The organism is Cellulomonas sp. P2_B4 (genome assembly GCF_056404795.1).
In genome coordinates this window covers 169,442-224,857 of record NZ_JBFUDI010000005.1, presented here as the reverse complement: position 1 = coordinate 224,857, position 55,416 = coordinate 169,442, and the positions used below count along the sequence as shown (strand labels likewise).

Below are 55,416 nucleotides of genomic sequence, written 5' to 3'. Positions count from 1 at the left end.
GGGACCTGTCTAGACCCAGCGCGCGACCTGGGCTCTTTTGTCCGAGTTTCGGCAGAAGTTTTCACTCGTTCGTGTGCGCGTTCGTGAGACGAGAACAGGGCCCTGACCTGCTACGTCACCCGGATGCGTGTCGCCATCTGGACAGGTGCCCGGTACGGCCTGCACAATCGTGCACCGAGCCGTCCTTTTCATCCGGTTCATCCCCTCGATTCATCCTGTTCATCCCCTCATGGCAAGGATGCCCATCGTGACGCTCATGCAGAAGGCGATCACGCCAGCGCTGACCCGCGCGCACCTCACAGCGGGCCACGATCGCCTGGCGGGGTATGTCGTGCGCGCCGAGGACGTCGCGTTCGCGACCACTCCGGCACAGCTGTTCGAGGTCCACGGCCTCGGCTACGAGGGCTCACCGTTCAGCCCTTACGACCGGTCCATCGACGTCCTGCGCTTCGAGAGCTCCCCGCAGCTCCAGTACCGCGACGTCCCGGGCTACATCCTTCCGCTGTGGTGGCTGCGCCACTCGCGCATCCCCCCGGGCGCCGAGCTCGTCCGCATCTACGACAACGGCACGTCCACGCTCCTGGCCCGCTACGGCGACGTCGGCGCCGGCTGGACCGTGACGCAGCTGGGCGCACCGCGCCCGTCGCTGGCATCGCTCTCGCGCTGCGTCGGCCCCGTAGCGAAGTGGCACGGCGCCTACCTCGAGGCCGACGTCGTCGACAACGGCCACACCGTCGTCCTCGCCCTGGCCAACCCGCCGCTCGCCGAGACCGGGTTCCACCAGTCGCCGTCGGGACGCTGGTTCCGTCGCGTCGCTCGCGACGAGGTCAGCGAGCTGTTCGAGCTGGACCTCACCGCCCGGTGGAACGGCCTGCACGTTCGCGTGGTCGACCAGTGGCAGGACGCGCAGCGCTACGTCGTCGCACGGATCTCGCACCTGGGCGACGACATCGAGCGCGCGGAGCGCCTGCAGCTCAACCGCGTCGAGGCTGGCGTGTACGAAGGAATCGTCTACGCTGCGGAGCTGACGGACATCCAGACCAACCAGGTCGTGCCGCACACGTGGGCCCCCGGGCCTGCCGCGCAGCAGCAGGTCGTCCGCTCCAGCTAACCCTTGCAACACCCCGATCTGGGGTCCCGACGACGATGTCGAGGCTCCGACGGGCGCGTGCCGGGCCAGACCCTCCCCCCCGTTCTGGCCCGGCACGCTCCATGTCCGGCGCGAGGTCCAGACTCACTCCTGCGCGTCGTGGACGAAGCGGGCCACCTGGACGCGGTTCGTCACGCGCAGCTTGGTGAACAGGCTGCCGACGTGGGTCTTGACGGTCGCGACACCCATGTAGAGGTCGCGCGCGATCTCGGAGTTCGTCTTGCCCTCGCTCACGGCGACCGCCACCTCGCGCTCGCGGTCGGTCAGCCGCGCCATCGCGGAGCGGGCGGCTCGTCGGCGCTCGTCGTCCTGCGGCTTGGTGACGGCGGCGATCAGCTGGGACGTGACGCTCGGCGAGAGCATCGGGTCACCGGCCGCGACGCGACGGACCGCGGCGATCAGCTCGACGGGCGGCGTGTCCTTGAGCAGGAACCCCGACGCGCCGTTCTGCAGCGCGGTGAGCACCATCTCGTCGGTGTCGAACGTGGTCAGCACGATGACGCGGGTTCCCGACCCGCGCAGCGCCCGGGTGGCCTGCAGGCCGTCCATCCGCGGCATCCGGATGTCCATGAGGACCACGTCCGGCCGCTCCTTGGCGACGAGCTCGATCCCCGCCTGCCCGTCGGCCGCCTCGCCGACGATCTCCAGGTCGGGGGCGCCGCCGAGGATCATCCGCAGGCCGGCGAGCACCAGTCGGTCGTCGTCGACGAGCAGGACCCGAATGGGTGACGGGCTCGGTGTCACGGACTCCACGGCAACCTCGCTCTCACCAGGAACGACCCATCGGGCTGTCCTCCGTACGCCAGTGCTCCGCCGGCCAGCTCGGCCCGTTCGGTCATGCCCGTCAGTCCGACACCCGCGGGCCCGCCGCCGACCACCGCGACCCCGACCCGGTTGCGCACCTCGACCTCGAGGAACGCTCCGGGTTCGCCGGCCAGCCGCAGCGACACCGGCTGGCCGGGCGCGTGCTTGCGGGCGTTCGTCAGCGCCTCCTGGACGATGCGGAACGTGGTGCGCGACAGGGTCACGGGGATGCTGGCGAGGTCGCGCTCGCGCAGGCCGAGCACGTCGAGCCCCACCTGCGAGCCCGCCTCGCGCACGTCGGCCATCAGCGCGGGCAGCTCGGCGAGCGTGGGCTGGGGAGCCTCGACCCCGTCGGCCACCTGTCCGGCCCGTAGGACGCCGAGCACCTGCCGCAGCTCGGCGAGGGCAAGCTGCGCGTTGGCCTGGATCGTCGCGGCGGTCTCGGCGGTCTGGTCGCGGGTCAGGTCCTCGCGGTAGGCCAGCGCGCCGGCGTGCATCGCGACCAGGGAGATCCGGTGAGCGAGCACGTCGTGCATCTCGCGGGCGATGCGGGTCCGCTCGGCGTCGCGCGCAGCCTCTGTCGTCAGGGCCTGCTCGCGCTCGGCCGTGAGCAGGCGCTCGTTCAGGGACGCGACGAGCTCGCGCCGGGCCCGGACGTAGAAGCCGGTGACGATCGCCAGGCCGAAGAAGACGAGGCTGAGCAGCTGGTTCGCCAGCTGCGCGTAGAGGTTGTCGTCCGTCGGGGCCACACCGCGGGCGGTGAAGACGAACAGGGAGAGGATTCCCGAGGCGAACCACGCGACCGCCGTCACGATCACCCAGTTGCGGCGCCGCCACGTGGCCATCGAGACGACGGCCAGGGTCGCTGCACCGACGCTCGCCGTCGAGAAGGCGGTGCAGGCGATGGTCACGCACGCGACGAGGAACGGGCGCTTGCGCCGCAGCGGGAGCAGCGCGACCGACACCGCGCCCAGGAGCAGGTCGGCCACGAGCCAGATCCCGATGATGTCCTGCTCGGCGGCGCTCGGCACCGAGCTCAGCTGCTCGGCCGACGTCAGCGCCCACGCGACCAGCCCACCGAACACTGCCAGCAGGTACCGCCAGGTCCGCGACCACGCCTGGAGCTGCGGGTGCAGCAGCTCCTCGGGGACGGGGGTCACCCGGATCTCGGCGGCAGTGGACACACGAGCAGCCTAGGAGGCACGACGCGGCACGGGATCAGCCGCGCGGGCTGCTCCGGGTCCCCCCAGCGGTGGAGGGGCGCCCATCGCCGACGGAGGGTCGAGGCGGCTCGCGGAGGGTGGTGCACGGGGATCCGTGGGTGGTGCGGACGTCCGTCGGTCGGGTCGTGCGCTCAGACCGCGTCGGTGAGCGACGGGACCGGGATCGAGGCCAGCTCGGCGAGCGCCTGCGCGTAGGTGGCGGCGTCACCGGCGCGGGCGGCCTCGCGGGCGCGGACGGTCGGGCCGTGCAGGGTCGCGCGGGTGCGGCGACGCAGGGCCCGGACCGCACGCTCGTCGGAGAGGTCCACGAGCCCGCTCTCGAGGCCGCCGAGCACGCGGGTGCGTTCCGCGACCACGGCCGGGTTCCACTCGCGGACGCGGCGCTCGGCCTCGTAGGCGTCGGCCGCGGCGGTGACCACCTCGTGCGCGGCACCGACGGCGGAGTGCTCGGCGGGCGCGTACTCGGCGACGGTGTGCAGGCTGACCAGGCGAACGCCGGGCAGCGACCGGACGCCGGGGTCCACGTCGTGCCGCAGGGCGAGGTCCACCACCGTCAGAGGGCGCGCGCCCTGCAGGCGGGCGGCCGCGAGCGCGTCGACCCCGAGGACGGCACCCGCGGCCCCGCTGCACGCGACGACGAGGTCGACGTCGGAGACCTCGGCGGCCAGGTCGGCGCCGGAGGGCAGGGACCGGACCCCGCGTGCGGCGGCGAACGCGCGGGCGCGACCTGTGGTGGAGAACACGCGGATGTCGGTGCAGCCGCGGGCCTTGAGCTGAGCGAGGGAGGCGCCCGCGTAGGAGCCGGTGCCGATGAGCACGACGCGGACCGCGGGCCAGTCGGGCAGCTCGGACTCGGCGATGTCGAGCGCGACGCCCACCACGGAGCGCCCGGTGGCACCCAGGCCGGTGCGCGCCTCGACGTCCCGCGAGACGCGCGAGGCCGCTTGGAACAGGGACTCCAGACCGCTCGTGGTGGTCCCCTCGCGGCGTGCCGTGGTCAGCGCCCGGCGGACCTGGCCCGCGATCTCGCGCTCGCCGACGACCATCGAGTCGAGCCCGCTCGCGACGGCGAACAGGTGCTCGGCGGCCACGGTCCCGCTGAGAACCCGCAGGTGGGAGACCACCTGGTCCTCCGTGTAGCCCGAACGCTGGGCGACGGTCGCGGCGGCGGCGGCACGGGCCTGCGGGGTGTCCTGCGCGTCGTCGACCTCCAGGTACAGCTCGAACCGGTTGCACGTCGCCAGGACGACGGCACCGGACACGGACGCAGCGGAGTGCACGAGCTCGGACGCGACGGCCTGGACGTCCGACGAGAGACGTTCCAGCACATCGAGGTCGAGGTCGTGGTGACTGGCGGCGAGGGACAGCAGCACCACGTGCCCGATTCAATCATCTGTTCATTTGTCCGGCACAATCGCAGACGTGAACCTTCCTTCCTCGCACCCGCTCGTCGACGGCCGCACGGCGCATTCTTCGCTGGTCCGTGCATATTCCGGCGAGCGCCCTTCCCGACGGCCGGTGTGGTTCATGCGACAGGCCGGGCGGTCGCTGCCGGAGTACCGGGCGGCGCGCGAGGGCACGGCGATGCTCGACGCGTGCCTGACCCCGTCGCTGGCGAGCGAGATCACCCTGCAGCCGGTCCGCCGGCACGACGTCGACGCGGCGATCTTCTTCTCCGACATCGTGGTCCCGCTCAAGCTCGCGGGCGTCGACGTGGAGATCAAGCCGGGCGTCGGCCCGGTCATGGGGTCGGCCGTGCGGTCCAAGGACGACGTCGCTCGCCTCAGAGACCTCGGGCCGCTCACCCCCGAGGCCTTGACGCCCGTCTCCGAGGGCGTCGCGCTCACGGTCGACGTACTCGGCGGCACCCCGCTCATCGGGTTCGCCGGCGCGCCCTTCACGCTGGCCGCGTACCTCGTCGAGGGCGGTCCGTCGCGCGACCACCTGGCCGCGCGCACGCTCATGCACTCCGACCCGGTCACCTGGGCCGAGCTGACCGACTGGGCCGCCGACGTCACGGGCGCCTTCCTGCGCGCGCAGGTGATGGCCGGGGCCAGCGCCGCGCAGCTGTTCGACTCCTGGGCGGGGTCTCTGGGCCTGTCCGACTACACGGCGCACGTCGCTCCCGCCTCGTCGCGGGCCCTGAGCCACATCGCCGACCTGGGCGTGAAGAAGGTCCACTTCGGCACCGGCACGAGCGAGCTGCTGGGCGCGATGCGCGACGTCGGTGCGGACGTCATCGGCGTCGACTACCGCCTGCACCTGGACGAGGCGAACCGTCGCCTGGGCGGCACGACGCCGCTGCAGGGCAACATCGACCCCGCCCTGCTCGCCGCTCCGTGGCCCGTGCTGGAGGCGCACGTCCGCGACGTCGTGGCCCGCGGCGAGGTCGCGCCCGGGCACGTGGTGAACCTCGGCCACGGCGTCCCGCCGGACACCGACCCGACCGTGCTGACGCGCGTGGTCGAGCTGGTCCACGGGCTCTGAACCCTCGATGAGCACCTGGGACGCGATCGTCGTCGGCGGCGGGGTCGCCGGCCTCGTCGCTGCCCGGTCGCTCGCCCTGGAGGGGCACCGGGTGCTGGTGCTCGAGGCCGCACCCGAGCCCGGCGGGGCCGTCCGCGGGCACACGGTCGACGGCCTGCGCCTCGACGCCGGGGCGGAGTCGTTCGCGACCCGCCAGGGCGTCGTCGCGCCGCTGCTGAGCGAGCTCGGCCTCCCGGTCGTCTCGCCCGAACGCGTCGGCTCCTGGGTGCACCTGCCGTCCGGCGACGGCCCCCTGCCGCGCACCGGCCTGCTCGGCATCCCGGGCCACCCGTGGGCGCGGGACGTCCGGCAGACCCTCGGCCTCGTGGGCGCCGCGCGGGCCTCGCTCGACCTCGTCCTGCCGCGGTCCGACGACCCGCCCACGCTCGGCGCTCTGGTCAGGCGACGCATGGGCAGCCGCGTCGTGGACCGGCTCGTGCGACCGATCGTCGGCGGAGTCCACGCGRCCGACCCCGACGACCTCGCCGTGGACGCGGTCGCGCCCGGCCTGTCCGCGGCGCGCGACCGCGGGTCCCTGGCGCGCGCCGTGCGCACGATGCGCGCGAGCACGCCGGCCGGGGCGGCCGCGCAGGGGATCGAGGGCGGGATGCACCGCCTGGTCGACGCGCTCGTCGCCGACCTGCGGCGCAGCGGCGGCGAGATCCGGACGAGCTCGCCGGTCAGCGGCGTGCAGCGGTCCGACGACGCCTGGCACGTGAGCACCGAGAGCGCCCCTCGGCTGGTCCTGGCGACTCCCCAGGCGCCCGCGCTGCTCGGGCTCACCGGGATCACGACCGACCCCGGCGCCGAGGTAAGCCTGGTCACGCTCGTGCTCGAGGCGCCCGCGCTCGACGACGCGCCCCGCGGCACGGGCGTCCTGGTCCCGCCCGGCTCCGCCGACGTCACGGCCAAGGCGCTCACGCACGCCACCGCCAAGTGGGCCTGGCTCGCGCGCGCAGCCGGCCACGGACGGCACGTCGTCCGGCTCTCCTACGGCCGGGCAGGCGAGGACGCCCCCGAGCCGACGGTCCGTACCGCGCTCGCCGACGCGAGCGTGCTGCTCGGCGTCCCGCTCACCGAGGAGCAGGTCCGCGGGCACGCCACCGTGCAGTGGTCGCAGGCGCTGCCACGGCCGAGCGCGGCGCACCGGGCGGCCGTGGCGCAGGTGCGCGCGGCCGTGGCCGAGCTGCCCGGTCTGGCGGTCTGCGGGGCGTGGGTCGCGGGCAACGGCCTCGCGTCCGTGGTGCCCGACGCGCAGGCCGCCGCGCGCGCCGTCGGCTAATGCGAGGCGCGTCACACAAAAGACGCCGCAAATCACTTTCTGACGACTCGTCGTCAAAACTCACAGAATGACGTCGCTCACATTCTTAGGGTGCCCTCACGGGAATATGCTGACAGTTTGTCAGGACCGGGTCGCGACGAATTCCCACGGCACCCGCTAGCGTCGTCGGCAATGACCCCGGAGACCGTGCCCGCCCGACCGAGCCGGGTGGTCGGCTGCCTGCTGCCCGCCCTGACGGTCGCGTTCGGTCTGCTGTTCGTGCTCCTGGGCCTGGTCGCGTACGTGTTGCCCCTGCTCGGGCCGTGGGACGCGGTACAGCAGTGCACCACCGCGCGGGACGTCGCACCGGGCACCGACCTCGGTCCGGTGACCGTCACGCGGCACTTCCTGCCGGCCGGGCTGACGTGCCACTGGACGCAGGAGCCCGGCGTCACGACCGAGCTGTTCGACCCCAGCAGCACGTGGTGGGCGTTCGGGCTCGTCGTGGTCGGCGTGGTCCTGGTGGTCGCCCCGGTCGCCTGGCGTTTCGCGCGGCGCAGGTAGAGAGAGAGACTGGACGACATGCCTCAGCAGGTGCTCGTCGGGACGCGTGCCAGCGCGCTCGCGACGACGCAGACAGGTCACGTGGTCGACGCGCTCGCCGCCGCCGGCGACCTGACCCTCTCGACCGTCCACATCCGCACCGACGGCGACCGCCTCAAGGGCTCCCTGTCGAGCCTCGGCGGCACGGGCGTGTTCGTGACCGCCCTGCGCGACGCCCTGCTCGACGGCCGCTGCGACGTCGCGGTCCACTCGCTCAAGGACCTGCCGACGRGCGACGCCGAGGGTCTGGTCATCGGCGCGATCCCGGTGCGCGAGGACCCCGCCGACGCCCTCTGCGCCCGCGACGGCCTCAAGCTTGCCGACCTGCCCCTGGGCGCTCGCGTGGGCACCGGCTCGCCGAGGCGCCGGGCCCAGCTGCTCGCCGCCCGGCCCGACCTCGACGTCGTCGACATCCGCGGGAACGTCGACACCCGCCTGGGCCGCATCGCGACCGACCTCGACGCGGTGGTCCTGGCGCGTGCCGGCCTCGCGCGTCTGGGACGCCTCGACGCCGTGACCGAGGCGTTCGGCCCGGACGTCATGGCACCGGCACCCGGGCAGGGCGCGCTGGCCATCGAGGTCCGGGCGGACGTCGACGGTCCGCTCGCGGACGCCCTGCGTGCGCTGGACCACCGGCCCACCCGGTTCGCGGTGACGGCCGAGCGCGCCCTGCTCGCCCGGCTGGAGGCGGGCTGCGCGGCACCGATCGGTGCCTGGGCGTCGCTCCGGGGCTCGACGATTCGCCTCGATGCTGTCGTCGCGCGCCCGGACGGCACGGCGACGCTCAAGCGCGGGCTGTCCGCGCAGGCCGAGACCGAGGACGACGCGCGGGCACTCGGGAGCGCCCTCGCCGACGAGCTCCTCGAGCACGGCGCCGCGGACCTGGCGGGCCTGCGATGACCACCCTGCCGCTCACCGGCTGGCGCGTGCTGGTCCCCCGTCCCACCGCGGGGCGCAGCCCGGCCGTCGTCGCGCTCGCCGCCGCAGGCGCCGAGGCCGTCGTCGTGCCGCTCATCGAGACGGTGCCGCCCGAGGACACCCAGCCGCTGGACGACACCCTGCTCGCGCTCGAGGCGGGTTGGTACGAGTGGCTCGTGGTGACCAGCGCCGCCGCCGTGCCGATCCTCGTCGAGCGTGGGCTGACCCCTGCGTACACGCACGTCGCCGCCGTCGGACCGGGCACCGCCCGGGCGCTGCGGGAGGCCGGCGTCCACGTCGACCTGGTCCCGCGCGGCGAGTCGACCGCGAGCGCGCTGGTCGCGCAGTTCCCTGCGCCCGGCGCCAGGAACCGGGTCCTGTTCCCCCGCGGCGACCTCGCCGCACCGACGCTCGCCGACGGCCTGCGCGCCCGCGGCTGGCAGGTGGACGACGTCGTCGCGTACCGCACGGTCTCCGCCGAGGCACCCAGCGCCGAGATCCGCGAGGCGTGGGTGGACGGGACGATCCGCGGTGCCCTCCTCACCTCGGCCAGCACGGTCCGCGAGCTCAACACCCAGCTCGGCCCGCCGCCGACGAGCACCCTGCTGGTCGGCATCGGCCCGACGACCGCCGCCGAGGCCGCCCGCCTGGGACTCCCGCTCGCGGGCGTCGCCACCGAGCAGACCATGACCGGCCTCGTCGACGCGCTGGCCAAGGCCGCGAACACCGCGATGCCCGAACCGATCCCCAGCCCCGAGGAGGACTGAGTGAACCGACGCATCCGCCCCCGCCGTCTGCGCTCGACGCCGGCCATGCGGAGGCTGACGGCGGAGACGCGCCTGCACGCCTCGCAGCTCGTCCTGCCCGTGTTCGTCAAGGAGGGACTCACCGAGCCGCGCCCGATCGCGTCGATGCCGGGCGTGGTCCAGCACTCGCGCGACTCGCTGCGCAAGGCGGTCGCCGAGGCCGCAGGCGCGGGCCTCGGCGGCGTGATGCTCTTCGCCATCCCTCTCGAGCGCGACGCCGTCGGCTCGCAGGCCACGTCGGAGACCGGGATCCTCAACGTCGCGATCGCCGACACGGTCGCCGAGGTGGGCGACGCGCTCGTCGTGCAGGCCGACCTCTGCCTCGACGAGTTCACCGACCACGGCCACTGCGGGGTCCTCACCCCTTCGGGCGTCGTCGACAACGACGCGACCCTCGTCCGGTACGCCGAGATGGCCCTGGCCCAGGCGTCGGCAGGCGCTCATATGGTCGGCCTGTCCGGGATGATGGACGGCCAGGTCGGGTACGTCCGGGACGCGCTGGACGCCGCGGGCCGTTCCGACGTGGCGGTCCTCGCGTACGCCGCCAAGTACGCCTCCGCCTTCTACGGACCCTTCCGTGACGCCGTGGAGTCCCAGCTCGACGGGGATCGGCGGACCTACCAGATGGACCCCGCGAATCGTCGCGAAGCCGTCCGTGAGGTGGCCATCGACATCGCCGAGGGGGCCGACGTCGTCATGGTCAAGCCCGCGCTCGCGTACCTCGACATCCTCGCCGACGTCGCCGCGACGAGCACCGTTCCCGTCGCGGCCTACCAGGTGTCGGGGGAGTACGCGATGATCGAGGCTGCGGCCGAACGGGGGTGGATCGAGCGCAGACGGGCGATCCTTGAGTCTGTGCTCAGCATCCGCCGCGCAGGTGCCGACAACGTGCTTACGTACTCTGCGACTGAGCTGGCCGGATGGCTGGCAGAGGAGATCTGATGAGTGTCCACGCCACCACCTCGGACCTGACGACGAGCGCTGCCGCCTTCGAGCGCGCGCAGGCCGTCATCCCCGGAGGGGTGAACTCGCCCGTGCGAGCGTTCGGCAACGTCGGCGGCACGCCCCGGTTCCTCGCGTCCGCCCGCGGCGCCTACGTCACCGACGTCGACGGCAACGAGTACGTGGACCTCGTCGGCTCGTGGGGCCCAGCGCTCCTGGGTCACGCGCACCCCGCCGTCGTCGAGGCCGTGCAGGAGGCGGCCGCCCGCGGTCTGAGCTTCGGCGCCCCGACGGTCACCGAGGTCGAGCTCGTCGACGAGATCCGCTTCCGCGTGCCGCCGGCCGAGAAGGTCCGCCTGGTGTCCACCGGCACCGAGGCGACCATGACCGCTCTGCGTCTGGCGCGCGCCTTCACCGGCCGCGACGTCGTGATCAAGTTCGCCGGCAACTACCACGGGCACGTCGACGCGCTGCTGGCGTCCGCCGGCTCGGGCGTCGCCACCCTCGGCCTGCCCGACTCCGCGGGGGTCTCCGCCGCGGTCGCCGCCGAGACGATCGTGCTGCCCTACAACTCCGTCGAGGCCGTCGAGACCGCGTTCACCATGCACGGTCCGCGGATCGCCGCCGTGATCATGGAGGCGGCACCCGCCAACATGGGCGTCGTCCCGCCTCTGCCCGGGTTCAACGCGGCCCTGCGCCGCCTGACCCTCGAGCACGGCGCGCTGCTCATCCAGGACGAGGTGCTCACCGGCTTCCGGGTCGGGTACTCCGGCTGGTGGGGGCTCGAGGGCCTCCGCGAGGGCTGGTCCGCCGACCTGTACACGTTCGGCAAGGTCATCGGCGGCGGCCTGCCCGTCGCCGCGCTCGGTGGTCGCCGCGACGTCATGTCCCAGCTGGCCCCCGTCGGCCCCGTCTACCAGGCGGGCACGCTCTCCGGGAACCCGGTGGCCACCGCCGCCGGCCTGGCCACGCTGCGTGCCGCCGACCAGTCCGTGTACGAGCGCGTCGACGCCGTCTCCGCGCAGCTGCGCGCCGAGCTCAACGCCGCGATGGCCCACGAGGGCCTGCCGCACACGATCCAGTGGGCCGGCAACCTGTTCAGCACGTTCTTCGGCGCCGACGCCGCCCGTCACGGTGCCCGCGACTACGCCTCCGTGCTGGCCACCGAGTCGTGGCGGTACGCGCCGTTCTTCCACTCGCTGCTGGACTCCGGCGTCTACGCACCGCCCTCGCCGTTCGAGGCCTGGTTCGTCTCGGCCGCGCACGACGACTCCGCGGTCGACCGCATCGTCAGCGCCCTCCCGGCGGCCGTGCACGCCGCCGCGACCGCGACACAGCCGTAGGGACGCTTCGACCGGGCCCGCGCCACGCCGGCGCGGGCTTCGTCGTGTCCAGGCGGTCGCCGTCGCGACCCCGTCCCGTGCGGACCTAGCCGCACTTGTGACGGATGGCGGCTCCTGAGGCACCCGAGACACCCCACGCGTTTACTCGTGTCCCAGATGCGGCTAGGTCGACACAGGCAGGGTCGCGACGAAGTGCGCGGGGGCTCCTGCTCGCGACGAACCGCGTCGGGCCGGGCTTGATCGCTACGGGTTGACCCAGGCGTCGGCGCGGGCGGCCTGCTCGTGGACCTCGGGCGGGAGCTCGCCCGAGACCAGGCCGGCGAGCGTCACCCGGTCGAGGACGTCGCGGACGCTGACGCGCAGTGCGACCCAGACCTCGAGCAGGGCCTGGGCCGATCCGGCGTACTCCAGGGCGGTCGGGCGCTCGTCGCGGACGGTGACCAGCGGGCCGTCGACGGCCCGGATGATGTCGGCGAGCGTGATCTGGTCGGCGGGGCGCGCCAGGCGGTAGCCGCCCGAGCGCCCGCGGACCGAGGCGACCACGTCACCGCGGCGCAGGTCGCCGAGGATCCGCTCGAGGAACGCGACCGGCAGCTGCTGCCCGACGGCCAGGTCGTCGGCGCGCACCGGGTCACCCTGCGGGGACGCCGCCAGCTCGGCGCACGCACGCACCGCATAGTCCGCCTTCGCCGATACCCGCATGCCGACGATTGTGCCGGTTCCCGACGGCGGGAATACCCCCTAGGGGTATGTTGGTTGCAGCCGACGAGCAACCTTCACCCTCTGGAGACCACGATGCAGCCTCACACGCCCGGTTACACCGACGCCAAGGACGACTACCTCAAGCGCCTGCGACGCGTCGAGGGGCAGGTCCGCGGCATCGCCCGGATGGTCGACGAGGACGTCTACTGCATCGACGTGCTCACCCAGATCGCCGCGGTGACCAAGGCGCTCCAAGCCGTCTCGATCGGCCTGGTCGAGGACCACCTCGCGCACTGCGTCGTCGACGCCGCCCGCCAGTCCCCCGAGGAGGGCGCGGCCAAGGTCCGCGAGGCCTCCGACGCCATCGCGCGTCTCGTCCGTTCCTGAGCCCGAGGAGACCACCATGTCCACCACCACCTTCGGCGTCGACGGCATGACCTGCGGCCACTGCGTCTCCGCGGTCACCTCCGAGCTGTCCGCCCTCCCCGGCGTCCACGACGTCGTCATCCAGCTGACGGTCGGCGGCTCGTCGACCGTGTCCGTCACCTCCGACAGCCCGCTCGCCCCCGACGACATCGCCGAGGCCGTCGTCGAGGCGGGGTACGCGGTGACGCCGAGGCGGTCCCTGCTGTGACGACCGACCAGCACGCCCCGCACACCGTCGACCTCGCGATCGAGGGCATGACCTGCGCCTCCTGCGTCGCGCGCGTCGAACGCAAGCTCAACCGCCTGCCCGGGGTCGAGGCCACGGTGAACCTCCCGCTGGAGTCGGCGCACGTCCGGCTCTCCGACGAGGGCGCGCCGCTGCCCGACACCGACGCGCTGATCGCCGCGGTCCGCTCCGCGGGCTACGACGCCACGGTCACCCGCACGTCGACGCCCCCCGCCCACCACCACGCCCCCGTGGCGCCCGAGGTGCCCGGTCACGACCTCGCGGACCACGGGATGTCCGGGCACGACATGTCCGGCCACACGATGGCCGGGCACGACATGGACCCATACGAGCACGCGCTGTCGGGGCACTCGATGGCACCCGGTCATGACATGGACCCTGACGAGGACACGTCCGCCCCGACGGACGCGCGCGGCAGCGATCTGCGCAGGCGCCTGCGCGTCGCCACGGTGCTGAGCGTCCCGGTGCTGCTGCTCTCGATGATCCCCGCGCTGCAGTTCACCGGCTGGCAGTGGGTCGTCGCGGCCCTCGCGCTGCCGGTGGCCACCTGGGGCGCCTGGCCGTTCCACCGGGCCGCCGCCCGCGCGGCCCGGCACGGCGCGTCGACCATGGACACGCTCGTCTCCATCGGGATCATCGCCGCGACGGGCTGGTCGCTGTGGGCCCTGCTCTTCGGGGGAGCCGGCGAGCTCGGCACGACGATGACCCCGTCGCTCTGGCCGGCCGCGGACAGCGAGATGGCCGTGCCCGAGCTCTACTTCGAGGTCGCGGCCGTCGTCACCACGTTCCTGCTGGCCGGCCGGTACGCCGAGCACCGCTCGCGCCGCCGCGCGGGCGACGCCCTGCGCGCGTTGCTCGACCTCGGCGCCAAGGACGTCGCGCTCCTGGTCGACGGGACCGAGCGACGCGTACCGATCGCGCAGCTCACGGCAGGCAGCGAGTTCGTCGTGCGGCCCGGCGAGAAGGTCGCCACCGATGGCGTCGTCGTCAGCGGCACCTCCGCGCTCGACACGTCGTTGCTGACCGGCGAGCCCGTGCCCGTCGACGTCGGCCCCGGCGACGAGGTCACCGGCGCGACGATCAACACCTCCGGCGCGCTGGTGGTGCGCGCCACCCGCGTCGGCGAGGAGACGCGCCTCGCGCAGATCGGGCGCCTGGTCGCGGCCGCGCAGACCGGCAAGGCCCCGGTCCAGCGGCTGGCCGACCGCATCTCGGCCGTGTTCGTGCCGATCGTCCTCGTCCTGGCGGTGGCCACCCTGGCGATCTGGCTTCTCTCGGGGAGCAGCACGCAGGCCGCCTTCACCGCCGCCGTCGCCGTGCTGATCATCGCCTGCCCGTGCGCCCTCGGGCTGGCCACGCCGACCGCGCTCCTGGTGGGCACCGGCCGCGGCGCCCAGCTGGGCATCCTCATCAAGGGACCGGAGGTCCTCGAGCAGACGCGCACGGTCGACACCGTGGTGCTCGACAAGACCGGCACGGTCACCGAGGGCCGGATGGCGCTCGTCGAGGTGCTGGGCGGCGGCGAGGTGCTGCGCCTCGCGGCGGCCGTCGAGCAGCTGGCCGAGCACCCGATCGGCCGGGCGATCGCGGCCTCGGTCGCCGAGCAGCAGGGCCAGACCGGCGGCGACGGTGTCGTCATCGGCTCCGACCAGGTGCACGACTTCCAGGCCGAGGCCGGTCACGGCGTCTCGGGAGTGGTGCGGACCGCGCACGCGGGCGTCGGGCTGGGCCGGCGCGTCCTCGTCGGGAAGCCTGCCTGGCTGACCGCGCAGGGGGTTCCGACGAGCGAGTGGCAGCAGCCGTTCGAGGCCGCCGAGGCCGATGGCGCGACCGCGGTCATGGTCGCCTGGGACGGCAGCGCACGCGGCGTCCTCGTGCTGCGCGACCCGGTCAAGGCGACGTCCGCGCAGGCAGTCGAGGAGCTCCGCGCGCTCGGCCTGCGACCCGTCCTGCTCACGGGCGACAGCCGCGGTGCGGCCCTGCAGGCCGCGGCCGCGGTGGGCATCCGCGACCAGGACGTGTTCGCCCAGGTCCTCCCGGCCGACAAGGTCGACGTCGTCGCGCGGCTCCAGGCGCAGGGCAGGCGGGTCGCGATGGTCGGCGACGGGGTCAACGACGCCGCCGCCCTCGCCACCGCCGACCTCGGCCTGGCCATGGGCACCGGCACCGACGTGGCCATCGAGGCCGCCGACGTGACGCTCGTGCGCGGAGACCTGCGCGCGGCCGGCGACGCGATCCGGCTGTCCCGTCGGACCCTGCGCGTGATCAAGCAGAACCTGTTCTGGGCGTTCGCGTACAACGTGGCGGCCATCCCGCTGGCGGCGTTCGGGCTCCTGAACCCGATGATCGCGGGCGCCGCCATGGCGTTCTCGTCGGTGCTCGTGGTGGGCAACTCGCTGCGGCTGCGCTCGTTCCGCTGACCCAGCGGGCGTCCAGCGAACGTCCAGCATCGGGTCCTACTCTTCGGAGCATGACAGCGCCGCCGACGCCCCCTGCCGGGCTGCCCTCCGAGGGCGCGGTCGCCGTCGCGACGCCGCCGATCAGCGAGAAGGCCTACCGCCGGCGGCTCACGACCGAGATCTGGATCGTCCTCGGGCTGTCGCTCGGCAAGTCCGGGATCTACGCCGTGGTCGCGATCATCGACCGGCTAACGCGCGCGGAGTCGCTCGGGTCGCAGTCGACGACCCTGAACCCGAGCAGGTCACCGCGGCCGTGGCTCGACCTGACGTACCAGCTGCTGCAGATCGGGTTCGCGCTCATCCCGGTCGCGCTGGCCCTGTACCTGCTGTCCGCCAACGGGCGCTCCGCGGTGCGTCGGATCGGCCTCACGTTCACGCGACCCCTGCGCGACCTCGGCGTCGGCGTCGCGCTGGCCGCCTGCATCGGCATCCCCGGTCTGGCGCTCTACGCCGGGGCGCGGGCGCTCGGGCTCGCCGTCGAGGTGCAGGCCTCCGCGCTCAACGCCGCGTGGTGGACCATCCCGGTCCTGCTCTTCGCGGCGATCCAGAACGCGCTGCTGGAGGAGGTCATCGTCGTCGGCTACCTCATGGAGCGGCTGCGCGAGCTGCGGTGGGCCGTGCCGGCGTCGATCGCGGCCAGCGCCCTGCTGCGCGGCTCGTACCACCTCTACCAGGGCTGGGGCGGCTTCGTCGGCAACGCGATCATGGGCGTGCTGTTCGCGTTCTACTACACGCGCAGACGGCGGGTCATGCCGTTGGTCGTCGCGCACACCATCATGGACATGGTCGTGTTCGTCGGCTACGCCCTGATACCCGCCGCCTGGCTGGCAGCGCTGCACTTCAACTAGCTGGTGACGGCCTTGTTCGCCTGGCTCTTCGCCGCGAAGCCGCCGACCACCAGGAGCACGCCCGCGGCAAACGCGAACAGGCCCAGGATCACGATGATGAACTTCACCGAGTCCGTCGGGTGCGTGACGAGCAGCAGGCCGATCAGGAACGAGACCAGGCCCGACGCGAGGATCCAGCTCCAGTTGTCGTCCTTGGCGCGGTAGCGGATCACGGCGGCGATGATCTGCAGGATGCCCACCAGCAGGACCCAGATCGCGATCAGCCAGAACACGAACGTGGCGGTCTTCTCGGTCCAGATCACGGCCACCAGACCGATCACCAGGCTCACGATGCCGGAGAGCAGCCACCAGCCGGCTCCGGTCTCCTTGCGCTGCGTGAACCACTCGGCGATCGCGACGATGCCGTCGATGATCGCGAAGATGCCGAAGATCCAGACGAGCGCGGTGACGGACCACAGCGGGTTGGCGAGCATGATCCCGCCCAGGATCAGCAGGAAGACTCCGCGCAGGACGGGCACCCACCAGATGCGCTTGATCTCGGCCGCCTCGGCGGGGGAAAGCGGAGTGGACATCGTGGCCTCCAGTCGGAGCGACAGCGCCCTCGCGCCGGCTCGTGCGCCACGCTAGTGGAACGACCCGGTCGAATCCCGCATCTACGCATCAGCGGGACCGCAGGTCAGAGCGTCGGCCCAGGTGTGCGCAGGACCACCCCTGCGCGGGGGGCGCAAGAGCCGGGCGATCGCGGCCAGGCTGCCTAGACTCGCCCCTATGTCCGCGACGCCGTCCGCCAGTCGCGCGGCGGCCGCCGACCCCGCCGCCGCGGACGTCGCGACGAGTCCCGACGACATCCCGACCGTCCGCATCGACGTGCGCACCCCGATCGAGGTCGTGGACATCCCGGTCGCGCGCGTGCACCACCCGAGCGACCTGCTGGGCATGATCCTGTCGGCGCTGGCCATCGTGCTGGTCATGGCGCTGGCCACCTACGCGCACAACACGACGACCGGCGTGGCCGAGGACGTGCAGGGGTTCGCCACCCTGCTCTCCGAGATCCTGTTCGTGCCCGTGCAGGTGCTCGAGGGCTTCGTGACCCTCGTCGTCCCGCTGGCCGTGATCACCGAGCTCGCGATCCGACGGCTCGGGCGGCAGCTGCTCGAGGGCATGCTGGCCGCCGTCGTAGCGGTGCTGCTCAACGAGATCGTCCGGTACGGCATCGAGAACTTCGCGTCCGACGAGCTCGCGGTCGGCCTGTCGATCCGGTCCGCCGGCGCCTGGGTGGTCACGCTGCCCGGCTACGTCGCGCTGCTGGTCGGGCTCCTGACCGTCGTCGGACCCCGTGGTCGTCGTCGGACCGTGAAGTGGTCGTGGAACCTGCTCTGGGTCGCGGCCGGCGTGCTGCTGATCACCGCTGGGGTCTCGCTGCCCGGCCTGATGGTCTCGTTCTTCATCGGACGCGTGGCCGGTCTGGGCGTGCGGTACCTGTCGGGCGTGCGCTCCGAGCGCGCTTACGGCGAGAGCCTCGTCGGGGGCGTCCGCCGCGCCGGCTTCGAGCCCGCGCGCATGGTGCGCGTCGCCGACCTGACCACCGACGCCGAGGCCCGCGACTCCCGGGTCCCGCTGCCCGACCTGGGCACCGACCCGGGCGCCCGGGCGCTGACCCGCTCGACCCGCGACCGCGTGTACCTGCTCACCACCGACTCCGGCGACGAGCTCGACCTCGTGGTCATCGACGGTGACCGCCAGGTGGTCGGCATGCTCACGCGCCTGTGGCGGACGCTGCGGATGCGCGGCATCGAGGGGCGGTCCGTCGTCTCGCTGCGGCAGGCGAGCGAGCGCGCGGCTCTGCTCGCCTACGCGGCCCGCGCCGCCGGCGTCCGCACCCCCAAGCTGCTGAGCATGGCCGAGGCCGACGACTCGATGCTGCTGGTCCAGGAGCGACCCGGCCACGCGGTTCCGCTCGCCGACCTGGCCCCCGAGCAGTTCACCGACGAGCTGCTGGCCGAGATCTGGGCGCAGCTGCGCCTCGCGCACGAGGCCGGGATCGCACACCGCGCGCTGACCAGCGACGTGATCCTCGTCGAGGACGTCGTCGGCCGACCGGTCGTGTGGATCACGTCGTGGGAGCTCGGCGACGTCGCCTCGTCCGAGCTGGCCCGTCGCATGGACGTCACGCAGCTCGTCGCGCTCCTGGCCCTGCGCGTCGGCGCGGCGCGGGCGGTCGGGTCCGCGGTCGACGTCCTGCCCGACCACGACATCGGTGCCATCGGCCCCCTCCTGCAGACGATCTCCCTGCCGCGGCTCACCCGCGACGAGATGCGCGCGCACAAGCAGGTGCTGGCCGAGCTCCGCTCGGCGCTCGTCGCACGGCTCCCCGAGGCCGACGTCGAGCCGCAGCAGCTGGTCCGGTTCGGCGCGCGGACCGTGCTCACCGTCGTCGTGCCGATCGTCGCCGTGCTGTTCGTCATCACCTCGATCAACATCGACGAGATCTCGAACGCCCTGGCCCAGAGCGACTGGCGCTGGACCGCGCTGGCGTTCGTGCTCGGCATGATCACGCTGCTCGGGGCGGCCCTCGCGTTCGTCGCGTTCTCCCCCGTCAAGCTGCGCCTCTGGACCACGATCCTCGTGCAGACCGCGGCCGCGTTCGTCGCCATCGCCGCGCCCGCGGGGCTCGGGCCGGCCGCGCTCAACCTGCGCATGCTCACCAAGCGCGGCGTCTCGGCCACGCTCTCGGCCGCGACCGTCGCGCTCGTGCAGGTCAGCCAGCTCATCGTGACGCTCGGGCTGCTCGTCGTGCTCACGCTCGCGTCCGGCAACAAGGAGTCCGCGCTGCCGATCTCGCCGGCGGTGCTGGTCGTCATCGGCATCGTCGCCGCCCTCGTCGCCGCGTCGCTGCTGATCCCGCGCGTGCGCCAGTGGGTGCTCGCCAAGACGCTGCCCACCCTGCGCCAGACCTGGCCCCGGCTCATCGAGGTCCTCGGTCAGCCGTGGCGCCTGGCCCTCGCGCTCGCCGGCAACCTGCTCATGACCCTCGGTTTCATCTTCGCGTTCTACGCCTCGATGCAGGCCTTCGGGCAGGAGGCGACGCTCATCCAGGTGGCGCTCGTCTACCTCGTCGGCAACACCGCCGGCGCCCTGATCCCGACGCCCGGCGGCATGGGCACCATCGAGCTGGCGCTCGCCGGTGCGCTCACCAGCATCACCGGCATCAACGCCGGTATCGCGACCTCGATCGCCGTGGTCTTCCGCGTGGTCACCTACTGGCTGCGCATCCCGATCGGCTGGGTCGCGATGCAGTACCTGCAGAAGCGCGGCGAGCTCTGAGCTGACGCTCGCTCCCGGTCCGGACAGACCTCCGGGCCGGTACGACGTGCGTACCGGCCCGGAGGTTCGTTGCTGTGCTGCTGCAGGTCAGGCGGCGAGCGCCTTGGCCTTGAGCTGGTCGTACTCCGCCTGCGAGATCGCGCCGGAGTCCAGCAGTGCCTTCGCGTCGGAGATGTGGTCGGCGGGCGACTTGCTGGTGCCGGCGACCGAGCGGACGTAGGCGTCCGTGCTGGCCTGCGCATCCGCGACAGCCTTCACCTGGCGCTCCGCCATGCCCCTGCCACGCGCGATCAGGTAGATCAGCGCGGTGAGGAACGGGGCGACGACGAGGAAGATGATCCAGACCGCCTTCCACCAGCCGCTGAGCTTGTGGTCGCGGAACAGGTCTCCGATGATCTGGAAAAGGATCATCAGGTAGACGACGAACAGGAACCACCAGATCAGCAGCCAGAACCACTGAGAAAAGCTGTTCATGCGACCCTCTCTCCACCTGGACCCGCCCCGAGTGGTGGGCCCGCTGGGCTGAGGCTAACCGACAAAGCGCAAAATCTGCACAAGGCCGTCACAATCGGTCGCCGGAGGCACCCGGTTGGCTCTGGCCCCGTCGAAGGGCCTGCAGCCCTGCGCCTCTGCGCAGAGAAAGACCCCCGAGTCGGTGTGACCGGGGGTCTTGTCTACTGCTGAGCAGTGAAGTGCTCAGGCAGCGGCGTGCTCGCGCTGCGCCGGGATGAGCTCGATCGCCTTGCCACGAGCGGCGAGTCCGGCCCACGCCTGGAGGCGGGTGGCGGGAAACGCGTTCTTGACCGGGAGCGATGCCTCGGACGGGTCGACTGAGTACCCACGCTGGTCCATGTGGCTTTCCTGTCTGTTCGGTAGCCCGGCTGACCGTGTAGGTCCCGTGGCTTTGCGTCCCCTCCTTGCAGAGGGTTTGCCGTTTCGCTGACAGGTCTGACAGTAGAGGACAGGTGTCCGTGACGGAATAGATCGGACCCGCTCAACTTCGGACACGTGTCCATTTCACCCGGTTGGCGGTATCTGAGAGCCTCCTGAGCCCTCGTTGTGCCTTCACCCGGTGCAATCCGGACGGTCGACCTGCGCTCTGACCTGCTCATCCGAACGTGAGCGAGTACACCTGGACGCCCTCAGGCACGTGCAGCTCGAGGGTTCCCTCGGCGGTCTCCGAGACGCTGACCAGCGGATACGCCCGTGGTGATCCGGCGACATCTACGACGAGATCGTCGGTGGAGTCGTCATTTGGCCGCGAAATCCGTACCGTGACAGCGCCATTACCACCGATTACAGCCTGAACGACCGCGGCGTGGTAGCGCAGGCGGATGACCGCATCGGGTCCCGCAGTCGCCCCCTGGTAGTCGGTGGTCCATGTTCCACCGAGTGCAATCGTGTTCGGTTTCTGGTCGGAAGGGAGGGTGTAGGTGGCCAGGCCCTCCTGGTAGTCGCCGTCGACGTTGCGGTGTTTGCTCACCGACAGGAACGTCTCTTGCGTGACATCGTCGACCGGTGTCGTGTCGTCGACCGCCGTCGAGGCCGGCAGCGTGACCGACGGGTCGGCGTCCTGGAGCAGCTGGCGGATGAGCTTCTCGGTCGCCTCGTAGCCACCCTCGCCCTGCGAGACCTGCCGGATCGTCCCGGTCGCGTCGATCAGGTAGTGCGCCGGCCAGAAGCGGTTCCGGTACGCGGTCCACGTGGCGTACGAGTTGTCCTGGGCGACCGGGTAGGTGATGCCGAGGCGCTGCGCACCGTCGACGACGTTGCGGGTCTCGCGCTCGAACGCGTACTCCGGCGTGTGCACCCCGATCACGACCAGGCCGGCGTCGCGGTAGGCCTTGTCCCAGGCGGTCACGTGCGGGACCGAGCGCTGGCAGTTGATGCAGGAGTACGCCCAGAAGTCGAGCAGGACGACCTTGCCCTTGAGGTCCGCGAGATCCACGGCGGCGCCGTCCGGGGTGTTCAGCCAGGTGTCGATGCCGCGCAGCGCCGGCGCCGGCCCGCAGTCCTCCAGCGACGCGGAGTTGTTCGTGCAGTCGCCGATCTTCTCGTTCTCCGCGGTCACGAGCCCGCCGAGGTCGAGCTGCTCCTGGACGGTCTCGTTCGACGCGACCTTCGACTGCAGCGCGTCGGTGTACCCGGGCAGCGCCCGCTGGATCGCGTCGGTGACATCGAACGTGAGGGCGAGGGCCAGCAGGATCATCAGCACCCCGCCCGCGGCGCGGATGCTGCGCTGGTGGGTCCGGAACGCCGCGATGCGCTCCGCCACCCTGCGGCCCGCGAGCGCGAGGATCAGCAGCGGGATCGCCGCGCCGAGCGCGAACGTCACCGTGAGGACGACGGTGCCCGGGCCGACGCTGCCGGTCGCGCCGGCCACCGTGATCGCCGCGAGCACCGGGCCCGCGCACGGCACGTAGACCGCGCCGAGGCCGAGTCCCAGGACGAACCCGCCACGTCCCTTGCCCGGCACCCGGTTCGGGGTCAGCCGCTGGAACGGGCGCTCGAGCAGCTCCTCGAACCGCGGGACCAGCAGGCCGAACCCCAGCAGCCCGAGCACGACGATCCCCGCCCAGCGCAGCAGGTCCTGCGGCAGGCCGAGCAGGTTGAGGACCACGGTGCCGACGAGCGTCACCAGCGTGAAGCTGGTGACCAGGCCGGCGATCACGAGGTACGGGCGGCGGGCCGCGGCGCGGTCACGCTTCGGGTCCGGCTCCGGTGCGTCGAGCACGGCGACCGGGCTTGCCGAGGAGGAGCCGGCGTCTCCCGCCGACGGCGAGCGCGTGAGGAAGGACGGCTGCGCCATCGCGCCCACGACCATCCCCTTCGGCGCGGCGGTCCGGGTCGCGACGACGGGCCGGCGTTCGGCGTCGCCGGGACTCTTCGAGGTCGGCTTCGGGTCCCGGGCCGCCTCCACGCCGCCGGCGAAGAACACGACCGGCAGCACCGGGAGGATGCACGGCGAGATGCCGGTGATGAGGCCACCGACGAGGCCGATGAGCGCGAGCGTGAGGAGGTCCATGGCGTCAGTTCGCGGCGGCACCCCTGCCGGATGGGCTGCCAGGCCCACCAATCGTGCGGCTCGGCAGCGCCGGACCCGCTCGATCGGGCGGCCGGGTCGGTCGTCGAGAACTCGTGGCGATCCGGACCCATCCGGGCCGCGGGCTGCCCCGAACCACCCTGCGACAGGGGACGACCGGGCCACCGCCCGGACCACGACCACAGGGAGAGTCACCATGCGCACCACGAACCGCACCCGCATCGCCGCCGTCCTGATCGCCGGCGTCACGGGCCTCGCGCTCACCGCCTGCTCCAGCTCGTCCAACGACGACACGGCGGGCTCCGACAGCTCCGAGATGGCGACGCCGATGGAGACACCGGACGCCATGGCCAGCGACGACGCGATGATGGCCGACCCGGCCGCAGACCTCGTCGGCCCCGGCTGTGCCGACTACGCCGCGACCGTCCCGGACGGACCCGGCTCCGTCACCGGCATGTCGACCGACCCCGTCGCCGTGGCCGCGTCGAACAACCCGCTCCTGACCACGCTCACGGCGGCGGTCTCGGGCCAGCTCAACCCGGACGTCAACCTCGTCGACACGCTGAACGGCAGCGAGTTCACGGTGTTCGCCCCGGTCGACGAGGCGTTCGGCAAGATCGACGCCGCGACGATCGACTCCCTCAAGACCGACTCGGCGACGCTGACCAAGATCCTGACCTACCACGTGGTGCCCGGGCAGCTCTCGCCCGACATGATCGACGGCACGCAGACGACCGTCGAGGGCGGCACCGTCGAGGTCGCCGGCTCCGGCGACTCGATGACCGTGAACGGCGCCAAGGTCATCTGCGGTGGCGTCCATACCGCGAACGCGACCGTCTACCTCATCGACACGGTGCTCATGCCGACGATGTGACACCCGCACCCTCCCGGTCTCTCCCCTGACGACCGGTGAGCACGAAGCCCCCGCGCTGGGTACGGCGCGGGGGTTTCGTCGTGCCAGGACGACGACCTCGCGCCGCGCGCCGTCGGCTCGCGACAGCTGCCGGGCTACGGAATCCGAACTCTCGACGCCGCAGCCACGGCACCGCGGACGGCACGGCCGTCGTGATGTCGGACGGCAACGGCGGCGGGAACCCAGCAGTGGAACCGCAGCCGACACGTTCCTGACCGGCTCTGTGGGCGTCGGACCCCGGGGTGCGACGCCACCGTGTCTCTGACTCTCGTCGCGACGAGAGCGGCATGTCGTGTCAAGAGCGGCACGAGCAACTGCCGCTCTCGCGGTGAACTGCCGCTMTCGCGGTGAGCTGCCGCTCTCGCGGTGAGCTGCCGCTCTCGCGGGGAGCTGCCGCTCTCGCCTGCACCGACCGGGCCGCGCCGCGCCGGACGTCAGGTGGCGGAGAGGACCAGGATCGGGTCGGTCGTCGGCTGGTCGGAGCCGCCCGCCGGCTCGACCGTCACCGCGAGGGCGTCGCCCGGGGCGAAGTCGTCCGTCAGCGCGCGGGCGCTGCCGCCGCTCTCGGCGAGGATCCCCGCCGACGCCGCCTCGTCGCCGCTGATCACCCAGAGCTGGTAGACGTGCCCCGCCGACGGGTCCGGGAGGCCGGACGCGTCGAGCAGGGCCTGCGAGTCGGTCAGGACCGCGGTCGCCGTCCCGCCGCCGGCCACCGTGCCGTGCACGACGACCGCCGAGGGATCGGTCAGCAGGTCGGCGAGCGCCTGCTGCTGCTGCTCGAGGTGGTCCGCCCGCTGCATCTGCTGGACGGCGAGCGCGGTCGGGATCGCGGCGCCGACCACGACGGCCGCGGCGATCGCGAACCAGCGCGTCGTCGGGCGGCGTCGCGACGAGAGGTCGGTGACGGGCGCCGGCTCCGGGACGGTCTCGGTCGGCCTCAGCAGCTGCGTCGTCCCGGGGGTCGACGGGGACGCGGCGACCGCCGTCGCGGCGGGGACCTCCAGCGCGGCGTGGCGCGGGCCCGCGAGCGGGCCGACCTGCCGGACGCCCGCGATCTCGTCGAGGACGGACGCGCGCAGTGCGGGCGGCGGGTCGGCGGCGACGGCKTCGCCGAGGGTGGCGGCGACGGCCACCAGCGACGCGAGCTCGCGTGCGGCCTCGGGGTCGGCGGCCACGAGGGCCTCGACCGCGGCCCGCTCGTCGGCGTCGACGGCGTCCAGGGCGTAGGCGCCGAGGAGCGACCGGACGTCGTCGGAGGACGACCCGTCGTCGACGGGGCGGGTCTCGCTCATGCGCTCACCCCCAAGCAGTCGCGGAGGCGGAGCAGCCCGTCCCGGATGCGCGACTTCACGGTCGGCAGCGGCGCGGCCAGCTCGTCGGCCACCTCACGGTAGGTCCGTCCGCCGTAGTAGGCGAGGACGACGGCCTCGTGCTGGGTCGGCGTCAGCGTGCCCAGGCAGTCGCGGACGCGGGTCTGCTCGAGGGCGGACTCGACCTCGTCGGCCACCACGTCGAACGGACGCTCGGCGCTGAGGTCGAGGTCGCGCTGGTCGCGGTCGCGCTGCGACTGCACCGAGCGGACACGGTCGACGGCCCGGCGGTGCGCGAGGGTCAGCGCCCAGGTCTTGGCGGACCCCCGGCCGGCGTCGAACCGCGGCGCCTGCCGCCAGACCTCGACCCAGACCTCCTGCGCGACCTCGGCCGCGTGGTCGGGGTCGCGCAGCACGCCCAGGCAGGTGCCGAACACGCTGCGTCCGAGCACGTCGTAGAGCGCGGCGAACGCGGTGTCGTCCCCGCCGGCGACGGCCGTGAGCAGCTGCTCGGCGGTGTCGATCGGTCCGGGTGCGGACGCGACGGGATCAGCGGCGGGACCGGACGGTCTCGAGGCTGGCTCCACGCGGGCCAGTGTGCCCCACCGTTCCGCGGCCCGCTCTGCGGCGGGGCCGCGGGCAGGCGCGACAGTGCACACCGTGGCTGCGGGCGGGACGAGGGACATGGGGAGCACCGGGTGTCGACGGGACGTGTCACAGGGTGTTCGGGACCGACACCCGCCCGGATGGCTCCCGCAGGGCTGAAGATGCCGGCGTCAGACGCCGGTACCCGCCCGCAGCGCCAGCGACGCGTCGCGGTGCGCCTCGCGTCGACGCTCGGTGGCGTCGAGCTCGGTGCGCGCCCAGTGCGGCGCCGGGGTCACCGACGGACGCAGGCGCCGCAGTCGTTCGCGGCCGGCGCCGAGCACGAGTCGGGGGATCGGGATGCGCACCGTGCGCACGTCGTACGTGAGCGCGACCATGTCACGCCTCCTCGGTGGAGTTCGGGACGTTCTGCTGGGGGGCGTCGGACGCCTCCGGACCGGGTGTGTCGGGGTAGGCAGGATCGGGATGGCTGGTGGAGAACCAGCGCATGAGCCGGGCACCGGCCGGGCGCGACGACGCGTCGGCGGAGCGGGAGAGGAACGGCTCGATCAGGGCGGCGATCGAGTCGAGCAGCTGCTCGGTCTCGTCGGGCGTGGCCCAGAACGACTCGCGGTTCATCGCCACCGTCGCGCGCGCACCGGCGGGCTGGTCGGCCCGGACGCGCAGGAAGTCGACGAACTTGTCGACCTCCTGCCGGGCGGCGATCTCCGCGAACTCGACGATCGCGTGGACCGAACCGGGCACCGACGCGTCCGGCGTGAACAGCTGACGCTTCTCGACGAGCCGCCACGGACGCTCACGCCCCCGCGGCTCGGCCGGCTCGATGAATCCGTAGCGAGCGAGCAACCGCAGGTGGAACGAGCAGTTGGCCACGGTCTCGCCCGTGTGCTTCGCGCACTGGGTGGCCGTGGCCTCGCCGACGTCGTCCAGGTAGTCGAGCAGGGCGAGCCGCAGCGGGTGGGCCAGCGCGCGGATCCGCTCGGGGTCGCTGGTGCGCTCCGCCTCGGCGAAGCGGTGCGGCGCGGTGGTGTCGTCCTGGCTCATGCCCCCACCGTAGAACGCGCAACGATCATTGCGCAAGAGGTGTTGCGCAAGAACTGTTGCGTGACGACACCGGGCATGCAAAGACCCCCGTCTCTCGATCATCGAGAAACGGGGGCCTTGTGTGTGCGGGGACGGTCCGTTACTTGAACGCGTCCTTGACCTTCTCGCCCGCCTGCTTGATGTTGGCGCCGGCCTGGTCGGCCTTGCCCTCTGCCTCGAGGCGCTCGTCGTCGGTCGCCTTGCCGGCGGCCTCCTTGACCTTGCCCTTGGCTTCCTCAGCGGTGTTCGAGATCTTGTCGTCGAGACCCATCAGAATCACTCCTCTCGGGTTGGCAACACCTCGACGTTACGTCCGGTCTCCCGGTTGCGCATCCGGGGCGACCGAAGCGGCCAGAGCCTCGAGCACCTGCCGCCAGAGCCCCTCGGCGTGCTCGACCTCCTCGGCCGAACCGTTGCCGTCCTGCTCGAGCGTCACCGTCGTCGAGCCGCCGGACTCGTCCAGCGTGAACGTCAGATGGTGGTAGTTCTCGGGCACGTCGGGCTGCCCGGACAGCGGCGAGTAGTGGGTGTAGCGCAGGAGCCGCGGGCGCTCGACCTCGACGATCTCGCCGTGGTCCTGGAAGGGCTTGCCCTCCCACTCGCCGTCGAACGTGATGGGGTCGCCGGCGACGTACGTGCTGGTCACCTGCGACCCGACCATCCATCGTGCGGCCGGGTCGACCATCACGGACCAGACGTCCTCGGCCGAGGCGCGCACCTCGATGACAGCACGAGCGACCAGGTTCTCGGACATGGCAGTGCCTCCAGTTCAGTCTCGACAGGACTCAGCCACGGACGCCCGCCCGGTACAGGTCCGTGAGCGTGAAGATCTCCGAGCCGTGGTGGATGATCTCGCGGTTGATGTGCAGCACGAGCTGCGCGAACGGCGCCTGCGCGTCGATCTCCGTGGCCTGGCTCAGCCCGACGGTGAAGATGTCGTCGTCGGACAGCTCAGCGATCCCCGTGCGCCAGGCATCGGCGACGGCGGTCAGGGCGGAGACCGCGGGACCGACCTCGCCGGAGTACGTCAGGTCGGGCCGTTTGAGCCGGTGCTCGCCGAACGTCCAGTCGTACCGCTCGGTCAGCACCTCGGTGAGGTGCGCGACCAGCCACGCGACGGTGCGCGGGCCGGGTTCGTCGGGACCCGCGGGCCACTCGACCACCCACTCGCCGACGCCGAACACCCGGGGAGCCGTCGACTCGGAGCGCCGCCGCACCGAGAACGCGCCGGGCGCAGGCTGCCACTCGAACTCGTCCTGCGTGAGGGTCGCCAGCCGCTCGCGCAGCTCGAACCACGAGAACTCCAGCTGGCTGCGCACGGCGGCGCGCGTCGTGGGGATCTCGGTCAACGACCAGTCGAACTCCTCGGGTTCTGCCACCCGACCGACGCTAGCGAAGGCCACCGACACCCGCCGGTCGGCCGGGGAGATCGAGTCAGGCGGACTCTTCCCGCAGCCGCGGCTCGGTCCGACGACCGGGCGCGAACCCGGCCTTGTCGGCGTAGAACGCGCGGATGCGGTCCATGTCGGCGGGGATGTCGCCGGTGAGCTCGAGCGTCGGGCCGAGGCCGGTCGTCATCGTGGTGCGGTCGACGTAGCCGAGCGTGACCGGTAGGCCCGTCGCCAGCGCGATCCGGTAGAAGCCCGACTTCCAGCCGTCGCCGCTGCGCGTGCCCTCGGGCGTCACGACGAGGTAGAAGCGGTCGCCGCCCTGGATCCGCGCGACGAGCTCGTCGACGAGACCGGCGGGATTGGACCGGTCGACGGGGATGCCACCGAGCCCGCGCATGATCGGCCCGCCGATCCCGCGGAACAGCCCGTTCTTGCCCAGCCAGCGGATGTGCAGGCCGGCCTCGCCGGCGATCGCGAGCATGAGGACGAAGTCCCAGTTGGACGTGTGCGGTGCGCCGATGAGCAGCCCCGCACCGTCCGCCGGGACCCGCTCGCTCCGGAGCGTCCACCGGCTCACCCGCCAGAACCCGCGCGCCAGGGCGTGCCGCACCGTCATCGTCTGCTCACCCGCGAACGGTAGCCGACCTCTCGGCCCGGATCCGCGCGCCCTGCAGGCTCGCGGCGACGAGGGCGGCCGGCACCCGCAGCGCCCGCGAGCGCGACGGCATGAAGCGCATGAAGAACCCGACGCGCAGCAGCCATGCGGCCCACCCCGTGATCGGCAGGCCGTAGAGGTCGGCGATCCCGTGGCCGACGCCGAACGACGCCGCCTGTCCGAGCCCGAGGTACCGGAAGGGTCGGCCCGGCCGCCCGCGCAGCGCATGGGCGACGTTGCGACCCACCTGGTCGCCGGCCTTGATCGCCCAGAGCGCGTTCGCCGCCACGGGCTCGCCGGAGCGCGGGTGCAGCACGCGCGCCGCGTCCCCGGCGGACCACACGTCGGGCGCGACGAGCAGGTCGGGGCCGGTCACCAGGCGGCCGAGCTCGTCGCGGGGCAGGTCTTCCAGGCCCGGGAGCACGACAGCGCGCTGACCGGTGGTCGCCACGACGACGGACGCGGCCAGCTCGGACCCGTCCGAGAGCCGCACCCCGTCGGGGGTCGCGGCGACGGCCCGGACGCCGGTCCGCACGGCGACGCCGAGCCGGGACAGCTCGCGGTCGCAGCGGGCTGCGAGCCGCGGCTGCTGCGCGCGCAGGGCAGGCACGGGGCGGTCACCGGAGTGCACGAGCGTGACGGGGGAGCCGCGGTCGGCGAACGCGGCCGCGAGCTCGACGCCCGCGAGCCCGCCCCCGACGACCACGACCGGCCCGTCGTCGGCGGTCGTGAGCAGGTCGGCGAGGCCGCCCGGCCGGCGGAGCGTCGCCGCACCCTCCAGCGCGGGCTCACGGCCTCCGGTCGCGACGACGAGCGCGTCGTAGGAGACGGCCGACCGGCCCGACCCGTCGTCGTAGGTCACGCTGCGGTCGTCGAGGGACACCGCGGTGACCCGCGCGTGGACGATCCGAGCCCTCGGCATCGCCTCGACGAGCGGCGTCTGGGTCAGGCCGATGGGCAGGAGCCCAGCGACCACCTCGCCCGTGAAGCCGTGATAGCTGTGCACGTCGTCGGCACTGATCACGACGACCTCGACCTCACCCCGGCGCAGCTCACCGCGCAGCCGTCGGGCGATCGCGCCGTACGCGTGCAGGGTGACGTAGCCGCCGCCCAGCAGGACCACGCGCCTCATGAGACGACCACCGGCCGCTCGGCGAGCGGCCGGCCGAAGCTCGTCGGCGCTGCGGCCGCGAACCCGAGGTGCGCGAACCGGCGGGCGAGGTCGCGCACGTGGTCGACCTGGTCGAGGGTCGGGACGCCGATCGAGAAGTGGCCCGCGTGACCGGCCAGCCCGAGCAGGAACGTCTCGGCGAAGCAGGCGTACCCGCGGCCCGGCGGCAGGCCGATCGACGAGCCGCGCAGCTGCATGGTCGGGATCTCGACGACGCCGCCGTCGACGACCGTGACGTCCGGCCGCCGCGCCACGAGGTCCGGGTGCGTGTTGCGCGGCTGGGTGGCGTCGAGCACGAGCGCGCCGGGTGCGAGGTGCACCGGGCCGAGCAGGGCGTCGCTCGACGCCGTCAGCAGCACCACGGCGTCGGCATCGCGGACGTCGACCATGTCCGTCGTGATCGTCGTCGGAACCCGCCCTCCGACCTCTCGCTGGAGGGCGGCGAGCTTGGGGGCGCCCCGCGCGACGAGGGTCAGGGAGTCGACGGAACCGGCCCGAGCGAGCAGCCGGACCAGCGTCGTGCCCACGCTTCCCGTTGCGCCGACCACCGCGACCCGGCGCCGGTCGTCCAGCATCGCCAGGAGCTGGTCCTCGACGATCGCCGCGGTGTAGGCGTTCCCGTTGGTCACCCCGATGTCGGTCCGCCCGCGCAGCGACACACCCCCGGCCGTCACGGTCGCCGTCAGCGCGCCGAGGCCCACCACGCCCGCCCCGATCGACGCCGCGTAGTCGACGCACCGGGTGACCCGGGCCTTGCCCTCGCCCGGCTCGCTCAGCAGGTGCCGCGCGCCGTAGGGCACGAACACCACGTCACCGACCTGCCGGTCGCCCAGCACGACGCGGGACATCGAGAACGGCTTGAGGGGCAGCTTGCGCAGCGCGGCGTCCGCGAGCGGTTCGGGCACGTGGCGCAGCGGGCGCCAGACCAGTCCGAGGTCCGCGGCGATCTGGACGCGCGGGTGGATCAGGAACGCGAACGGTGTGGCGGTGGCGCTCATGAGGTGGCTCCCGTCGGACCGCACGCGGGAGCCGGCCCGCGTCGTCGTGGTGGGTGTGCGCCCTACCGACCGCACGTCCCTAAGGGCGGGCGCCGATGCCCTCGGATACCTGGACCCGGGGGTGAGAAGGGCGTGTGACCAGCCAAGCGAGCGGATGTGTCAGGCAGATGACGTGCGAGGGGATACCGCCGAGCAGGTCGAGATTCACCCGGTGTGGTTGCGCCAGGTATGTGCCGGTTCGAAGCCCAGGAGGCGCCGCGCCTTGTCGATCGAGAGCAGCGTCTCGGTCCCGTGCACCGGCCGCTTGAGGGGCACGTCGGGGAAGTAGTGGACCAGCAGGTCGGCCGACGGGGTCGTCATCACGGAGTCCGGCGACGCGATGATGAACGCCTCGAAGCCGGTGAGGCTGCTCTCCAGCGCCTTCTGGACCGCCAGGGCGCCGTCGCGCGCGTCGATGTAGCTCCAGAGGTTCCAGATGCGGGTGCGCGGGTCGCCCTCGAACGACGGGAACTCCGCGTAGTCCTCGACGTCCATGACGTTGGAGAACCGCAGCCCGATCAGCTTGGCGGAGGGGTCCCAGCGCGCGAAGTGCCTAGCCATCTCCTCCTCGACCGCTTTGCCCAGCGAGTAGGTGCTCTCGGGCCGGACCGTGTACTCCTCGTCGACGGGCGCGTACGGCGGCGGCGTCTCGAAGGGCAGGCCGAGCACCGTCTCGCTCGACGCCCACACGATGTTGCGGATGCCGGCCCGACGCGCTGCCGAGAAGACGTGGTGCGTGCTGATGACGTTGTTGGCGAAGGTCGCTCCGCTCGGTCGCAGCCCCGGCGCCGGGATCGCGGCCAGGTGCACCACCGCGTCGACGCCGTCGTACCGGTCGTCGATGCCGGTCAGCGCCTCGGTCACCTGCCCGAGGTCGGTCAGGTCCACCCGCGTGAACAGGGCAGGCTCGTCGGCCGGCGGCGGTGCCGTGTCGACGTTGACCACGTCGTACCCCTGCTCGGCCAGGTGGCGGACCACGGCCCGCCCGAGCTTTCCGCTGCCACCGGTGACCACCACTCGACTCATACGAGCGACGCTAGCCCGTCCAGCTCGCGCAGGGGATCAGGTCCCGCCGGGATGAGCACCGCGCACGTCACGCCCGCCTCGTGCAGCTCCTGGACCCGGCGCCGCGCCGCCTGCGGCGTCCCGACGATCGCGAGCTGATCCACCCACTCCGCCGGCATCCGCGCCATGAACTCCTCGCGGTCGCTCGACGACGACCGCAGCGCCCGGAACTCGTCGGCGAACGGCAGCGGCGCGATGTGCGGCTCCCAGTCGGGCTCGCCGATCCAGGCGAGGGCCGGCCGGACGCGATCCCGAGCCGCGTCGCCGTCCTCGTCCACGGCAGCCAGGCAGTAGGCGACGACCGGCACCTGCCGGCCGACGTGCTCGAGGACGCCCTCCAGGTACTCCGGTGTCACCGGCTCGGCCAGCACGACCCCGTCGGCCACCCGCCCGGCGAGCGCCAGCGACTTCGCGCCGCGCACCCCGGCGAGGACGAGCGGCGGGGTGACCGGCGGCGAGTGCAGCTGGACGCCGTCGAGACGCACGTACCGTCCGTCGACGGTCACCCGATCGCCGTGCAGCAGCGCGCGGACCGCACTGAGGTGCTCGTCGAGCATCGTCAGCGGGCTGGCCGGCCACGCGCCGACCTGCCGGATCCAGCCGGCCATCCCGTGCCCGACGCCGAGCACGAGCCTCCCGGGGTACAGCTCGGCCAGCGTCGAGGCCTCCATCGCCGCGAACGCCGGGTTCCGCACGGCCGCGGGCAGGATGCCGACGCCGACCCGGATGCTCCGGGTGCTCGCCAGGACCACGCCCGCCTGTGCGATCCCGCCGCGGAACGGCAGGTCCTCGACCACCCAGATCTCGGCGAACCCGAGGGCCTCGGCGCGCTGCGCGTACGGGACCAGCTGCTCGATCGGCAGGTCACGCGGAAGCAGGATCCCGACGGTCACTCAGACGTCCTTCACGACGCGAGCCGGGTTCCCGACCGCGACGACGTTGGCCGGCAGGTCCTTGGTGACCACCGAGCCTGCGCCGACCACCGTGTTGTCGCCGATGGTCACGCCCGGGCACACGATCACGCCGCCGCCGAGCCAGACGTTGTTGCCGATCGTGATCGGCTTGGCGGACTCGAGCTTCGCGCTGCGTGCCTCGGGCTCGACGGGGTGCACGGGCGTGAGCAGCTGGACGTTCGGGCCGAGCAGCACGTCGTCGCCGATGCGGATCGGGGCGACGTCGAGCGCCACGAGGCCGAAGTTCACGAACGTGCGCGCACCGATGTGGATGTGGACGCCGTAGTCGACGTAGAGCGGCGGGCGGATCGTGGTGTCGTCGCCCAGCGTGCCCAGCAGCGCACGCAGCTCCACCTGGGCCGCGTCGGCGTCGACCCGGAACGCGTCCGCGTACCGGTGGGCACGCTCCTGGGCCTCGTTCGTCATGGTCACGAGGTCCGGCGTCGCCTCGTACCAGTCGCCGGCGACCATGCGCTCGTACTGGGTCCGGGCATCGACCTGTGTGTCGTCGTCGCTCACGGGCAAACGCTCTCACAGACGGCTGACACAGACACGCGAGGGTCTTCTCACGATGTCCGTCGACGCACCCGGCCCAGCCAGCGAGGCACCCGCGTGCGGTAGTCGTCGTAGGGCGCACCGAACTGCTCGTGCAGGAACCGCTCCTCGGGTCGGATCGCGCCCCACAGGACGAGCAGGACGGCGACGGGGAAGAGCACGAGGCCCCAGAACGTCGGGGCCAGCAGTGCGACCCCGAGGTAGGCCGCGAGCAGACCGACGTAGAGCGGGTTGCGCGACAGCCGGTACGGGCCCTCCTCGATGATCGCGCGCGTCTCCTGCCCCGGCAGCAGCCCGGTCTCGTGCCGGCCGAACAGCCACAGCGACCAGCCGTTCCACCCGACGAACGCGACGAGCAGCGCCCAGCCGACCGGGATCCGCCACGCGCCGAGGTCGACCGGATCACCCCAGGCCACCGTGGCGACCCAGCCGGCGAGCAGCGGCGCGCCGATCGCGACCGGCGGCCAGAGCCGGAACGAGACGACATGGTCGGACGCCACGCGCCCATTGGATCAGAGGCGGGGGTCGATCGGCTCGCTCTCCAGCGCCAGCACCGCGAACACCGGCTCGTGCACCCGCCACAGCGGCTCCCCCGCCGCCAGCCGGTCCAGCGACTCCAGGCCGAGCGCGTACTCCCGCAGGGCCAGCCCGCGCTTGCGTCCGAGCGAGCGCACCTTGAGCCGGTCGAGGTGGCTCAGGTAGTCGGGGCCGTAGATGATCCGCAGGTACTCGCGGCCGCGTACCTTGAGGCCCGGCTGCACCAGCCCCCGCGGGCCGTGCACGAGGTTGGCGAACGGCTTCACGACCATCCCCTCGCCGCCCTCGTCGGTCAGCTCCTCCCACCACGCGATGCCGGCGGCCACGTCCCCGTCGACCTCGAGCCGCCTGGTACCGCGCAGCAGCACCGGGTCGGCGGCCACCAGCCGGTCGACGAGCCCCAGGTGCCACCCGTGGTCGCGGTCGTTCCACGTGGAACCCTCGGAGGCCAGCACCTGGAAGGGCGCGAGCTGCACGCCGCCGAGCCCGTCGGTCGGCCAGACGTAACGGCGGTAGGCCTCGCGGTAGCGCTCCGCGTCGTCGCGACGAGTCGCGGTGCGCTCCGTGAGCTCGCCCACGGGCAGGCCGCGGGCGGCCCCGCGGGCCAGGGCCTCGACGGCGGCCGGCAGCATCAACGACGCGGCCGCTCCGGTCGCGGCGTACTGCTCGCGCAGCAGCGGGCCGGCCTTGAGCGACCACGGCAGCAGCTCGCCGTCGAGCAGGAGCCAGTCGGTGCCGAGCTCGTCCCACACGCCGGCCACGGTCACTGCGGAGCGGAGGCGCGCGAGGAACACCTCGGTCAGGGGGCGGTCGAAGAACGCGCGCCCGGTCCGCGTCCAGAGCGAGCCCGTCTCGCCGGGGGGTGCGCCGAACCGCCGTGCCGCTGTCTCCTCGTCGCGGCACACGAGCACCGACGCCCGCGAGCCCATGTGCTTCTCCTGACAGATCACGTGCGAGACGCCGGAGGACAGGAACGCCGAGAACGCCTCGGCCGGGTGCTCGAGCACCCCCGGCAGCGGCGACGTCGCCACCGGCGCCATGGTCGGCGGCAGGTACGGGACCCAGCGCGGGTGCTGCGCGAACCGGCTCATCACCTCGAGCGCGGCGGCGGCGTTCTGCTCGTCGATCGTGATGCGGCCGTGGTGCCGGGTCTCGACGGACCGCCGCCCGAGCACGTCCTGGATGTCCAGCAGGTCGTCGGGCCTCGTGGGTACCGCGAGGAACGGCTTGGCCGGCTCGTACCAGACGCGCTCGGCGGGGACCTGGACCAGCTCCTTGGTCGGGTAGCGCAGGGCCGTCAGGTGCCCGCCGAACACGCAGCCGGTGTCCAGGCACAGGGTGTTGTTGGTCCACTGCGGGACCGGCGTCGGCGTGTGCCCGTAGAGGACCATCGCCCGGCCGCGGTAGTCGTCGGCCCACGGCAGGCGGACCGGCAGCCCGTACTCGTCGGTCTCGCCGGTGGTGTCCCCGTACAGCGCGAAGCTGCGCACCCGGCCCGACGTGCGCCCGTGGTACTCCTCCTTCAGCCCGGCGTGCGCGACGACCAGGCGCCCGCCGTCCAGCAGGAGGTGGCTGACCAGCCCGTCGAGCCAGTCGCGGACCTCGGCGCGGAACGTCGGGTCCTGCTCCGACAGCTGCGCCATCGTCGTCTCGAGCCCGTGGCTCAGCGTCACGGCACGCCCGTCGAGCGCGCGCACCAGCTTGTTCTCGTGGTTCCCCGGCACCACCAGCGCGTGCCCAGCGGCGTGCATCCCCATGGCCAGCCGCAGGACGCCCGGCGAGTCGGGTCCGCGGTCCACCAGATCCCCGAGGAACACGACGGTCCGCCCCTCGGGGTGCACGGCGTCGACCGGCCGTCCGTCCGCGTCGCGTGCCAGCGCGTAGCCCAGCGCGCCCAGCAGCGACTCGAGCTCCGACCGGCAGCCGTGCACGTCGCCGATCACGTCGAACGGGCCGTGGAGCCGACGAAGGTCGCTGCGCAGCGGGACCCGACGCAGCACCGCCTGCTCGACCTCCTCCGGGGTGCGCAGCACGTGCACGGTCCGGAAGCCCTCGCGCTGCAGGCCCCGCACCGCCTTGCGCACCAGGTCGGCGTGGCGCTTCACGACGCGCGGCGGGAGCATCCGCTCGCCGCGGCCCGCGTTGCGCTCCAGGCAGACGGCCTCGGGCAGGTCGAGCACGATCGCGACGGGCAGCACGTCGTTCGCGCGGGCCAGGTCGACCACGTGCCGGCGCGCGTCCCGCTGCGCGTTCGTGGCGTCGACCACCGTCAGCAGCCCGCGAGCAAGTCGCTTCCCGACGATGACACCGAGGAGGTCGAACGCGTCCTTGGTCGCGTCCTGGGAGGTCTCGTCGTCGGACACCATCCCGCGGCAGACGTCGCTGGACACCACCTCGTACGCACCGAACCGCTCGCGTGCGAACGTCGACTTGCCCGACCCGGACGCCCCGACGAGCGCGACGAGCGCCAGCTCGGGGATCTCGAGCGCGGTCATGCGGCGACCGCCGTGAACACGACCAGCTGCGTCGCCGGTCCGACCTCGTCGTCCACCGGACCGACCGGCCCGGTCCGGAAGGTGTACCCGTACGCGTCGGACACGCGCGACGCCCACGCCGTCAGCTCCGCGCGCGTCCACTCGAACCGGTGGTCGGCGTGCCGGACGTGCCCCGCGTGCAGGCGCGGGTAGCGCACGTTGAACTCCGCGTTCGGTGTGGTGACCAGGACGGACCGCGGCCTGGCCTCGCCGAACACCGAGCGCTCGAGCGCGGGCAGCCGGTCCAGGTCGACGTGCTCGATGACCTCCATGAGGACGATCGCGTCCGCGCCGGCCAGGCGCTCGTCGCGATAGGTCGCCGACGACTGCAGGAGCGTGAGCCGCGCGCGCACGGAGTCCGGCAGGCGGTCCATTCCGAGGGCCGCCCTCCGGAGCACCTGCACCGACACATCCACGCCGACGACGCGTGTGTAGGCCGGGTCGGCGAGCAGCGCCCGCACCAGGACGCCCTCGCCGCACCCGAGGTCCACCACCGACCGCGCACCGCTGCGGGCGAGCTCCGCCAGCACCGCGTCGCGACGATCCAGGGCGAGGGGCCGCTCCACGACGACGTCGTCGACGTCCTCGACGACGTGCTCGACCACCCCGTCGAGCTCGCCCAGCCGCTGCACCGCGTCCGCCACGTACTCGCGCCGGTGGGCCAGCGTCCGGCGCAGGATCCAGTCGCGCTCCGGGTGGCCGCCCAGCCAGTCCCCGGCCGCACGGACCAGCTTGTCGACCTCGTCGGGACCCACGAAGTAGTGCTTCCCCCCGTCCAGCGCGGGCAGCAGGACGTACAGGTGCCGCAGCGCCTCCGCGACCGTGAGCAGCCCGGTCAGCCGGACGTCGCCGTAGGGCGCCGGTCCCCACGACGGCACGTCAGGGTCGAGCGGCGGCACGTCGACGACGACCTGCCACCCGAGCGGCTCGAACAGCCGGGCCACCATCGACGGGTCGGGCACGGCCGGCACGTGCACCTCGAGCGGCATGACCACGCCCTCGAGATCGGGCCGGTTGACGCACGTCCCGGTCATGGCGGTACGGAACACCCGGCCCAGCGCGACCGCGAGCAGCGAGCTGGCCGCGTAGGGGCGGTCGTTCACGTAGTCGGTCAGCGCCTCGCCCGAACGGCGCCCGCGCACGAGGTCGACCGGGTCGACCTCGACCAGCAGCGCCACGGTGCAGCGGTCGTCGGTCGCCTCCGGGTAGAACACGTGCGCCCGGCCCACCGACAGCTCGAACGTCTGCGCGCGGTCGGGGTGCTTGTGCAGCAGGAAGCCCAGGTCGGTCGCGGACGACGAGGTCGAGGTCAGGGTGAGGAACACCCCGTCATTGTGTCGGTGCCCGCGACGACAATTCCTACGGCTGGGCCGCCGCCTCCAGGAACGACTTCAGCAGCGGACCCGCCGTCGTCGAGCCGTAGTCGCCCACGTCGACGAAGACCGCGACGGCCAGGTCGCCCTCGATCGCGATCATCCACACGTGGTTCTGCAGGTTGTCGGCCTCGCCGAACTGGGCGGTGCCGGTCTTGGCGGACACCTCGCCGCCGGGCACGTCCTGCAGGAAGGTGGCCCCGCCCTCGGTCACGACGCCGCGCATGAGCGACTTCAGCGTGGCGGCCTCGTCGGCCGTCAGCGGGACGTGCGGGCGGTCGCTCGGCGTGGCCTCGTTGCTCGGCTCCTCGGTGTCGCTGGGCTCCGGCGCGCTGGCCCCGTCGGGGAGCACGACCAGCCGCGGGACGACCGTGGACCCCTTCGCCACCGAGGCAGCGACCGTCGCCATGCCGAGCGGCGAGGCGAGGATGCGCCCCTGGCCGATCATCGACGCCGCGTGGTCCGTGCCGTCCGAGTCGCCCGGGACCGCCCCGAGGAACGCGGGGAAGCCGAGGCTCGCGTCCGGCACCAGCCCGAGCGAGCCGGCGGCGTCGATCAGCGCGTCCTGCGTCGCGGAGTCCCGCGCCCCGATGAAGGCGGTGTTGCACGAGTTGGCGAACGCCGTCCGCAGCGGGATGTCGCCGAGCTTGTCGGAGGGGTAGCCCGGGAAGTTCTCGAACGAGCGACCGTCCACCGTCACCGTCTCGGGGCAGGTGACCGGCGAGTCCGGCGTGAGCCCGGAGCGCAGCAGGGCGAGCGCGCTGGCCACCTTGAACGTGGACCCCGGGGCGAACTGACCGAGCGTCGAGGTCGACATCCCCTGACCACCCGCACCGCTCGCCGCGGCGAGGACGTCACCGGTCGACGGACGGATCGCGACCACGGCGCTGGCCGGACCGACCCCCACCAGCACGTTCTCGGCGGCCTGCTGCAGGCCGATGTCGAGCGTCGTCTGCAGCGGCGTGCCCGGCACGGGCTCGTGGCTGTAGAGCTCGCGGATGGCGGCGCCGTCCGCCGACGACGCCTCGATGGTCAGCCCGGGGAAGCCGCGCAGTTGCGCGTCGTACTGCCGCTCGAGGCCCGACAGGCCCGCGAGGTCGCCGGCCGCGACCGCACCGTCGGACTTCTCGACGATCTCGGCGGTCGCGTCGCCCACCGACCCGAGGATCGGGCGGGCGAAGGCGCGGCTGGGGGCGAGCGGGATCGCGTCGGCGACCGCCCGGACGCCCGGGATCGCGCGCAGCGCGGCGACGTCGTACTGCGGGTCGCCGTCGCGCACCACGATCGCCTCGACGAACGCCTTCGGTCCGGCGGCCGCGACCCTGGCCGCGTACTCGTCGGGGTTCATGCCGAGCGCGCCGGCCAGAGCCCGCGCGGCGGCGTCCTGCCCGGCGGCGTCCGTGACGAACGTCTTGTCGACGCCGAGGCGGTTCACCGGTCGCGGCTCGATGATCGCCACGCCGCCCGCGCCGAGCACCTCGGCGCGCTCCGCGGGGGTCCGCTTGACCTGCAGCACCTCGGCGGGGCCCAGGTCCGGGGCGAGCAGCGCCGCCGACCAGGTCGCCTGCCACGCGCCGTCGCCGCCGCGGGTCAGCTTCGCGTGCGTCTCGTAGACCCAGTCCTGGTCGCTGTCGTCGACGTCCCACGTGAACCTCATGAGCGCGATCGCGGAGTCCTCGTCCTTCTCGTCCACCGTGGCGGACTCGAGCTCGACCTTCGGCTTCCACGGGTCCAGGCCCTCGTACGCCGTGGCCCACTGGGTGGCGGCCGTCGTCGCGTCCGCGGAGGTGAGCGGGGCGGACGTGAACTTCCCGGACTGCAGTGCCGCCGCGAGCGCCTCGCTCGCCTTCTGCGGCCCCGGCGGATCCGCCGAGCACGACGCCAGGGCGAGCGTCAGCCCGACGGCCGCGACCAACGCCCCCGCGACGCCACGCGACGCCCTGCCTCGTTCCCCTGCGAACGTCATCGAGCCCTCTCGTCATGTCTCACGTGGGCGGGTGCCCCCGGCGCACGCCCGGCACAGCCTTGCAGAGGGTGGCACGACCGGGTGAGTCAATTCCGAGGAACGGTCCACCCTTCACCGTTCCTCCTCACCAGGTCAGACGACCGAGAACACCCCGGCAGGGTCGTAGCGACGCCGCACGTCGCCGAGCCGCTCGGTGGTCGCCGCGCTCCACCGGGCGCCGCCCGCACCGGCGAAGTTCGCGTTGAGCTCGGCGGCCGCCCACGGCTCGAGCGCCCCGAAGATCGACGCGGCCGCGGCCGGGAGCACCGTCTCGAACGTCGCCGGGTCGATGCCGAGCAGACCGACCGTGAACGCCGCACCCCGGCCCGCGACCGCCGAGCCGCCCGCCACGTCGCGGCCCGTCGCGCCGGCGATGTGCCGCAGCTCGACCGAGAGGAACGGGTGGTCCGCGTCCGGTCCGCCGTGGTCGAGGACGGTCGTCGCCAGGTCGTCGTCGGAGCCCGTGAGCATGAGGCCGCGGACCCACGAGGGTGCGGGGTCGACGGGGTCGTTGTGGATCCGTGCCGCCTCGGCGACCGGCAGGGGACCCAGACCGTCCATGAGCACGGGCGCGAGCGCCCGCAGGGGAGCGGCGGCCGCCGCGCCGGCCTGCTGGTCCCCCGGTCGTGCGAACCGCAGCGTGAGGGCGGTCCGGCCGCGCAGCGGCGTTGGCACCGCCTCGAACGGGGGGAACCGGACGATGGCCGCGCTCGTGGTCGTCGCGTCGTCGGCGGTCTCTGTCCAGGCGAGCCAGCCGCGCAGGACGGTCGGGATGTGCTCGGTGTCGAAGATCATCGAGCCCGCGTACAGCTCGGGCACCGAGACGAGCCGGAGGCGCACCTGCGTCACGACCCCCAGACCGGCCCGCCCGCCCTGCAGCGCCCAGAAGAGGTCGGGGTGGTCGATCGCGCTCGCCTCGACCACCTCGCCCGTCCCGGTGACGACGGTCAGCGACTCGATCCGGTCCGAGCTGAACCCGTGGCTGCGGGCGAGCGGACCCAGCCCCCCGCCCAGCAGGTAGCCGACCACGCCGACGTGCGTCGACGACCCTGCGACCGGCGCCAGACCCACCGCGTCGGCCGCCGGTACGACGTCCGTCCAGGTGGCGCCCGCGCCGATCGTCGCGACCCTCCTCTCCGGGTCCACCGAGACGCCCCCGATCCTTCGGGTGGTGACGATCACCCCCGAGGTCACGGGATGCCGCGCACCGTGGCCCGTGGCCAGCACCGTCAGTGACAGGCCCTGCATCGCCGCCCAGCGGACCGCCTCGACGACGTCCTGCGTGCTCGCGGCACCGACCACGAGCTCGGGCGCGTGGACGACGGCACGGTTGTGCGAGAGGACCTCGTCGGCGAACCCCTCCTCCCCCGGGACGAGCACGGGACCGAGGACGCGGGCGGAGAGCGGGTGGTGCAACATGCCGAGAGCTCCTTGACGTAGGTGCCGGTGACTCCACCATCCCAGGCACCGCCGACATCGCGAGCCGACCGCCGGTGGTCGAGGGTGGACGCTCGAGAGGCATCCACCACGTGTCGCATGTCCAATGGAGGCATGAGCACCGTTCCGAGCCTCTCCCTCAACAACGGCGTGACGATCCCGCAGCTGGGCTTCGGCGTCTTCCAGATCCCGCTCGACGAGACCAAGGAGGCCGTCCTGCAGGCGTTCGACGTGGGCTACCGCCACATCGACACGGCGCAGAGCTACCACAACGAGGAGGGCGTCGGCGAGGCGCTGCGGGAGTCCGGGCTGGACCGCGCGGACGTGTTCGTCACCACCAAGCTGAACAACGGCGCGCACGCACCCGAGGCGGCGCTAGCAGCCTTCGAGCAGTCGCTCGAGCGCCTCGGCACGGAGTACGTCGACCTCTTCCTCATCCACTGGCCGCTGGCCATGCTGAGCAACTTCGTCGACACCTGGAAGGCCCTCGAGGACATCTACGGCTCCGGCCGCGCCAAGGCGATCGGCGTCTCGAACTTCCAGCCCGCGCACCTGCGCCGCCTGCAGGCGGAGACGACGATCACCCCGGCCGTCAACCAGATCGAGGTCCACCCGTACCTGACGCAGCGCGAGCTTGCCCAGTACGGCCGCGAGCACGGGATCGCGATCGAGGCCTGGTCCCCGATCGCGCAGGGCAAGGTGCTCGACGACCCGACCCTCGAGCGGATCGCGCACGCCCACGACCGCTCGACGGCCCAGATCACCCTGCGCTGGCACGTGCAGCGCGGCCACGTCATCTTCCCCAAGTCGGTCACGCGGGCCCGCGTCGAGGAGAACTTCGACATCTTCGACTTCGAGCTCTCCGACGAGGACCTGGCGGACATCGACGGCCTGAACCGCGACGAGCGCACGGGCCCGAACCCGGACACGTTCGACCGGGTGCCGCCGGCGTAGGAGCTGTCGATCCGGCCGTTCCGCGTTCGTACAGAGGGTGAGACGCTGGCCGACGGCCGGCGACGACCCTGAGGAGGACGCCATGACCCGCTACCTGCTGAGCGTCATCGAGCCTGACGGCCCGATGCCCAGCCCCGAGTTCCTGGAGCCGATCATCCAGGCGACGGAGGCCGTCGACGGCGCCATGCGCGACGCCGGCATCTGGGTGTTCTCGGGCGGCCTGCACAACCCGAGCACCGCGACCGTGCTGCGCGCCAAGAACGGCGACGTGCTCACGACGGACGGCCCCTACGTCGAGGGCAAGGAGCACCTGGGCGGCTTCACGATCATCGACGTCCCGGACCTCGACGAGGCGATGTCGTGGGGCGGGAAGCTGGCGCAGGCCACGACGCTCCCGATCGAGGTCCGACCCTTCCGGTACTGAGCGGCCGGCAGTGATCTCCGACGACGAGATCGCGTCCGTGTTCCGCACGGAGCACGGACGCGCCGTCGCGGTGCTGACCCGGTCGTTCGGGTCGCTGGACGTCGCCGAGGAGGCCGTCCAGGACGCGTTCGTCGCCGCCGTCGAGCACTGGCCGGCCGAGGGGGTGCCGCCGAGCCCGGCCGGTTGGATCATCACGACCGCGCGACGCCGAGCCATCGACCGGCTGCGGCGGGAGGCGTCCCGCCACGACCGGCACGCCCAGGCCGCCCTGCTGCACGCCCAGGAGCACGTGGAGGTGGGACCCGTGCGCGACGACCAGCTCCGGCTCGTGTTCACGTGCTGCCACCCCGCGCTCGCGCCCGAGGCGCAGGTGGCGCTGACCCTGCGCATGGTCGGCGGGCTGACCACCGAGGAGATCGCGCACGCGTTCCTGGTGCCGGTCCCGACGATGCAGCAGCGGCTGGTGCGGGCCAAGGGCAAGATCCGCGACGCGCACATCCCCTACCGGGTGCCGTCCGACGCGGACCTGCCCGACCGGCTGCGGACCGTCCTCGCGGTGGTCTACCTGGTGTTCACCGAGGGCCACCAGGCCTCCAGCGGTCCGTCGGTGGTGCGCGACGACCTGTGCACCGAGGCGATCCGGCTCGGGCGGCTGCTGGTCGAGCTCATGCCCGACGAGCCCGAGGCCGCCGGGCTGCTCGCGCTCATGCTCCTGGTCGACGCCCGGCGTCCCGCCCGGCAGGGGCTCGTCCTGCTCGCCGACCAGGACCGCTCCCTGTGGGACCCCGCGATGCTCGACGAGGGCATCGACCTGGTCCGTGAGTCGCTGCGGCGCGACCAGCCCGGGCCGTACCAGCTGCAGGCCGCGATCCAGGCCGTGCACGCGTCGGCCGCCTCCGCGCAGGACACGTCGTGGTGGCAGGTCGTCGCCCTCTACGACAAGCTGCTCGCGGTCGCGCCGAGCCCGGTGGTCGAGCTGAACCGTGCGGTCGCGGTCGCGGAGGTCGACGGCCCGGCCGCCGGCCTCGCACTCGTCGACGGCCTCTCGATGCCCCGGTTCGCGCTCTACCACGCGGTCCGCGCGGACCTCCTGCGCCGGCTGTCGCGCCGCGACGAGGCCGCCGACGAGTACGCCGTGGCGTCGTCGCTGACGGAGAACGCCGCCGAACGCGCGTTCCTCGAGGCTCGTCGCGACGAGGTCCTCAGCGCAGGCGGGCCACCAGGCCCTCGCGGACMGTGAACCACTCCGCCGCGACGATCGAGAAGTACGCCGAGTCGCGGTAGGTCCCGTCGGTCGCCATCGTGTGCACGCGCCGCACGCCCTCGAACCGGCCGCCGATCCGTTCGATCGCGTTGCGCGAGGCCGTGTTCCGGGCGTCGGTCTTGAGCGTCACGCGGACCGCGTCCCACACCTCGAAGGCGTGCGTGAGCAGCAGCAGCTTGGTCTCGGTGTTGACCGCGGTGCGCTGCGCCGAGGCCGCGTACCAGGTGCTCCCGATCTCGGCGACGTTCGGGAGGCGCTCGTCGCTCGGCTCGCCCCCGGCGCTGCCGGGCGGCCAGCTCGGTGCGGTCCCCGGCGCCGGAGCCTCCAGGACGTCGAGGTCGAGGAACCGCGTGCTCCCGACGACCGCACCGTCGGACAGCCGACGCACCGCGAACGGCACCGAGCGTGACGCGTCGAGCGCCCCGCGCACGTACGCCTCGGCCTCGTGGCGCCCGTCCGGGACCCACGTGTACCCGAAGCTGCCCCGCTCCTGCGCGCCGGCGGCGGCGAGCCCGTCGACGTGCTCCAGGCTCAACGGCTCCAACCGGACATGACGACCCTCGAGGGTGAACGGCGTGATCACGGCTTCATGGTTCCTCATGGGTCAACCGAGATCACGAGGTTCACCAGGCGTGGCGGGCGCGCGACGGTCCTGCTCACGGTCCGGTCGCCGATCGCGCGCCGGACCGCGGGCCGCGCCAGCGCCAGCGCGACCAGCTCGTCGGCCGTGATCCTCGTCGGGACGTCCACGCGGTCGCGGACCCTGCCGTCCACCTGCACGACGGCCTCCACGGTCTCGTCGACCAGGAGGGCCGGGTCCACCACGGGCCAGGGTGCCGACGACACCGACGGCTCGTGCCCGAGCGCCTCCCACATCTCCTCGGCGGTGTACGGCGCGACCAGGCTCAGCAGGACCGCGACGACCTCCACGGCCTCCCGCGCGTCGGAGCCGGCGTCGACGGAACGACGAGCCGCCGAGACCAGCTCCATCATGCGCGCGACCACCACGTTGAACCGCGAGGCCTCCAGCAGCTGCGCGCAGTCGTGGACGGTGCGGTGCGTGACCCGCCGCAGGACGTCGTCGGCAGTCCCCGGACCCACGTCGCGCGCCAGCCGCAGCGCTCGCGACAGGAACCGCTGCATCCCGGCCGGCGACACGTCGGCCCAGTCGATGTCGTCCTCGGGCGGTCCCGCGAACACCATCGCCAGCCGCACCGCGTCGACGCCGAACCGGTCCAGCTGCTCGCCCAGCGCGACGCCGTTGCCCAGCGACTTGCTCATCGCCTTGCCGCCGTTGCGCACCTGCCCCTGGTTCAGCAGCGACGCGAACGGCTCGACAGGGTCCACCACGCCGGCGTCGTGCAGCACCTTGGTGACGAACCGGCTGTACAGCAGGTGCAGGATCGCGTGCTCGACCCCGCCGACGTACTGGGTCGCGGGCATCCAGCGGCGGACGTCCTCGACGTCGAACGGCACGTCGTCGCGACCGTCGTCGCGCCCCTGCGAGCAGTACCGCAGGAAGTACCAGGAGGAGTCGACGAACGTGTCCAGGGTGTCGGTCTCCCGCTGCGCCGGTCCGCCGCAGCGGGGGCACTGCGTGGGCCCGGTGGCCTCGCCCCACGGCACCAGCACCGGCAGCTGGTCCATCGGTACGGGCACCTCGCCGCACGCCGGGCAGTGCACGATCGGGATGGGCGTCCCCCAGGCGCGCTGCCGTGAGACGAGCCAGTCGTGCAGTCGATAGGTGGTGGCGCCGTCCTCGTCGACGGACCGACCGATCCAGTTCCGCTGCATGGTCAGCACGTGCTCGGGCCACGCGCCCTCCAGCAGCGCGATGTCGTCGACCAGCCGGTCCGCGTAGTCGGTGATCCGCAGGTACCACTGCGTCAGCTCGCGCTTCTCGACGACCGAGCCGCACCGCTCGCACCGGCCGTCGACCACCTGCTCGTTGGCCAGCACGGTCGCGTCCTGCGGGCACCAGCTCACGACCCCGGCCGCGCGGTAGGCCAGACCCCGCTCGTGCATCGTCAGGAACAGCCACTGCGTCCAGCGCACGTACTCGGGGTCGGAGGTGTGCAGGCGCCGGGTCCAGTCGAACGACACCCCGTACCGCCGCAGGGACCGGGCCTGCGTCTCGATGTTGTCGTAGGTGAACACCGCGGGATGCTCACCGCGCTCGCGCGCCGCATTCTCCGCCGGCAGCCCGAACGAGTCCCAGCCGATCGGGAACAGCACGTCGAACCCGCGCAGCCGCCAGTACCGCGCCACCACGTCGGCCAGCGCGAACACCTCCGCGTGGCCCATGTGCAGGTCGCCCGACGGGTACGGGAACATCGTCAGCAGATACCGCCGCGGCCGGACGTCGTCGTCCTTCGCCTCGAACACCCGCAGCCGCTCCCAGACGGCCTGCCACTTCTCCTCGATCTCCTGCACGGCTCGCTCCTCCGTCTCCGGTCACCAGGGTTCGGGCACGAAAAAGCCCCTCGCTCGGGAGGGGCTGGCCGCGCTGACTCGTACCCGGGGGCTCAGCGCGGCCGGATAAGGAGGAGGTCGGTACGCAAGGAGTGCATGTCGCCGACCGTATCACCGGGCCGCGTGGGCGTCCGCGGCGCGCAGCGAACGCCGTCCGGCGGGAACCGCGAGCGCGAGCGCGACGACGACCAGCAGCAGGATGCCGGCCACGACGAGGAGCGACTCGACGCTGAACTCGTCGGCCAACGGCCCGAAGACCGCCATGCCGAACGGCATGGCCAGCGCCATGACGATGCCGACGAACCCGAACACCCGGCCCTGCATCTCCGGCTCGACGGTCTCCTGCAGCACCGTGTAGCTGGGCGTCGAGAAGGCCGGGACGGACAGGCCGAGCACGAACATGAACGAGAAGAACACCCAGAGGTTCGTCGAGAGCCCGAGGCCGATCGACAGGACGCCGAACACGACCGTCGAGCCGAGGATCAGCGCGACCCGGTTCCACTTCGTCGCGAAGGTCGCGATGACCGCACCGCCCAGCACCATGCCGATGCTGAACGCGAGCTCGTTGGCGGTCAGCTTCCACACCTCCTCGCCGAACGTGCGCGCGATCATCAGCGGGGTCAGGAACGACGGCGCGACGATGAGCACGAACACGACCGCGTAGAGCACCAGGATCCAGCGCACGAACGGGTGCGTGAGGATGTAGCGGACGCCCCCGCGCAGGTCGTCGAGGTAGCCGAGCCGCTCCGTCTCCGAGCGGACCAGCGGGCCGACCTTCACCAGCAGCAGCAGGCCGATGCCGAGGATCGCCGTGACGACGTCGATGTAGAACACGGCGACGATCGACATGCTCGCGTAGACGGCGGCCGCCGCAGCGGGGGCGACGAGCATCATGGCCGACTGGATGGTGCCGTTGATCCCGTTGACGCGCATGAGCTTGTCGGTCGGCACGATCTGCGGGATCAGGGCGGCGACCGCGGGCATCTGGATCCCGGCGCCTGCCGAGCGGATGGCGATCGCGACGAAGATGAACAGGAGGTCGTTCGCGCCCGCGCTCATGATCAGCGCGAGCGCGAGGGTGACCAGCGCGATCGTGCCGTCGGCCGCGATGATCAGCTTCTTGCGGTTCAGGCGGTCCGCCCAGACGCCGCCGAAGACCGAGATGACCGCCTGCGGCAGGAAGCCGAACACCGCGTACAGCGCCATGACGCCGCCGGACTTGGTCTCGAGCGTCAGGTGCCACATGACGGCGTACTGCACGAGCATCGACCCGAACAGCGAGATCGTCTGCCCGCTGAGGAAGAGCGTGACGTCGCGGCGCCAGCCGGGCTTGGGCTCGACGACGGGCTCGGTCGTCTGCTCGGTCGCGGCCTCGGCGTCGCTCATGGCCCCACCCTCACCCGGGGGCCTCGTCGCCGTCCACGCCGATTCTCTCGTCGACGACGGCCGCGGCCGCGCGCTCGAGCAGCAGGTTGCGCTCGCGCTGGGTCGGGGCCAGGTCGGCCGCGCGCTCCAGCTCGGCGGCCGCCTCCCCGGGACGCCCCAGCTGTGCGAGCACCTCCGCCCGGACAGCGCCGAGCAGGTGGTAGCGGGCCATGCGCGGGTCGGCGATCGCGTCGAGGGCCTCGAGCGCCGCCTGCGGGCCGTCGGCGTGCAGCACCGCGACGGCTCGGTTGAGCTCGACGACGGGGCTCGGGGCCAGCTGCGCGAGCGCGTCGTAGAGCGCGACGACGGCCTCCCAGTCGGTGGCCTCGAACGACGGGGCACGGCTGTGGCACGCGGCGATCGCGGCCTGCACCGTGTACGGACCGAGCGGGCGGTGCAGCCCGATCGCCGTGTCGAGCGCCTTGAGCCCGTGCTCGATCAGCGCCTTGTCCCAGAAGCGGCGGTCCTGGTCCTGCAGCAGCGTCCCGCTGCCGCGGGCGTCGAACCGGGAGGCCTGCAGCTCCATGAGCGCGACCAGGCCGTGCACCTCGGGCTGGCGCGGCAGCAGCCCGGCCAGCACCCGGCCCAGCCGCATCGCCTCGTCGGCCAGGTCCCGGCGCACCCAGTCGTTCCCGGAGGTCGCCGCGTACCCCTCGGTGAAGACCAGGTAGATCACCTCGAGCACGGACCCCAGGCGTGCGGGCATCTCGTCGGCCTGCGGCACCTCGAACGGCACGTGCGCCTCGGCGAGCGTGCGCTTGGCACGGGAGATCCGCTGACCGACCGTGGCGCTCGGCGTCAGGTAGGCGCGGGCGATCTCGTCGGTGGTCAGCCCTCCGAACAGCCGCAGTGTGAGCGCGATCCGCGACTCGCGCGGCAGCACCGGGTGGCAGGTGAGGAACACCAGCGAGAGCAGGTCGTCGCCGACCGGGTCCTCGACGATCCCGTCGGCCGGTGCCTCGTCCGTGAGGTCGTGGGCCAGCACCGCGTACTTGCTGTCACGGTTCTGCTCGCGCCGGATCGTGTCGATGGCCCGGCGCCTGGCGGTCGTCATCAGCCAGGCGCCGGGCTTGTCCGGCACGCCGTCGGTGGGCCACTGCTCCAGGGCCGCGACGAACGCGTCCTGCGCGAGCTCCTCGGCCAGGCCGACGTCGCGGACCAGCCGGGTGAGCGAGGCGATGAGCCGCGGCGACTCGATCCGCCAGACGATCTCGACGGTCCGTCGTGCGTCGCTCATCGCCCCGCCCCGCGCGTCCGGCGGTCAGGCGTTCTGGTTGGCCTTGGACCGCGCGATGATGTCCTTCTCCTTCTCGAGGATCTCCGGCGAGACGACCTGCGCGAAGTCCTCCATCTCGAAGAACGGCCGGATCTCGAGGACCGAGCGCAGCTCCGGGGTCGACGGGCAACGCTTGGCCCACTCGACGGCCTCGTCGAGCGACTTGACCTGCCAGATCCAGTAGCCGGCGATGATCTCCTTGGCCTCCGTGAAGGGGCCGTCGACGACCGACGTCTGGCCGCCCTCGAACAGCACCTTCGCGCCCTCGGAGCTCGGCTTGAGGCCCTCGCCGCCGAGCATGATGCCCGCGTTCACGAGCTCCTCGTTGTACGCGTTCATGGTGGCGAACATCTCGTCGTTCGGCTTGGCCGCGGCCTCGTCGGCGCCGTCGCCCTTGATCATGACCAGGACCTTCATGGTGAGCTCCTTCGTAGTGGATCGCCGTCCCGACGCTAGTGCCGGGTCCGGGCCTTCACCAGTACGTCGAACGGCCCCTGGCGACCTTCGACACGGCGGCCGGACGAGTTTTTCGACGAGGATCCGGCAACCTCCTGACCGGCCCGCGGCTCAGCTCGTGCGCGCCAGCTCCTCGACCCACGCCGGCGTCGGGACGCCCTGTACCGCGTCCGTCGTCGACCGCAGCCGCGCGGCCGCCACCTCGTCGCGACCCACGCCGACGCGATGGCTCTGGCTCGTGACGCGGTCCACCGGCTCGGGCTCCCCGAGCGTGAACGGCCCCTCGCCGCGCGCACGCACGGCCTCGAGCGCGTCCATGGTCAGGCCCCGCAGGAAGTCCACGTCTCCCTGACGCGCCAGCGGCGACCGCGCGAGGAGCGCGAGGGCCTCGAACCCGACGGTCCGCCGGGACCGGTCGTCCTCGAACGACAGGTCCACGGCCCACTGCACGCGGGACCACCACTGCGAGCGCGCGTCGGCGTCAGCGCGCTGCCGGATGGTGAAGATCCCGACGACGATCGCGCCGACGGCCCCGAGCGCGGCGACGAGCGTCGCGATCGTGGCGGCGGTCTCGTACCAGGGCTGGGAGGCCGCCATCGGCACCAGCCGGCCCACCGCGTCCGAGAGACCTCGCGTCACGCACCTCACCGCCCGCTCCGGGTGTCGATCCGATCCTGTCGGCGCCGGCCGACGCCGTGGCGAGCGTAGCGAGTTCGCCCGGTCCGGATCGGCGCGACGGCACCCGGCGGTCGATAGTGGGGTGTCACCTGTTCGACGTCCGAGAGAAGCAGACGATGGCCGGCACCGGAACCAAGGACGACCCGTGGCAGCTGAGCACGGCACCCGGCTCCTCGGCGTACACGATGTACCGCGACGAGTCGGCCGATCCGCCGGCGCTCGTGTGCCAGGTCGGGTCGACCACGCTGAAGTACCACCTGGCCGCGATCGACGACCTGCACGCCTGGCTGCTCGCCCAGGGCGACTGGGTGCCGCTCGGGGCGGCGGACGAGAACAAGCCGGCGGCGGGCGGGACGGTCGAGGCCTGGGGTCGCGACGAGTCGAACCCGGTCGGGGGCTGGTACGGGCTGCGCAAGGGCTACCGCGGCCGGTTCGGCATGTACCTGCCGCCCCTGCTCGAGGCGCTCGGCCTGGTCGAGCTCACGCACGACGCGCGCAACAACCGGGTACGCGCCCTGCCGTCCTGACCGCTCACCCAAGGGTGTAGTCGAACCGCATCCGGTGCGTCCCGTCGGCGTCGACCACGAGCGCCCCGTCGCCCGCGACGCCGGCCAGCTCGGCGGTGCCGCTGCCCGGGACGATCGCGAAGAACTCGCCGGACCGGTCGCTGCCGCTGGTGGACGCCACGTGCACGAAGTTGAACGTGCCGGCGCGTCCGTCCAGCGATCCCTCGAACGACTCGAGCGCGACGTAGGTGCCGATGCCGCGCTCGGGGTCGTACGCGGAGGTGAACAGGGTGTTCGATCGCCCCACGACCGCGCCCTCGTACCGCTTCTCCATGGTGGCGACGCCGACGCCGAGCGCCGTCTGCACCGGATCCGGCACGACGACCGGCACGCCCGCGAACCCACTGACCGTGAACGTCCCGACAGCGGTGAATGTCCCCTCGGTGATCATCGCCGCACGCTATCCACCGCCACCCACATACGCCGCGACGAGCTCCTGCCCGATCCGCGCCAGCTCGTCGACCACCTCGGGCGGCGAGACGACCTCGACCGACGAGCCGTGCCCGGCGAGCTGCTCCGCGACCGACCGCGCCATGTGCGCCGCCACGCGCACCCTCACGCGGCCGTCGGGCTCCACCGGTTCGAGCCGTTCGAGGTGCCGGCCGAACTGACCCTGCAGGACCGGGACGAGCCGCTCGGGAGCGAGCACCACGGCGGCCACTCGCGAACGACGCGCCTCCAGCTCGTCGACCACGCCGGCCCACACCGCGTCGACGTCGAGCGCGTCGGGACGCCGGAACGCCGAGCCGAGCACGTCGACCGAGACGATGCGGTCGACGCGGAACGTCCGGTGCCCGCGCGGGGTGCCGGCGATCAGGTACCAGACGCGGTCCTTGTCCACGAGGGCCCACGGGTCCACCAGCCGGGGCTCGGGCGACGTCCGGTACACGAGCAAGACCTGCCGCCGCCGCACCACCGCCGCCTGGAGCTCGTCGACGAGCTCGTCCTGCGCGGGACCGGTCCGGGAGCCCCACGCGCCGCGGTCCACGACCACCGCCCGTGCTGCGGCCTCGGCGTCCGCGCGGAACGTCTCGGGCAGCGCGCGCACGAGCTTGCGCAGCGCCGACGCGGCCGCGGGCGACCGGCCGGACGTGGGCCCGACGAGCAGGAACAGCGCCTGCGCCTCGGAGGACGTGAGCCCGGTCAGGTCGGTCCGCGCGCCCCCGACCAGCGACCACCCGCCGCCGCGCCCGGGCTGCGGGTACACCGGGATGCCGGCGCTCGAGAGTGCCTCCAGGTCGCGTCGCGCGGTCGCGACCGACACCTCCAGCGACGACGCCACCTCGGCCGCCGTCACGCGCCCGCGCGCCTGCATCAGGAGGAGGGTCGCCACCAACCGGTCTGCTCTCACGGTTCCGAACCTACCGATAAACGTGATCAGACGATGAGCACTTTGACCGCGAGAGTGGAGTCATGAACACAGAGAGCAGCACCCAGAAGAGCACCCTCCTGCGCGGCCTGGCCAACGTCTCGTTCTTCGCCGACGACCTTTCCGCGGCACGCGCCTGGTACACCGACCTGCTGGGCATCGAGCCGTACTTCGTCCGCGACGCCTACATCGAGTTCCGCCTCGGCGACCACCACGACGAGCTCGGCATCGTCGACCGCCGGTACGCACCGACGCAGGGCGGACCCTCGGGGGCGGTCGCCTACTGGCACACCGACGACATCGCGGCGACGTTCCAGCAGGCGCTCGACCTCGGGGCGACGGTGCACGACGAGGTCCGCGAGCGCGGCCACGGCTTCGTCACGGCCTCCGTCACGGACCCCTTCGGCAACGTCCTCGGGTTCATGTCGAACCCGAACTGGCGCGACAACGCCTAGGGGTCAGGCGCTCAGGGACGCGAAGAACGCCCGCACGTCGTCGACGAGCAGACCGGGCTCCTCCCGCGCGGCGAAGTGCCCGCCCCGGCCCTCGACGTCGACCCACCGCACGATCTCGTGCTCCCGCTCGGCGTACCGGCGGATCCCCACGTCCCCGGCGAAGACGATGACACCCGTCGGTACGCCGCTCGGCGCGGGACGCTTCGCCGCTCCCCACTCGGCGGCCTGGGCGTACCCGACGAAGGCGGCCGACGCGGCCGTGCCGGTGAGCCAGTAGAGCATCACGTCGGTGAGCAGCCAGTCGATGCCCAGGATCACGTGCGGCAGCGTCTCGCGCGGCTCGGTCCACTCCCGGAGCTTGTCGACGATCCACGCGAGCTGGCCGACCGGCGAGTCCGCCAGCGCCGCGCCGATCGTCGCGGGGCGGGTGGACTGGATCGAGATGTACCCGAACTGCTCCTGCATGAACTCCGCGGTCCGTCGCAGCCGGTCCTGCTCAAGGTCCGTGAAGACCTCGTCGGGGGCCGGAGGCTCGAACAGCACCCCGATGTTGCCATTCAGGTGGACGCCGATCACGCGGTCGGGCGCGAGCCGGGCGACCTCCGGCGAGACGGCCGCCCCGATGTCCCCGCCCTGTACGCCGAAGCGGTCGTAGCCGAGCCGGGACATGAGCTCGACCCAGGCACGCGCGATCCGCGCGACGTCCCAGCCCGCCTCCGACACCGGCCCCGAGAAGCCGAAGCCGGGCAGCGAGGGGATCACGACGTGGAACGCGGGCGAACCGTCGGGCGGGTCGGTGAGGGGTCCGACGAGGTCGACGAACTCGGTGAACGACCCCGGCCAGCCGTGCGTGAGGACGAGCGGGATCGCGTCCGGCGCCGCCGACCGCACGTGCACGAAGTGGATGCGCTGCCCGTCGATCTCGGTGGTGAACTGCGGTAACGCGTTGAGGGCGGCCTCCTGGGCGCGCCAGTCGTAGGAGTCGCGCCAGTACTCGACCAGCTCCCGCAGGTAGCCGGTCGGCACGCCCCTCGACCAGTCGTCGCCCGGCAGCGCGCTGCTGTACCGGGTGCGTCTGAGCCGCTCGGCGAGGTCGTCGAGCTGGGCGGACGGGATGTCGATGGAGAACGGTTCGATGGTCATGACACCGACGCTAGGGAACAGCCGGTGTCACCGGTCTGTCACCTTCTTCCTCAGTCGGGCAGGAGCGTCCCGACGATCGCCGTCGCCTCCCGGTCGACGTCGACGGCGATCCGGGCGGTCAGCCCGGCAGCCTCGAAGGCGGCGGCGGCCGCCCGGGCCTGCGACTCGCTGGTCTCGATGAGCACGTGCCCGCCGGGCGCGAGCCAGCGGGGCGCCAGCGCGGCGACCCGGCGCAGCACGTCGAGCCCGTCGGGACCGCCGTCGAGCGTGACCAGGGGCTCGTGCTCGCGCGCCTCGGCCGGCATGCTGGCGATCGCGTCGGTGGGCACGTACGGCACGTTGGCCAGGAGCACCTCCACGCGGCCGCGCAGGTGGTCCGGCAAGGGCGCGTCGAGGTCGCCCTCGAAGACCAGCCCGCCGACCGGGGCGACGTTCCGACGCGCGCACGCGACAGCCGCCGGCTCGATGTCGACGGCGTAGAGCTCGACGTCGGAGTCGAGGTTCTCGGCGAGGGCGACCCCGAGGGCACCGGAGCCGCAGCACAGGTCGAGGACCACGACGGGCTCGCCGGACGGGAGCACGAGCCGCACGAGCTCGACGAGCCGCGCGGCCTCGTCGACGAGGAACTCGGTGCGCAGCCGCGGGACGAACACCCCCGCGTCGATCTCGATGCGCAGGTGGCAGAACTCCGCCCACCCGACGACGACCTCCAGCGGCTCGCCGGCGACGCGGCGCTCGACCATCGCGGCGAGCTCGTCGGCGGACTGCGCCTCCCGCACGAGCAGCGCGGCCTCGTCCTCCGCGAACACACATCCGGCGGTGCGCAGCATCTGCACGACCACCTCGTACGACAGCTTGGTCACGACTACCCCTCGAGCCTGGAACGGTCCACCCTAGGCCGCAACGAAACGGCCGCACCCCCGAGCTCGGAGGTGCGGCCGTTCGGCGAGGTTCAGGTCAGGCGGGCTGGTAGCCGAGCGGTGCGGCCGCGCCGGCGGGGCCCTGGTACCGGCTCGAGTCGAACGCGAGGATGTAGTAGAAGATCAGGCTCAGGAAGACCAGGCCGACGGTGAATCCGCCACCGTGCCCGAACGACAGGGACAGCCCGTACAGGACGACGATCCAGACGATGATGTTCACGATCGGGATGATGAGCAGGATGATCCACCAGATCGGCTTGCCCGCGATCTTGATGATCACGATGGTGTTCCAGATCGGGATCAGGGCCTGCCAGCCCGGCTCGCCGGCCTTGGCGAAGATGGCCCAGAGCGGGATGACGACGAGGACATAGCTGACCAGGGCGCTGATCAGCACGTAGGTGAGGATCGCACCCGTGTTGACGTCGGCAGATGTCGTGGTGACGGCCACGTCCGTGAGAATCGACATGCGCCGAACAGTAGCGATCCGCGGGGGTCCGTGTACGCAGGTTCAGCAGCCAGTTCTCACGAATTCTTCATCGGTTGTCTCCGGCGTTGATCCCCCTTTCACAATTCGCCGACACCGCCGATCATCAATGGCGATCAGTCCGGCTGCGGGCCGAAGCTCGGGGCGGACACCTCGAGGTCGGCGATGATCTCGCCCGACATATTGCCGGTCGCCGCAGCCGCTCCTACGGTGGACGGACGACCCGAGGTCGCGGGTCTCCCCTCCGAGAGGCCCGCCCATGAGCGCACCGACCACGTCC

The 55,416-nt window shown here is 72.7% G+C and carries 57 protein-coding genes and 1 riboswitch (1 of these 58 running past the window's edge); of the genes, 20 read left to right on the top strand and 37 right to left on the bottom strand.

Annotated features, from left to right (window positions below; all coding sequences use genetic code 11):
• The first annotated feature begins 238 nt into the window (after positions 1–238).
• Positions 239–1,111 carry a hypothetical protein gene (locus AC1DZC_RS10400; RefSeq protein ID WP_477043338.1) on the top strand — a complete coding sequence of 291 codons (873 nt, stop codon included), beginning with the start codon at positions 239–241 and terminating at the stop codon, positions 1,109–1,111.
• A 123-nt stretch (positions 1,112–1,234) separates the two neighbouring features.
• Here AC1DZC_RS10400 and AC1DZC_RS10395 read toward each other — a convergent pair whose 3' ends face one another.
• The 3 genes from AC1DZC_RS10395 to AC1DZC_RS10385 form a co-directional block, all read right to left on the bottom strand.
• Entirely contained in the window at positions 1,235–1,894 is a 660-nt protein-coding gene (locus tag AC1DZC_RS10395) for a response regulator (protein ID WP_477043337.1), read from the bottom strand.
• The gene (locus AC1DZC_RS10390) at positions 1,891–3,138 is read right to left on the bottom strand and encodes a sensor histidine kinase (RefSeq protein WP_477043189.1); all 1,248 of its coding nucleotides are present in this window, start codon (positions 3,136–3,138) and stop codon (positions 1,891–1,893) included. The genes AC1DZC_RS10395 and AC1DZC_RS10390 overlap by 4 nt, the downstream gene beginning before the upstream one ends.
• Positions 3,139–3,308: 170 nt before the next feature.
• Positions 3,309–4,553 carry a glutamyl-tRNA reductase gene (locus AC1DZC_RS10385; protein WP_477043188.1) on the bottom strand — a complete coding sequence of 415 codons (1,245 nt, stop codon included), beginning with the start codon at positions 4,551–4,553 and terminating at the stop codon, positions 3,309–3,311.
• 46 nt (positions 4,554–4,599) lie between these two features.
• Here AC1DZC_RS10385 and hemE point away from each other — a divergent pair, with 46 nt between their 5' ends.
• The 7 genes from hemE (at position 4,600) to hemL (ending at position 11,576) form a co-directional block, all read left to right on the top strand.
• Positions 4,600–5,664, top strand: a complete 1,065-nt coding sequence (gene hemE / locus AC1DZC_RS10380; protein WP_477043187.1) for a uroporphyrinogen decarboxylase — start codon at positions 4,600–4,602, stop codon at positions 5,662–5,664.
• Positions 5,665–5,671: 7 nt separating this feature from the next.
• Complete coding sequence (locus tag AC1DZC_RS10375; protein ID WP_477043186.1) at positions 5,672–6,985, top strand: protoporphyrinogen/coproporphyrinogen oxidase; 1,314 nt, start codon at positions 5,672–5,674, stop codon at positions 6,983–6,985.
• A 171-nt stretch (positions 6,986–7,156) separates the two neighbouring features.
• Positions 7,157–7,528 carry a hypothetical protein gene (locus AC1DZC_RS10370; protein ID WP_477043185.1) on the top strand — a complete coding sequence of 124 codons (372 nt, stop codon included), beginning with the start codon at positions 7,157–7,159 and terminating at the stop codon, positions 7,526–7,528.
• Between the two features lie 18 nt (positions 7,529–7,546).
• Positions 7,547–8,467, top strand: coding sequence for a hydroxymethylbilane synthase (gene hemC / locus AC1DZC_RS10365; RefSeq protein WP_477043184.1), 921 nt, complete (start codon positions 7,547–7,549; stop codon positions 8,465–8,467).
• Positions 8,464–9,252 (top strand): uroporphyrinogen-III synthase, encoded by a 789-nt coding sequence (locus tag AC1DZC_RS10360; protein WP_477037530.1) that lies wholly within the window; start codon positions 8,464–8,466, stop codon positions 9,250–9,252. The genes hemC and AC1DZC_RS10360 overlap by 4 nt, the downstream gene beginning before the upstream one ends.
• 45 nt (positions 9,253–9,297) lie before the next feature.
• On the top strand, positions 9,298–10,233 hold the full coding sequence (gene hemB, locus AC1DZC_RS10355) for a porphobilinogen synthase (protein WP_477037861.1): 936 nt from the start codon (positions 9,298–9,300) through the stop codon (positions 10,231–10,233).
• The gene (hemL, locus tag AC1DZC_RS10350; protein ID WP_477043183.1) at positions 10,233–11,576 is read left to right on the top strand and encodes a glutamate-1-semialdehyde 2,1-aminomutase; all 1,344 of its coding nucleotides are present in this window, start codon (positions 10,233–10,235) and stop codon (positions 11,574–11,576) included. Before hemB ends, hemL begins: the two co-directional genes overlap by 1 nt.
• 243 nt (positions 11,577–11,819) lie before the next feature.
• On the opposite strand, the gene AC1DZC_RS10345 is transcribed toward hemL, so the two are convergent.
• Positions 11,820–12,278, bottom strand: coding sequence for an RrF2 family transcriptional regulator (locus AC1DZC_RS10345; protein WP_477037532.1), 459 nt, complete (start codon positions 12,276–12,278; stop codon positions 11,820–11,822).
• Between the two features lie 93 nt (positions 12,279–12,371).
• Here AC1DZC_RS10345 and AC1DZC_RS10340 point away from each other — a divergent pair, with 93 nt between their 5' ends.
• From AC1DZC_RS10340 to AC1DZC_RS10325, 4 genes are read left to right on the top strand one after another with little or no spacing between them, the layout of a single operon-like run.
• Complete coding sequence (locus AC1DZC_RS10340) at positions 12,372–12,665, top strand: metal-sensitive transcriptional regulator (RefSeq protein WP_477043182.1); 294 nt, start codon at positions 12,372–12,374, stop codon at positions 12,663–12,665.
• Positions 12,666–12,681: 16 nt separating this feature from the next.
• Positions 12,682–12,912: a heavy-metal-associated domain-containing protein gene (locus AC1DZC_RS10335; protein WP_477037534.1), complete on the top strand. Its 231-nt coding sequence runs from the start codon at positions 12,682–12,684 to the stop codon at positions 12,910–12,912.
• Between the two features lie 47 nt (positions 12,913–12,959).
• Positions 12,960–15,371, top strand: a complete 2,412-nt coding sequence (locus AC1DZC_RS10330) for a heavy metal translocating P-type ATPase (protein WP_477043336.1) — start codon at positions 12,960–12,962, stop codon at positions 15,369–15,371.
• Positions 15,372–15,421: 50 nt separating this feature from the next.
• Positions 15,422–16,258: a CPBP family intramembrane glutamic endopeptidase gene (locus AC1DZC_RS10325; RefSeq protein WP_477037535.1), complete on the top strand. Its 837-nt coding sequence runs from the start codon at positions 15,422–15,424 to the stop codon at positions 16,256–16,258.
• On the opposite strand, the gene AC1DZC_RS10320 is transcribed toward AC1DZC_RS10325, so the two are convergent.
• Positions 16,255–16,830, bottom strand: a complete 576-nt coding sequence (locus tag AC1DZC_RS10320; protein ID WP_477037536.1) for an HdeD family acid-resistance protein — start codon at positions 16,828–16,830, stop codon at positions 16,255–16,257. The genes AC1DZC_RS10325 and AC1DZC_RS10320 overlap by 4 nt on opposite strands.
• Before the next feature lie 196 nt (positions 16,831–17,026).
• Between AC1DZC_RS10320 and AC1DZC_RS10315 the strand changes: the two genes are divergently transcribed.
• A complete protein-coding gene (locus tag AC1DZC_RS10315) occupies positions 17,027–19,582 on the top strand; it encodes a flippase-like domain-containing protein (protein ID WP_477043181.1) in 2,556 nt (851 codons plus the stop codon).
• An 87-nt stretch (positions 19,583–19,669) separates the two neighbouring features.
• Here AC1DZC_RS10315 and AC1DZC_RS10310 read toward each other — a convergent pair whose 3' ends face one another.
• From AC1DZC_RS10310 to AC1DZC_RS10300, 3 genes are all read right to left on the bottom strand, one after another.
• Positions 19,670–20,056, bottom strand: coding sequence for an SHOCT domain-containing protein (locus tag AC1DZC_RS10310; RefSeq protein WP_477037538.1), 387 nt, complete (start codon positions 20,054–20,056; stop codon positions 19,670–19,672).
• Between the two features lie 222 nt (positions 20,057–20,278).
• Entirely contained in the window at positions 20,279–20,434 is a 156-nt protein-coding gene (locus AC1DZC_RS10305; protein WP_477037539.1) for a hypothetical protein, read from the bottom strand.
• 16 nt (positions 20,435–20,450) lie between these two features.
• Positions 20,451–20,525, bottom strand: a riboswitch (cyclic di-GMP riboswitch).
• Positions 20,526–20,690: 165 nt separating this feature from the next.
• A complete protein-coding gene (locus AC1DZC_RS10300) occupies positions 20,691–22,607 on the bottom strand; it encodes a cytochrome c biogenesis protein DipZ (protein WP_477043180.1) in 1,917 nt (638 codons plus the stop codon).
• Between the two features lie 214 nt (positions 22,608–22,821).
• Between AC1DZC_RS10300 and AC1DZC_RS10295 the strand changes: the two genes are divergently transcribed.
• Positions 22,822–23,499: a fasciclin domain-containing protein gene (locus AC1DZC_RS10295; RefSeq protein ID WP_477037541.1), complete on the top strand. Its 678-nt coding sequence runs from the start codon at positions 22,822–22,824 to the stop codon at positions 23,497–23,499.
• Between the two features lie 473 nt (positions 23,500–23,972).
• Here AC1DZC_RS10295 and AC1DZC_RS10290 read toward each other — a convergent pair whose 3' ends face one another.
• The 18 genes from AC1DZC_RS10290 to AC1DZC_RS10205 all read right to left on the bottom strand — a co-directional run bounded on the left by AC1DZC_RS10290 (position 23,973) and on the right by AC1DZC_RS10205 (position 41,232).
• Entirely contained in the window at positions 23,973–24,830 is an 858-nt protein-coding gene (locus AC1DZC_RS10290; RefSeq protein WP_477043179.1) for an anti-sigma factor, read from the bottom strand.
• The gene (sigK, locus tag AC1DZC_RS10285; protein ID WP_477037543.1) at positions 24,827–25,435 is read right to left on the bottom strand and encodes an ECF RNA polymerase sigma factor SigK; all 609 of its coding nucleotides are present in this window, start codon (positions 25,433–25,435) and stop codon (positions 24,827–24,829) included. Before sigK ends, AC1DZC_RS10290 begins: the two co-directional genes overlap by 4 nt.
• A 189-nt stretch (positions 25,436–25,624) precedes the next feature.
• Complete coding sequence (locus AC1DZC_RS10280; RefSeq protein WP_477037544.1) at positions 25,625–25,831, bottom strand: hypothetical protein; 207 nt, start codon at positions 25,829–25,831, stop codon at positions 25,625–25,627.
• A gap of 1 nt (position 25,832) precedes the next feature.
• On the bottom strand, positions 25,833–26,498 hold the full coding sequence (locus AC1DZC_RS10275; protein WP_477037545.1) for an ArsR/SmtB family transcription factor: 666 nt from the start codon (positions 26,496–26,498) through the stop codon (positions 25,833–25,835).
• A gap of 139 nt (positions 26,499–26,637) precedes the next feature.
• Positions 26,638–26,808, bottom strand: a complete 171-nt coding sequence (locus AC1DZC_RS10270) for a CsbD family protein (RefSeq protein WP_477037546.1) — start codon at positions 26,806–26,808, stop codon at positions 26,638–26,640.
• 36 nt (positions 26,809–26,844) lie between these two features.
• Positions 26,845–27,291 carry an SRPBCC family protein gene (locus tag AC1DZC_RS10265; protein ID WP_477043178.1) on the bottom strand — a complete coding sequence of 149 codons (447 nt, stop codon included), beginning with the start codon at positions 27,289–27,291 and terminating at the stop codon, positions 26,845–26,847.
• 31 nt (positions 27,292–27,322) lie between these two features.
• Complete coding sequence (locus AC1DZC_RS10260) at positions 27,323–27,916, bottom strand: DinB family protein (RefSeq protein WP_477043177.1); 594 nt, start codon at positions 27,914–27,916, stop codon at positions 27,323–27,325.
• A 55-nt stretch (positions 27,917–27,971) separates the two neighbouring features.
• Positions 27,972–28,544 carry a 1-acyl-sn-glycerol-3-phosphate acyltransferase gene (locus AC1DZC_RS10255; protein ID WP_477037549.1) on the bottom strand — a complete coding sequence of 191 codons (573 nt, stop codon included), beginning with the start codon at positions 28,542–28,544 and terminating at the stop codon, positions 27,972–27,974.
• A 7-nt stretch (positions 28,545–28,551) separates the two neighbouring features.
• Entirely contained in the window at positions 28,552–29,715 is a 1,164-nt protein-coding gene (locus AC1DZC_RS10250) for an NAD(P)/FAD-dependent oxidoreductase (RefSeq protein WP_477043176.1), read from the bottom strand.
• Positions 29,712–30,752 (bottom strand): semialdehyde dehydrogenase, encoded by a 1,041-nt coding sequence (locus AC1DZC_RS10245; protein ID WP_477043175.1) that lies wholly within the window; start codon positions 30,750–30,752, stop codon positions 29,712–29,714. Before AC1DZC_RS10245 ends, AC1DZC_RS10250 begins: the two co-directional genes overlap by 4 nt.
• Positions 30,753–30,956: 204 nt before the next feature.
• Positions 30,957–31,817, bottom strand: a complete 861-nt coding sequence (locus AC1DZC_RS10240) for an NAD-dependent epimerase/dehydratase family protein (RefSeq protein ID WP_477043174.1) — start codon at positions 31,815–31,817, stop codon at positions 30,957–30,959.
• Positions 31,814–32,749, bottom strand: a complete 936-nt coding sequence (locus tag AC1DZC_RS10235; RefSeq protein ID WP_477043173.1) for an LLM class flavin-dependent oxidoreductase — start codon at positions 32,747–32,749, stop codon at positions 31,814–31,816. Before AC1DZC_RS10235 ends, AC1DZC_RS10240 begins: the two co-directional genes overlap by 4 nt.
• Entirely contained in the window at positions 32,750–33,328 is a 579-nt protein-coding gene (locus AC1DZC_RS10230; protein ID WP_477037554.1) for a sugar O-acetyltransferase, read from the bottom strand.
• A 47-nt stretch (positions 33,329–33,375) separates the two neighbouring features.
• Positions 33,376–33,864 (bottom strand): methyltransferase family protein, encoded by a 489-nt coding sequence (locus AC1DZC_RS10225; RefSeq protein ID WP_477043172.1) that lies wholly within the window; start codon positions 33,862–33,864, stop codon positions 33,376–33,378.
• 12 nt (positions 33,865–33,876) lie between these two features.
• Positions 33,877–36,396 carry a polynucleotide kinase-phosphatase gene (locus AC1DZC_RS10220; RefSeq protein WP_477043171.1) on the bottom strand — a complete coding sequence of 840 codons (2,520 nt, stop codon included), beginning with the start codon at positions 36,394–36,396 and terminating at the stop codon, positions 33,877–33,879.
• On the bottom strand, positions 36,393–37,760 hold the full coding sequence (locus tag AC1DZC_RS10215; protein ID WP_477043170.1) for a 3' terminal RNA ribose 2'-O-methyltransferase Hen1: 1,368 nt from the start codon (positions 37,758–37,760) through the stop codon (positions 36,393–36,395). Before AC1DZC_RS10215 ends, AC1DZC_RS10220 begins: the two co-directional genes overlap by 4 nt.
• A 34-nt stretch (positions 37,761–37,794) precedes the next feature.
• On the bottom strand, positions 37,795–39,774 hold the full coding sequence (locus tag AC1DZC_RS10210) for a penicillin-binding transpeptidase domain-containing protein (protein ID WP_477043169.1): 1,980 nt from the start codon (positions 39,772–39,774) through the stop codon (positions 37,795–37,797).
• A gap of 132 nt (positions 39,775–39,906) precedes the next feature.
• On the bottom strand, positions 39,907–41,232 hold the full coding sequence (locus AC1DZC_RS10205; protein ID WP_477043168.1) for an FAD-binding oxidoreductase: 1,326 nt from the start codon (positions 41,230–41,232) through the stop codon (positions 39,907–39,909).
• 132 nt (positions 41,233–41,364) lie between these two features.
• Between AC1DZC_RS10205 and AC1DZC_RS10200 the strand changes: the two genes are divergently transcribed.
• The 3 genes from AC1DZC_RS10200 (at position 41,365) to AC1DZC_RS10190 (ending at position 43,868) form a co-directional block, all read left to right on the top strand.
• The gene (locus AC1DZC_RS10200) at positions 41,365–42,204 is read left to right on the top strand and encodes an aldo/keto reductase (RefSeq protein ID WP_477043167.1); all 840 of its coding nucleotides are present in this window, start codon (positions 41,365–41,367) and stop codon (positions 42,202–42,204) included.
• A gap of 82 nt (positions 42,205–42,286) precedes the next feature.
• Positions 42,287–42,628, top strand: coding sequence for a YciI family protein (locus AC1DZC_RS10195; protein ID WP_477043166.1), 342 nt, complete (start codon positions 42,287–42,289; stop codon positions 42,626–42,628).
• A gap of 13 nt (positions 42,629–42,641) precedes the next feature.
• The gene (locus AC1DZC_RS10190; protein ID WP_477043335.1) at positions 42,642–43,868 is read left to right on the top strand and encodes an RNA polymerase sigma factor; all 1,227 of its coding nucleotides are present in this window, start codon (positions 42,642–42,644) and stop codon (positions 43,866–43,868) included.
• On the opposite strand, the gene AC1DZC_RS10185 is transcribed toward AC1DZC_RS10190, so the two are convergent.
• From AC1DZC_RS10185 to AC1DZC_RS10160, 6 genes are all read right to left on the bottom strand, one after another.
• Positions 43,831–44,475 (bottom strand): GNAT family N-acetyltransferase, encoded by a 645-nt coding sequence (locus AC1DZC_RS10185; protein ID WP_477043165.1) that lies wholly within the window; start codon positions 44,473–44,475, stop codon positions 43,831–43,833. The genes AC1DZC_RS10190 and AC1DZC_RS10185 overlap by 38 nt on opposite strands.
• A 14-nt stretch (positions 44,476–44,489) precedes the next feature.
• Entirely contained in the window at positions 44,490–46,325 is a 1,836-nt protein-coding gene (locus tag AC1DZC_RS10180) for a class I tRNA ligase family protein (protein ID WP_477043164.1), read from the bottom strand.
• A gap of 150 nt (positions 46,326–46,475) precedes the next feature.
• Positions 46,476–47,750 (bottom strand): MFS transporter, encoded by a 1,275-nt coding sequence (locus AC1DZC_RS10175; protein WP_477043163.1) that lies wholly within the window; start codon positions 47,748–47,750, stop codon positions 46,476–46,478.
• Between the two features lie 10 nt (positions 47,751–47,760).
• Positions 47,761–49,026: an RNA polymerase sigma factor gene (locus AC1DZC_RS10170; protein ID WP_477043162.1), complete on the bottom strand. Its 1,266-nt coding sequence runs from the start codon at positions 49,024–49,026 to the stop codon at positions 47,761–47,763.
• 24 nt (positions 49,027–49,050) lie between these two features.
• Positions 49,051–49,482, bottom strand: coding sequence for a YciI family protein (locus AC1DZC_RS10165; RefSeq protein ID WP_477043161.1), 432 nt, complete (start codon positions 49,480–49,482; stop codon positions 49,051–49,053).
• 150 nt (positions 49,483–49,632) lie between these two features.
• The gene (locus AC1DZC_RS10160; RefSeq protein ID WP_477043160.1) at positions 49,633–50,160 is read right to left on the bottom strand and encodes a hypothetical protein; all 528 of its coding nucleotides are present in this window, start codon (positions 50,158–50,160) and stop codon (positions 49,633–49,635) included.
• Positions 50,161–50,315: 155 nt separating this feature from the next.
• Here AC1DZC_RS10160 and AC1DZC_RS10155 point away from each other — a divergent pair, with 155 nt between their 5' ends.
• Positions 50,316–50,726 carry a DUF6855 family protein gene (locus AC1DZC_RS10155; RefSeq protein WP_477037568.1) on the top strand — a complete coding sequence of 137 codons (411 nt, stop codon included), beginning with the start codon at positions 50,316–50,318 and terminating at the stop codon, positions 50,724–50,726.
• Positions 50,727–50,730: 4 nt separating this feature from the next.
• Here the strand turns inward: AC1DZC_RS10155 and AC1DZC_RS10150 are convergent, their stop codons facing one another.
• The gene (locus tag AC1DZC_RS10150; RefSeq protein ID WP_477043159.1) at positions 50,731–51,156 is read right to left on the bottom strand and encodes a DUF3224 domain-containing protein; all 426 of its coding nucleotides are present in this window, start codon (positions 51,154–51,156) and stop codon (positions 50,731–50,733) included.
• 9 nt (positions 51,157–51,165) lie between these two features.
• Positions 51,166–52,098: a helix-turn-helix transcriptional regulator gene (locus AC1DZC_RS10145; protein ID WP_477043158.1), complete on the bottom strand. Its 933-nt coding sequence runs from the start codon at positions 52,096–52,098 to the stop codon at positions 51,166–51,168.
• An 80-nt stretch (positions 52,099–52,178) separates the two neighbouring features.
• On the opposite strand from AC1DZC_RS10145, the gene AC1DZC_RS10140 reads away from it, so the two are divergent.
• Complete coding sequence (locus tag AC1DZC_RS10140) at positions 52,179–52,589, top strand: VOC family protein (protein WP_477043157.1); 411 nt, start codon at positions 52,179–52,181, stop codon at positions 52,587–52,589.
• Positions 52,590–52,592: 3 nt separating this feature from the next.
• Here AC1DZC_RS10140 and AC1DZC_RS10135 read toward each other — a convergent pair whose 3' ends face one another.
• The 3 genes from AC1DZC_RS10135 to AC1DZC_RS10125 form a co-directional block, all read right to left on the bottom strand.
• The gene (locus AC1DZC_RS10135) at positions 52,593–53,732 is read right to left on the bottom strand and encodes an epoxide hydrolase family protein (RefSeq protein ID WP_477043156.1); all 1,140 of its coding nucleotides are present in this window, start codon (positions 53,730–53,732) and stop codon (positions 52,593–52,595) included.
• Between the two features lie 50 nt (positions 53,733–53,782).
• Complete coding sequence (locus AC1DZC_RS10130) at positions 53,783–54,595, bottom strand: putative protein N(5)-glutamine methyltransferase (RefSeq protein WP_477037573.1); 813 nt, start codon at positions 54,593–54,595, stop codon at positions 53,783–53,785.
• Between the two features lie 94 nt (positions 54,596–54,689).
• Positions 54,690–55,118: a DUF5684 domain-containing protein gene (locus tag AC1DZC_RS10125; protein WP_477043155.1), complete on the bottom strand. Its 429-nt coding sequence runs from the start codon at positions 55,116–55,118 to the stop codon at positions 54,690–54,692.
• A gap of 277 nt (positions 55,119–55,395) precedes the next feature.
• Between AC1DZC_RS10125 and AC1DZC_RS10120 the strand changes: the two genes are divergently transcribed.
• Positions 55,396–55,416: the 5' portion of an amino acid permease gene (locus AC1DZC_RS10120; protein ID WP_477037575.1), read on the top strand. The gene runs 1,449 nt beyond the window's last position; the window shows 21 of its 1,470 coding nt (coding positions 1–21); it begins with the start codon at positions 55,396–55,398; its stop codon lies beyond the right edge, outside the window.

What these genes read in the sequence shown, in the direction of transcription:
- AC1DZC_RS10200 (WP_477043167.1), top strand. Translation starts at nt 41,365, where the DNA reads ATGAGCACCGTTCCGAGCCTCTCCCTCAACAACGGCGTGACGATCCCG.
- AC1DZC_RS10330 (WP_477043336.1), top strand. Translation starts at nt 12,960, where the DNA reads ATGACCTGCGCCTCCTGCGTCGCGCGCGTCGAACGCAAGCTCAACCGC.
- AC1DZC_RS10265 (WP_477043178.1), bottom strand. Translation starts at nt 27,291, where the DNA reads ATGTCCGAGAACCTGGTCGCTCGTGCTGTCATCGAGGTGCGCGCCTCG.
- AC1DZC_RS10140 (WP_477043157.1), top strand. Translation starts at nt 52,179, where the DNA reads ATGAACACAGAGAGCAGCACCCAGAAGAGCACCCTCCTGCGCGGCCTG.
- AC1DZC_RS10135 (WP_477043156.1), bottom strand. Translation starts at nt 53,732, where the DNA reads ATGACCATCGAACCGTTCTCCATCGACATCCCGTCCGCCCAGCTCGAC.
- AC1DZC_RS10165 (WP_477043161.1), bottom strand. Translation starts at nt 49,482, where the DNA reads ATGAAGGTCCTGGTCATGATCAAGGGCGACGGCGCCGACGAGGCCGCG.
- AC1DZC_RS10325 (WP_477037535.1), top strand. Translation starts at nt 15,422, where the DNA reads ATGACAGCGCCGCCGACGCCCCCTGCCGGGCTGCCCTCCGAGGGCGCG.
- AC1DZC_RS10220 (WP_477043171.1), bottom strand. Translation starts at nt 36,396, where the DNA reads ATGACCGCGCTCGAGATCCCCGAGCTGGCGCTCGTCGCGCTCGTCGGG.
- AC1DZC_RS10335 (WP_477037534.1), top strand. Translation starts at nt 12,682, where the DNA reads ATGTCCACCACCACCTTCGGCGTCGACGGCATGACCTGCGGCCACTGC.
- AC1DZC_RS10245 (WP_477043175.1), bottom strand. Translation starts at nt 30,752, where the DNA reads ATGAGCGCCACCGCCACACCGTTCGCGTTCCTGATCCACCCGCGCGTC.
- hemL (WP_477043183.1), top strand. Translation starts at nt 10,233, where the DNA reads ATGAGTGTCCACGCCACCACCTCGGACCTGACGACGAGCGCTGCCGCC.
- AC1DZC_RS10300 (WP_477043180.1), bottom strand. Translation starts at nt 22,607, where the DNA reads ATGGACCTCCTCACGCTCGCGCTCATCGGCCTCGTCGGTGGCCTCATC.
- AC1DZC_RS10305 (WP_477037539.1), bottom strand. Translation starts at nt 20,434, where the DNA reads ATGGACCAGCGTGGGTACTCAGTCGACCCGTCCGAGGCATCGCTCCCG.
- AC1DZC_RS10400 (WP_477043338.1), top strand. Translation starts at nt 239, where the DNA reads ATGCCCATCGTGACGCTCATGCAGAAGGCGATCACGCCAGCGCTGACC.
- AC1DZC_RS10295 (WP_477037541.1), top strand. Translation starts at nt 22,822, where the DNA reads ATGCGCACCACGAACCGCACCCGCATCGCCGCCGTCCTGATCGCCGGC.
- AC1DZC_RS10210 (WP_477043169.1), bottom strand. Translation starts at nt 39,774, where the DNA reads ATGACGTTCGCAGGGGAACGAGGCAGGGCGTCGCGTGGCGTCGCGGGG.
- AC1DZC_RS10345 (WP_477037532.1), bottom strand. Translation starts at nt 12,278, where the DNA reads ATGCGGGTATCGGCGAAGGCGGACTATGCGGTGCGTGCGTGCGCCGAG.
- AC1DZC_RS10195 (WP_477043166.1), top strand. Translation starts at nt 42,287, where the DNA reads ATGACCCGCTACCTGCTGAGCGTCATCGAGCCTGACGGCCCGATGCCC.
- AC1DZC_RS10320 (WP_477037536.1), bottom strand. Translation starts at nt 16,830, where the DNA reads ATGTCCACTCCGCTTTCCCCCGCCGAGGCGGCCGAGATCAAGCGCATC.
- hemB (WP_477037861.1), top strand. Translation starts at nt 9,298, where the DNA reads ATGCGGAGGCTGACGGCGGAGACGCGCCTGCACGCCTCGCAGCTCGTC.
- AC1DZC_RS10255 (WP_477037549.1), bottom strand. Translation starts at nt 28,544, where the DNA reads ATGACGGTGCGGCACGCCCTGGCGCGCGGGTTCTGGCGGGTGAGCCGG.
- AC1DZC_RS10125 (WP_477043155.1), bottom strand. Translation starts at nt 55,118, where the DNA reads ATGTCGATTCTCACGGACGTGGCCGTCACCACGACATCTGCCGACGTC.
- AC1DZC_RS10240 (WP_477043174.1), bottom strand. Translation starts at nt 31,817, where the DNA reads ATGAGTCGAGTGGTGGTCACCGGTGGCAGCGGAAAGCTCGGGCGGGCC.
- AC1DZC_RS10150 (WP_477043159.1), bottom strand. Translation starts at nt 51,156, where the DNA reads ATGATCACCGAGGGGACATTCACCGCTGTCGGGACGTTCACGGTCAGT.
- AC1DZC_RS10155 (WP_477037568.1), top strand. Translation starts at nt 50,316, where the DNA reads ATGGCCGGCACCGGAACCAAGGACGACCCGTGGCAGCTGAGCACGGCA.
- AC1DZC_RS10340 (WP_477043182.1), top strand. Translation starts at nt 12,372, where the DNA reads ATGCAGCCTCACACGCCCGGTTACACCGACGCCAAGGACGACTACCTC.
- AC1DZC_RS10275 (WP_477037545.1), bottom strand. Translation starts at nt 26,498, where the DNA reads ATGAGCCAGGACGACACCACCGCGCCGCACCGCTTCGCCGAGGCGGAG.
- AC1DZC_RS10310 (WP_477037538.1), bottom strand. Translation starts at nt 20,056, where the DNA reads ATGAACAGCTTTTCTCAGTGGTTCTGGCTGCTGATCTGGTGGTTCCTG.
- AC1DZC_RS10170 (WP_477043162.1), bottom strand. Translation starts at nt 49,026, where the DNA reads ATGAGCGACGCACGACGGACCGTCGAGATCGTCTGGCGGATCGAGTCG.
- AC1DZC_RS10360 (WP_477037530.1), top strand. Translation starts at nt 8,464, where the DNA reads ATGACCACCCTGCCGCTCACCGGCTGGCGCGTGCTGGTCCCCCGTCCC.
- AC1DZC_RS10205 (WP_477043168.1), bottom strand. Translation starts at nt 41,232, where the DNA reads ATGTTGCACCACCCGCTCTCCGCCCGCGTCCTCGGTCCCGTGCTCGTC.
- AC1DZC_RS10370 (WP_477043185.1), top strand. Translation starts at nt 7,157, where the DNA reads ATGACCCCGGAGACCGTGCCCGCCCGACCGAGCCGGGTGGTCGGCTGC.
- AC1DZC_RS10175 (WP_477043163.1), bottom strand. Translation starts at nt 47,750, where the DNA reads ATGAGCGACGCCGAGGCCGCGACCGAGCAGACGACCGAGCCCGTCGTC.
- AC1DZC_RS10280 (WP_477037544.1), bottom strand. Translation starts at nt 25,831, where the DNA reads ATGGTCGCGCTCACGTACGACGTGCGCACGGTGCGCATCCCGATCCCC.
- AC1DZC_RS10270 (WP_477037546.1), bottom strand. Translation starts at nt 26,808, where the DNA reads ATGGGTCTCGACGACAAGATCTCGAACACCGCTGAGGAAGCCAAGGGC.
- AC1DZC_RS10315 (WP_477043181.1), top strand. Translation starts at nt 17,027, where the DNA reads ATGTCCGCGACGCCGTCCGCCAGTCGCGCGGCGGCCGCCGACCCCGCC.
- AC1DZC_RS10250 (WP_477043176.1), bottom strand. Translation starts at nt 29,715, where the DNA reads ATGAGGCGCGTGGTCCTGCTGGGCGGCGGCTACGTCACCCTGCACGCG.